Origin of the sequence: Rhodoferax sp. (genome assembly GCF_018063565.1) — a bacterium.
Lineage (GTDB): Bacteria > Pseudomonadota > Gammaproteobacteria > Burkholderiales > Burkholderiaceae_C > Rhodoferax.
In genome coordinates this window covers 1-40,703 of record NZ_JAGPBB010000031.1, presented here as the reverse complement: position 1 = coordinate 40,703, position 40,703 = coordinate 1, and the positions used below count along the sequence as shown (strand labels likewise).

The window sequence follows — 40,703 nt, the reverse complement described above, 5'->3', positions numbered from 1 at the left end:
GCGCCAATGATAGTGCGGATTCCCGTGTGAAAGTAGGTCATCGTCAGGCTCCCTATGCCTTAAAACGCCCAATCCACACGATTGGGCGTTTTCTTTAGAGCTTGAAATTCTTTAAAGAAAACGCAAACGAAGACTCAGGCCAATCCCCGCGCAATGATGATTTTCTGTACATCGCTGGTGCCCTCATAAATCTGGCACACGCGCACGTCGCGGTAGATACGTTCCAGCGGAAAGTCGCTCACATAACCATAGCCACCCAGCGTTTGTAGCGCTGCGCTGCATACCTTTTCTGCCATCTCGCTGGCAAAGAGCTTGGCCATCGCGGCTTCTTTCAGACATGGTCGACCGGCATCCCGCAGGCTGGCGGCGTGCCAGATCAGTTGACGTGCCGCTTCGAGTTGGGTTGCACATTCCGCCAGTCTTAAACCCACTGCCTGGTGGTTGAAGATTGTGGTGCCAAAGCTGGTGCGGTCTTTGGCGTACGCAATGGCCTGCTCGAGTGCGCTTCGCGCCATGCCCACACTTTGCGCCGCAATGCCGATGCGGCCACCCTCCAAGCCGCCTAGCGCAATGCCGTAGCCCTGGCCTTCGGTGCCGATCAGGTTTTCGGCGGGGATGCGGCAGTTTTCAAAGTTGATTTGCGCTGTGTCGCTGCTGTGCTGGCCGAGCTTGTCCTCGAGGCGCGCCACCACATAGCCCGGAGCGTCGGTGGGAACCAGAAATGCGCTCATACCTTTTTTGCCAGCGCCTTTGTCGGTGACGGCAATCACGATCGCGACGTCACCGTTTTTGCCACTGGTAATGAACTGCTTGACGCCGTTGATGACATAACTATCGCCGTCCTTTGTAGCCGTGGTGCGCAAACCCGACGCATCGGACCCAACATGCGGCTCGGTCAGACAAAATGCGCCCAGCATTTGCCCTTGCGCCAGAGGTTCAAGCCACTGCTTCTTTTGCCCGGCGTTGCCGAACTTCATCAAAATGGCATTGACCGGACAATTGGTGACGCTGATTGCTGTGCTCGTACCTCCGTCACCGGCCGCGATCTCTTCCAAAACGAGTGCCAGTGACAGGTAGTCCAATCCAGCGCCACCAAGCTCTTCGGGCACACAAATGCCGTAACAACCCAGTGCGGCCAGGCCATGGTGGACCTCTTTGGGAAAAGTGTGGGTCTTGTCCCACTGCGGCGCATTCGGCCACAGTTCGGCTTGGGCAAAGTTGCGCACCGCTTCGCGGATCATTTCCTGGTCTTGGGTCAACAGCATGGATCTATCTCGTTAGTCAACTCGGGGGGGCAAAGCGTCAAGAACATAGCTCTTGAGCACAGGTTATCATGGGTTTAAAGCTATATATATCAGAGCATTTCGAGCGCCACGGCGGTCGCCTCGCCGCCGCCAATGCACAGCGTGGCCACGCCCTTTTTCAGACCTCGCGCCTGAAGTGCATACATTAAGGTGACCATGATGCGTGCGCCGCTGGCTCCTATCGGGTGACCCAGCGCACAGGCGCCGCCGTTGACGTTGACGATATCGTGGCTCAGGTTCAGATCGTGCATCAGCGCCATGGCCACCACGGCAAAGGCTTCGTTGACCTCCCACAGGTCAACATCCACAACAGACCAGCCGGCACGCGCGAGCACCTTGCGCACCGAACCAACTGGCGCAGTGGCGAACCAGTTCGGCTCTTGCGCATGCACTGCGTGGGCCACGATACGTGCCAGCGGCTTGCATCCCAACTCGGCGGCGGTGCTTTCGCGCATCAGCACCATGGCCGCTGCACCGTCGTTGATACTGGAGCTGCTGCCCGCCGTGATGGTGCCGTCTTTTTTGAATGCGGGTTTAAGCGTGGGGATTTTGTCAAGCTTGATGCGCCCGGGGCCTTCGTCGATGCTGATCACCTTGTCACCGCCACGCCCGCTCACTGTTACCGGAGCGATTTCGGTGGCAAAAGCTCCGGTGGCCGTGGCGTTTTGTGCGCGGCTGGCGCTGGTGATGGCAAATTGGTCCTGTTGATCGCGGGTAAAGCCAAACTTGGCGGCACAGTCTTCGCCAAAAGTTCCCATCGAGCGACCGGCCTCATAGGCGTCTTCCAGCCCGTCGAGCATCATGTGGTCAAAAATGCGGTCATGGCCGATTCGGTAGCCGCCACGGCCCTTTTGCAGCAGGTAGGGCGCGTTGGTCATGCTCTCCATGCCACCTGCCACCACCACGTTGGCGCTTCCAGCAACCAACATATCGTGACCAAACATGGCCGCACGCATGCCCGAGCCACACATCTTGCTCAAGGTCACGGCGCCAGCGCTGTTGGGCAAGCCGCCCTTATAAGCCGCCTGTCGCGCCGGTGCCTGCCCCTGGCCGGCCATCAGGCAGTTACCAAACAACACCTCGTTGACCAACTCCGGCGCAATACCGGCGCGTTCAACTGCGGCCCGGATGGCGACGCCCCCAAGGTCGTGCGCGGCCAGCGTTGAAAAGTCACCCTGAAAACTGCCCATCGGGGTGCGGGCGGCGCTAACAATCACAATTGGGTCTGACATACAGGTCTTTCTATAGAAAAGTGCCTCCAGCGCTTATTGGGTATGCGCTGAAAGCTATGAAAAATATTGTCAATTAAATCGAATCCGGCAACTCCGACTTGGCTGTATCGGGCAAAAAGCGCTTGTTCTGGTCGTAGGGAAACACATCAAACATGTGCCCCTCCAGAATCCGGTCCTTGTTTTTTTGCCAAAATGCGGCGTCCAGCAGGTTGCCATGGTGCTTCATGAATACCTCGCGAACCGCCGGGTTGCCCAGCAGGAAAGGGCCAAATGTCTCGGGGAACACGTCTTTGGGGCCAACGGTGTACCAGACCTCGCCAGACATCTCGTCTTCTTCGCAACGTGGTGCGGGCACCTTGCGGAAGATGCAGTCGGTGATGTACTCGATCTCGTCGTAGTCGTAAAACACCACCTTGCCGTGGCGGGTGATGCCAAAGTTCTTCCACAGCATGTCGCCGGGGAAGATGTTGGCGGCAATCAGGTCTTTCAGGGCGTTGCCGTATTCGATCACGCCACGCTCAAGCTGTTCACGCGCGCGCTGAGCCTCAGGGCTGGTGTTGGCCGGGTCGGCACCGCCGGCGTCAAACGCGTCCTGCAGGTAGATGTTGAGCGGAATCATGCGCCGCTCGATGTAGACGTGGCGCAGGATGACTTCGAGTTTGCCGTCGCCGTCGCGGTCGCTGATCTCAAGCTGGCTGGGGGCAAATTTCTCGATTTCGGCAATCAGCTCGTCGGTAAAGCGGTCGCGAGGAAAGGCCACACCGCTGTATTCGAGCGTGTCGGCCATGCGCCCCACACGGTCGTGCTGCTTGACCAGCAGGTATTTGCTCTTGATCTGCTCGCGCGTGGTTTCTTTGGGCGGCGGGTAAAAGTCCTTGATGACCTTGAACACGTAGGGAAAGCTGGGCAAATCAAACACCAGCATGACCATGCCCTTGATGCCCGGCGCAATGCGAAACTGGTCAGTGGAATGGCGCAGGTGGTACAAAAAGTCGCGGTAAAACAGTGTCTTGCCCTGCTTGCCCAGGCCGAGTGCGTTGTAGAGCTCGTTGCGCGGCTTGCGCGGCATCATGCTGCGCAAGAACTGCACATAGGCGCTGGGAATCTCCATATCGACCATGAAATAGGCGCGGGCAAAGCTGAACAGCACATGCATGTCGTCTTCGCCATGCAGCACCGCGTCGATACGCAGGCGGTCTTCTTCTTTGTTGTACAAAATTGGCAGGGCAAACGGCACTTCGCTAAAGCCATTGATCAACTTGCCCACCACATACGCGCCCTTGTTGCGGTAAAACAGACTGGAGAGCACCTGAAACTGGAAGTTGGCGTGCAGCTTGACCTTCTCCAGCATCGGCGCCATCACGGCGACCACGCGTGCGGTGTCGCGCGCCAGGTCTTCAAACTCGCGGTGCAGGTCAAAGTCTTGCACCAGTTGCATCAGCACTGCTTGCAGGGTGGACTCGGTGGGGTAATACGCACGGTAGGTGGGCAGCGTCTCCGACTCGCTGTTTTCGATGTATTCGGTGCTGACCGCCGGGCGGAAGAAGATAAAGCTGTTCTGAAAATAGCTGCGGTGCAGGATCTTGGTGGTGACTGAGTTGAAAAAGGTCTCGGCCAGTTCGGGCTGGTGGTGGTCGACCAGCAAGCCGATGTAGTGCAGCTTAACCTGCTGCCAGATTTCCATGGGCTGCTCGCCAGCCTTGAACTCACGTTCCAGCCGGTTCGAGCATTCGCGCACGCGCAGGTCGTAAAACTCGATGCGCTCGCGCTGGGCGCGCTGCTGGGCCGGCCAATCGGCCGTCTCAAATCGGTGCTTGGCGCGCGCCGATTCGGTGCGGAACAACTGGTAATGGCGGTTAAAGCCATCCATCATGGCTTTGGCGATATCGTAGGCCAGCCGGGAATCGAGTCGGGTGGGGAACATGGCAATCACTACCGTTAATGAGAAGCCCCATTATCGATAAACGCGGGCACCCCATGGCGCGCGGCCGAGACGGAACATCAGTCGTCGTTAGCAAGCTCCGGGTCCCAACCCGCTGCGCGCGCTTTTTGAATCGCGGCATCGTAAATCCAGTGGTGCTTCTCAGCCAGCGCAGGCGGTAGCCGGCTGGGCAAGTTGCCATAGGGCTCCCAGGCTTTGGAAACGGCATCGAGCAGCATCTGAAAATCAGCGGCACTGCGTCCGGCGAACGTGTCATTTTCTGGCAGCAGGCCAAACAGCCAGGCGTCCCGGATGGTGCGACCAATCATGGTCATGCCGCCGTTTTCTTCGTGGTCCAGACCGGCATAGGTTTGCATGGGTTGTGGCTCGGTGTAAAAGTTGAGTGGGGAGATGATCGCAGGTTCAGACGGTCATCGCGTCAAGCCGGCATACAGCAGCGGCAGTTTCTCTGGCAGACGCTCCACCTTGTCCACCACCATGTAGTTCTGCGCGCCAAAAATGCGCGACACATACTGGTCGGCACGCGGGTCCAGGCTCATGCAGTAGGTGATGATGCCGCTGCGCCTGGCTTCCTCCACCGCCTTTTTGGTGTCGTGGCGCAGGTACTGGGGGTCGCGCACATCAATGTCGGCGGGCTCGCCATCGGTGATGACCAGCAGCAGCTTCTTGGCTGAGCGTTGCGCCTTCAAGGCGGTGCTGGCGTGACGGATGGCAGCACCCATGCGGGTGGAAAGCTGGCCGGTCATGCCGGCCAGGCGGGCCTTGACCTGATCGTCGTAAGGCTGGTTGAAGTCCTTGAAACGCCAGTAATTCACATCGTGCCGGCCGTCTGAGCAAAACCCATGAATAGCAAACGGGTCGCCCACCTTACCAATCGCGTCGGCCAGCAGCACACACGCCTGGCGCGTAAGTGCCAGCACGGTGTGATCTTGCCCCGCCACCCGGTCATTGGTGGAGTGCGACAGGTCCAGCAGCACCATCACCGAGATATTGCGTGTTTTGCGCACACTGCGCATCATGAGGCGTGGGTCGGGTTGTTGCCCCATGCGCATACCGACCAGCGCGTCCAGGGCCGCGTTGAGGTCGATGTCGTCACCGTCTTCAAGCTTGCGCAGGCGCTGCACGCCTTGCGGCTGCATCGCATCCAGCAGATATTTCATGCGTGAGATGACACGTTTGTGCTCGGCCGCAATGGCGTCAATCAAGACCAGATCGCCCAACTTGACGCGCCGTTCCTGCACGGTGACCCAGGCCGGGCGCTCCAACTGGATCAAATAATCCCATTCGCCGTAATGGCTGGGTGGCACCAGGGGCTCTTTGCCTTCGGAGTCGTTGAAGGACACGCCCATGTCTTCGTAAGGGAACAGTTCCGTGGCCAGCACCCAGACTTCCTGCGCGTCGTCGCCAGCGGTCTCGACATCGATTTCGTTGGCCATCTCCATCAGGTTGACGTATTTGCGCACCTGCTGTGGCTCGTGGTAGCCCGCGGCCAATGATCGATCCAGGTCGAATGCCTCAAAGGCCCAGAAATAGCGGTTGTCGTCGCGGTAGGGCGCCCGTTGCACATCGGTGCGCGGGTGGTAAGCGGGGCCAACGTCCTTGAAACTGTGGGCCAGCGCCACACCGATGTCCCATGACACCGTGTTGTCAAACGGCTGTGCCAGCACACCCGGCAACGCCTGGGCAAACAAGGCACGCCCTTGGGCGATCCACGGATGGGCATCGGGGTAGTCGGGTTCCAGCAGGGCGCGCGCTAACCGGTTCAGGTAGTCGCCGGCCGACTGGTGCTGCGCTGCGGTGCTGGTGTGCAGGCTGCACCAAAGCTGGCGCAAGCCTGGGAACTTGGCGCAGGCCAGCACTTCCACCCGCGCGTCTTCGATGGCACCGATGAGTGCCATCTGCCAGGGGCTCAGCGCCTCGGCTGAGATTGGCTGGCGGGTATAGACCAGATGCGCTGCCGCGTGTGCGGCGCTGGCACGGTAGAGCTCCAGTGCACTCACCGTACCCTGCTGGCCCTGGGCGGCGTCAAAGGCATCGGGCAGGTGAATCAGGTAGTCTTCAATATAGGGTTGGTAGCCCTCGCGTGACTCAAAGTCGCCCGAGGTGGGACGCATGAAAAAGTCTCGCCCCCACAACGCACGCAAATACATGTTGATGCGCCGTTGCACATCCACCAGCAGGGTGCCCTTGCGCTCCTGTTGCAAAATCGCCAGCGACTCTTTGGAGTTCAGGCCAAAGTATTTGATCTGCTCCTCGTACTGGGTGCGATGCGCCTGCGCGCCCCAGTTGGCCCAGCGGCGCAAGCCCCCCAGGGTGAGCTGGCCCAACAGCACATCAATTTTGTCAAGCATCGGCCGCAAAGCGCGGGGTGCCTGGTTGACCAGTGAACTGATCACCTGCAGGTACTGTAAAAACAGTTCGCCATCGGCCAGCCGGGTTGCTGCGGTGGGTGCGGTAGCCAGCACCAGCTCAATCACCGCGCCCGAGGTTTTGGAGGCCAGCATCAGTGCCTCGGTGACCAGGTCAGGCACCACGTCTTCGCCAACCTCTTTGGCGACTTGCGGTGCAGACTCGATCCAGGCATTGACCAGGCTGGCACCCTTGCCCAGCCCGTGCAGCGCCGCAGCACCCTTGACATAGTTGTCCAGGCCGCGGGCGGAGAACACGCGGGTGGCGTCGGCCCAGGTGTGCAGCATGAGCGTGCGCGACTCGGGCTTGAGCTCATCAAGCCACTGTTGATAGTCGTCAAGATGAACGGACATGACGCCCTCCGGTTAGCTGGCCGTACGACACAGCATCAGAAAAAGGTGGCGACGGCTGCATCGAGGGCATCGCGCATGTCGGGGTCGTCGGTGATCGGGCGCACCAGTGCCACGCGGCAGGCGGCCTGCGGCGCCACGTCCTTGCGAATCAGATTGCCCGCGTAAATCAGCATGCGCGTCGAGATGCCCTCGTCCAGGCCGTGGCCCTTGAGGTTGCGGGCACGCTCGGCAATCGACACCAGTTTGCCCGCCACCTCGGACGTGACACCTGTTTCGTGGGCGACGATTTCGGTTTCAATCTCATGCGCCGGGTAGCTGAAATCGAGCGCGCCAAAACGCTGCTTGGTGGACTGCTTGAGGTCTTTCATCAGGCTTTGGTAGCCCGGGTTGTAGGAAATTACCACCTGAAAATCCGGGTGCGCATGCACCAGCTCACCCTTTTTCTCTAGTGGCAAGATGCGCCGGTTGTCGGTTAGCGGGTGAATCACCACGGTGGTGTCCTGGCGCGCCTCCACCACCTCATCCAGATAACAGATCGCACCAAAGCGTGCGGCCATAGCCAATGGCCCATCCTGCCAGCGCGTGCCTTGCGCATCGAGCAAGAAGCGCCCTACCAGGTCAGAGGCAGTCATGTCCTCGTTGCAGGCCACGGTGATCAGCGGCTTTTGCAGTTTCCAGGCCATGAATTCCACAAAACGCGTCTTGCCGCAGCCGGTGGGGCCTTTGAGCATCATCGGCATACGCACGTCATAGGCGGCATCAAACAGTTCAACCTCATCGGCCACAGGGCGGTAGTAGGGCTGACGCGTGACGCGGTAGGGTTCCAGGATGTCATTCATTTTTTGTCTCCAATCAAAGTACGCGGATTTGGTACTGCACTGGTGTTGCCGGCAGCGCCACTGTGAAAGAGGCCTGTCATCGTAAGAACGGGCGATCTTGCACAGTGGCCCCGGCGCAAAAGCTGCCGGGGCCAGTTGCGTTGCAGTGGCGTTAGACCGTCTTGCCTCTAAAGATCACCATCGAGGCACCTTGCGACTGCTTGAAGTTGTCATAACCAATCAAGCGCACATGGTTATCCGGGTTGGACTTGCGGCAGGCTTCGCATTCGGCAAGGATTTTGTCCACGTCGGTTTCGCCGAACATGGGCAGTTTCCACATGTACCAGTACGAATCCATCAAATACTGCGGCTCGGTGTGCTCGATGGCGGGGTTGAGGCCCTTGCTCACCAGGTAAGCCACTTGTTTGCGAATTTCCTCGGTGGTCATGGCCGGCAGGTAAGAAAAAGTCTCAAACTTGCGGCTCGTCGGATCGCTCACGCGGCTCTTGTAATCCATTACTTCAGACATGTTTTTTCCTTTCAGATGTTAGGGACGAGGCTTCGGTTGGATGGGTCTCACCCGCCCGAAGCGGGGTAATTACTTGTGGGCAACGTCGAGTTTGTCGACGGTGTCAAATTCGAACTTGATCTCTTTCCAGGTTTCCATGGCGATCTTGAGTTCGGGCGAGTGCTTGGCCGCGTCCATCAGCACGGTTTTGCCTTCTTTCTCAACCGCCACACCTTCGTTGCGCGCCTTGACGCAAGCCTCGACTGCCACGCGGTTGGCTGCAGCGCCGGCCGCATTGCCCCACGGGTGGCCCAAGGTACCGCCGCCAAACTGCAACACCGAGTCGTCGCCAAAGATGTTGACCAGCGCTGGCATGTGCCACACGTGAATGCCGCCCGAGGCCACCGGCATCACGCCCGGCATGGAGCCAAAGTCCTGGTCAAAGAAGATGCCACGACTGCGGTCTTCCTTGATGAACTTGTCACGCATGATGTCGATCCAGCCCAGGGTGGCTTCGCGGTCGCCTTCAAGCTTGCCCACCACGGTGCCCGAGTGCAGGTGGTCGCCACCCGACAGACGCAAGCATTTGGTCAGCACCCGGAAGTGGATGCCGTGGTGCGGGTTGCGGTCGAGCACGGCGTGCATGGCACGGTGGATGTGCAGCAGCATGCCGTTGTTGCGGCACCAGTTGGCCAACCCGGTGTTGGCGCAGAAGCCGCCGGTCAGGTAGTCATGCATGATGATGGGCGAGCCGATTTCCTTGGCGTACTCAGCGCGCTTGTACATCTCTTCGGGGGTCGGCGCGGTCACGTTGAGGTAGTGACCCTTGCGCTCACCGGTTTCGCGCTGGGCCTTTTCAATGGCTTCCTGCACAAAGTCAAAACGCTGCTTCCAGCGCATGAAGGGCTGGCTGTTGACGTTTTCATCGTCCTTGGTGAAGTCCAGACCACCACGCAGCCCCTCATAACAGGCGCGGCCGTAGTTCTTGGCCGACAGACCGAGCTTGGGCTTGATGGTGCAGCCCAGCAGCGGGCGGCCGTATTTGTTCATCATGTCGCGCTCGACCTGAATGCCATGCGGTGGGCCGCCACAGGTCTTGACGTAGGCAATCGGGAAGCGCACATCTTCCAGACGCAAAGCCCGCAAGGCCTTGAAGCCAAACACGTTGCCCACCAGCGAGGTCAACACATTGACGATGGAACCTTCTTCAAACAGGTCAATCGGGTAGGCCACGAAGGCGTAGTAGCAGGTGTCGTCACCGGGCACGTCTTCGATGCGGTAGGCGCGGCCTTTGTAGTAATCAAGGTCGGTGAGCAGATCGGTCCACACTGTGGTCCAGGTGCCGGTGGACGACTCGGCCGCCACCGCAGCGGCGCACTCTTCGCGCGAGACACCCGGCTGCGGGGTGATTTTGAAACAGGCCAGAATGTCGGTATCGTTTGGCGTGTACTCCGGGGTCCAATAGGTTTGCCGGTATTCCTTCACGCCGGCGTTGTAGGCTTTTGCCATGCTGTCTCCTTGTCGAGGTGGTAAAAAAAGGGATCGCTTATCGGCTCAAAGCGGGGCTGTTTAGCGTGGGTTGCTCTGAACTGGGACGGATTGTTGATGGCATGTTGAATAAATAAAAGTAAAATGTTTTAACGATAACGTTTAACTTTTTAAAACAATTAATCCCATGCCACTGCGCCACGCCACCTTGCACCAATTGCGCATTTTTTCGGCGGTTGCCCGTCACAGCAGCTTTGCGCGCGCCGCCGAGGCGTTGCACTTGTCGCCCCCCACCCTGTCGTTACAGGTCAAACAACTCGCTGAAACCGTGGGGGAGCCGTTGTTTGAACAAATCGGCAAGAAGATTTTTTTGACCCGGGCGGGTCAGGCCGTGGCGCAGACCTGCCAGGACATCGAGCAGCGCATGGAGCGCCTGTCGCAAGAACTGGCGGCGCTGCATGGCATCGAAAAAGGCAGCGTAAGCATCGCCATCCTGACGACGCTTAAATACACGGTTCCCAAGGTGTTGGCGGAGTTCTGTGCCGAGCATCCTGGCATTGAAGCAACGCTGTTTGTCGGTAACCGCGAGACCTTGTTGCAGCGCCTGGCAGCCAATACCGATGACCTGTACGTCATGGGCCAAGCGCCCGCACACATGGACGTGGCAAGCGAACACTTTGCCGAAAACCGTTTGGTGATGGTGGCACCCCCCGGGCACCCGCTGGCCGGGCAGCGTGAGGTGCCCGCGCAGCGGCTGGCGCAGGAGCCCTTCGTGCTGCGCGAGCCCGGTTCAGGCACGCGCCTGACGACCGAGCGGTTCTTTGGCGGGCATGGCATCACACTGAAGAACCGGCTGGAAGTCAGCAGCACCGAAGCCATCAAACAAACCGTGGCCGGTGGCTTGGGGTTGGCCGTGCTGTCGAGCACGACGGTGGTGTCTGAACTGGCGCTGGGTGAACTGGTTCAGCTCGATGTGCAGGGTTTCCCGCTCATCCGACATTGGTATGTGGTGTGCCCAGCGGGAAAAAAGCTCAGTGCCGCGGCCTCGGCATTCAAGACCTGGCTACTGCATGCGAAGCTTGGCGGTCCAGCAGCGTGAACTTGTTTGGCTTTTAGCTCAACGTCAAGAAAAACCGATTGCGTTGCCAGGTCAACCGGCGCGGCATCAAAGCGAATCCGGGCGCGGATAACGTTTGAAGGCGTTTTGAAACACCGGCATCACCTCGTCGCTGCCCTGCATGCTGACGCCAAGGTCTTTCACCAGACCGTCGGCCAGGCCATAACACCAGCCATGCACCGTCACCTTCTGGCCGCGCGCCCAGGCATCTTGCAACACATTGGTCAAGGCCACGTTGCCCACCTGCTCAATGACATTCATCTCGCACAAGGTGTCTTGCTGCTGCGCGATCGTCAGGTGGTCCAGCCGCTTGCGGTGGCGCAGCTTGACATCATGCACATGGCGCAGCCAGTTGTCGGCCAGGCCCACGCGGGTTCCTCGCAGTGCTGCGAGCACACCGCCGCAACTGTAGTGGCCCACCACCATGATGTGCTCAACCTTGAGATGGTCCACCGCAAACTGGATGACCGACAGCGCGTTGAGGTCCGAGTGCACCACCACATTGGCAATATTGCGGTGCACAAACACCTCGCCGGGGTCGAGCCCGGTGATTTCGTTGGCTGGCACGCGGCTGTCAGCACAACCAATCCACAGGTACTTTGGCGCCTGCTGCTTGGCGAGTTGGGTAAAAAAGCCGGGACGTTGCTGCTCCATGCGCGCCGCCCAGGCCCGGTTATTGTCGAAAAGGTGTTGGAGTGATGTGGATGTGGTCATGGTCATGGTGATGTGGCCGCACTGCTGGCAAACATGTCGCGCAAGATGGCCAGCGCGGGCTCGGGGTCGATGTGTTCAATCAAGCTGACCAGGCGGCTGCGATCGAACGAGCGCATCCGGTCCAACGCCACCGAGCTGCTCTGTTGTTGTAACTGAACCGACAGACGCGTCGGCCAGGGTTTGTGGGTGCTGGTGATTGGGGCCACCAGCACCGTTCCCAAATGCGCGTTCATGTCGTCAGGTGAAACCACCAAAGCTGGGCGCCGCTTGCTGATTTCTTGCCCTACCGTGGGGTCAAGGTTGACCCACCATATCTCGCCCTGGCGAGGAAAGGCTTTGCCAGCCACGGCTAGTCGTCCCAGGCTTCGGTGAGCGGCACCTCACCCCAGAGTGACTCATCTGCTGCGGCGGGCGCAGCTGCAAAAGCGGCTGCCCACCCCGCGCGGGGTGCGCGAACGGGTGTTAGCACAATGCTGTCGGCCTGCACCGTGATGCTTAGTTCAGAGGCGCGCACCAAGTGCAAGGCGTTCAACACAGCTTTGGGCAGACGCAGGCCCAGGGAGTTACCAATGGGGACAATATGGGTTTGCATGGCATGAACTGTAATTACATTGTGGTCATTATATGCAGGCCCAGCGAGGAAACCGTCGCGGTATCAACGTGAAACAGCCCAGGTTGTTCTATAGGAGCGGCGCCCTCGCCGCGAATGCGCATGCCGGTTAGCAAGTCTCGGCAAACAACTCCCGCCCAATCAGCATGCGCCGGATTTCCGAGGTGCCGGCACCAATCTCGTACAGCTTGGCGTCGCGCCACAGACGGCCCAGCGGGTACTCGTTGATGTAGCCGTTGCCACCAAAAATCTGCACGCCTTCGCCGGCCATCCAGGTTGCTTTTTCAGCGCACCACAAAATTACCGAGGCACAGTCTTTGCGCACCTGGCGCACATGCTCGGTGCCGAGCAGGTCCAGGTTCTTGGCCACCGTGTAGGCAAAGCTGCGCCCGGCTTGCAGGACGGTGTACATGTCGGCCACCTTGCCCTGGATCAGCTGGAACTCCCCAATGCTTTGGCCAAACTGCTTGCGGTCGTGGATGTAAGGCACCACGTTGTCCATCACGCTTTGCATGATGCCCAGCGGGCCGCCGGTGAGCACCGCACGTTCATAGTCCAGCCCGCTCATGAGAACCTTAGCACCCATGTTCAGGCCGCCCAGGATGTGCGACTCGGGCACCTCCACGTTTTGAAACACCAGCTCGCCAGTGTGGCTGCCGCGCATACCCAGCTTGTCAAGCTTTTGCGCAATGCTGAACCCGGGCATGCCCTTTTCAATCAGAAAAGCCGTCACGCCGCGCGCGCCTAGTTCGGGCTCGGTCTTGGCATACACCACCAGCGTGTCGGCGTCCGGGCCGTTGGTAATCCACATCTTGCTGCCGTTGAGCAGGTAGTAGCCGCCCTTGTCTTGCGCCTTGAGTTTCATGCTGATCACGTCAGACCCGGCACCAGGCTCGCTCATGGCCAGCGCGCCCACATGCTCGCCGTTGATCAGCTTGGGCAGATACTTGGCGCGCTGGGCCTCGGTGCCGTTACGCTTGATCTGGTTGACACACAGATTGCTGTGGGCACCGTAGCTCAAACCGACCGAGGCACTGGCCCGGCTGATTTCTTCCATGGCAATCATGTGTGCCAAGTAGCCCATGTTGGCGCCGCCATATTCTTCACCCACCGTGATGCCGAGCACACCCAGGCTACCCATCTTCTGCCACAAATCCATCGGGAACTGGTCGCTGCGGTCGATCTCGGCGGCGCGTGGGGCAATTTCGGCTTGGGCAAATTCACGCACGGCATCACGTAGTGCATCAATGTCTTCGCCGAGTTGAAAGTTGAGTCCGGGCAGGTTGCTCATGGGGGTGTCTCCTGGGTTTGCTTTTCAATAGGTTTTTGGCACGGGCATCAGGGTTTGCTGCATCACCGCGCAGGGGTTCTGCGTGCCTTGGGCGTCGACATGCACCAGTTCGGCGGTGGTCACAATGATGCGCCGCCCGGCCTTGACCACGCGGCCGATGGCACGCAGTTCGCCGTCGCGAAAGGCCGCCAGAAAATTGACTTTGTATTCAACGGTGGTCACTTCCATGCCGTCTGCAGCCATGGTGAGACCCGCATAGCCACCGGCAATGTCGGCCAGCGCACCCATGGCACCGCCGTGAAAGCCGTCCTGTTGTTGTGTGACCTTGTCCGAGTAAGGCAGTGCCAGTTCTACCAGCCCGGGTTCCACCCGCAGCAGGCGCACGCCCAAGTGGCGCATCATCCCTTGGCGGTCCAGGCTGTTCTGCACGCGGGTCCAGAGGACATCATGCGGAGTCATTGGAGGTTCCCGTTGCGTTATGGATAGGTTCGACAGCCGATTTTTCAATTTTTGCCAACAAGGCGCGCGCTTCGCGCTGGTGCACCTTGAGTTCGTCCAGATTCGCTTGCAGGTCTTTCATCTGGGCTTCCAGCTGCTTTTGGTGCAGCGCGATGACCAGCAAGAACTTTTCGAGTTGTGGCCCGGTGTCGCGCGGACTGTCATACATATCGATGATGTCTTTGGCCTCGGTCAGACTCAAGCCCAGGCGTTTTGCACGCAAGGTCAGTTTGAGGCGAGTGCGGTCGCGGCCACTGTAAACACGGCTGCGTCCACCGGGACCACTGCGTTCAGGTTGCAGCAACCCCATGTCTTCGTAAAAGCGCATGGCCCGAGTGGTCAAGTCGAACTCCTTGGCCAGGTCGCTGATACTGTAAGTTTGAGGCATGTTGAAGGCGATAGAGGCGCTTGACGTTGACGTTAACGTCAATATGATCGCGGATTATGGCGCACAAATTGGCGGCTCTGGTTGCCGGAGTGGTTTGCGCGGCGACTGCCTTGACTCAGCGATGGTACGGGCGCAGAGGCGGGTATGGACGGGGGGCCACGTGGGGCGCCAGAAATCGGCCCTGGCCAAACCCGCCTCGACCTCGATGTCGGCTGTCGTGCAAAGAATGAATATCGAATTTCCGTTATCCGGCCGGCAAAGCGGCTGGTCGCGGTCTATCACAACGAGAAAACAGACTTGATATTGATATCGGAATTGGTATTCGAGCACTGCGCAACCCAGACGGGAGCCAGCATGACGCCGCAAAAGAAGCGCCGACACCCCGTTGAGGCAGAATTTTCGGATCTCATCGGAAACCTTGGCATGAAATTTGCATTGACATTTTATGGCGCGTTGGTTAGATTCACGCTCCATGCACTCAAAATTTCATTTACTACCTTGAGATTCATCATGAAAAAATCATTCGTCGCCGCAGCCTGTGTGTCTTTCTGTGCTTTGACCGCCCAGGCACAAAGTTCGGTTCAACTGATGGGCCTGGTTGATGCCTATGTTGGCTCTATGCGCATGGCGGGAGAAGCCAGCAGCGTCACCAAATTGAACAGCGGCGGCATGACCACCTCCTGGTGGGGTATGGGCGGATCAGAGGATCTGGGCGGCGGGATGAAGGCGAGCTTTTTATTCACCTCGTTTTTTCAGACCGACACAGGTGCCACCGGGCGTTTTGGTGAGCAGCAGTTTTCACGCGATGCGAATGTGAGTCTGTCGGGTGGTTGGGGTGCGTTGACGCTCGGTCGCAGCAAGGCGCCCAACTTCTTGCCCACCATCCTGTTCAACCCGTTCGGCGACTCCTACACGTTCTCGCCTTTGGTGCTGCATGCGAGCGTGCCCTTAGGCCCAACCACGGCGCGTTACTGGCTGGGGACAGTGCCTGCAGATACCGGTTGGTCCAATCAAATCACTTACTCAACCCCGACCTTTGGCGGATTGAAAGGCAACCTTCACTACCAGTTGGGTGAGATTGCCGGTAGCAGCAAGCACAACATTGGTCTGAATGTCTTCTACTCGGCAGGGCCGGTGGGCCTGACCGCCTTCTGGGAGCGTGACCAGATCAGCAATCCCTTTGCGTCGGCCGCACTGAGCGACACCCGTACTGACTGGATGTTGGGTGGCACGTACGACGCTGGTGTTGTGAAAGCCTATTTGACCTATGGCGTGGCCAGCTCCGACGCTACAGGTGTGGCGGATCGCAAAACGACATCGGTCGGCGCAGCGGCACCCCTGGGTGGTGGCAAGTTGCTGGCCGGATTTGCCAGTACCAAGATTTCAGGTGGTGCCAAGCGTGACACCATGACGGTCGGTTATGACTACAACCTGTCCAAGCGCACTGACGTCTATGCCATGCTGATGCAAGACAAGATCACCTCACTGACGTCAGGCACCAGTTACGGCGTGGGTGTGCGCCACAGGTTCTAAGGCGATCAAACCCGGGCGCTGTCAGCCATTGTGCAGCGCCCGCCCCATATCACCATGGTGGCGCAGCCTGGGTTTTGAGCCTCAGGCGCAACTGTGCATAGTTGGGTAGCAGCGAGCCAACGTTAGCCCAGAAGCGTGGGCTGTGGTTCATTTCGCGTAAATGGCTCAGCTCATGGGCCACCACATAGTCGATCAGTGCCATGTCGAAATGCAGCAATCGCCAGTTCAGGCGAATCGAACCATCGCGACTGGCACTGCCCCAGCGTGTGTCGGCCCCGCTGAGGCCGAGTTTTTTCCACTGCACACCCAGCAGCGGTGCGAAGTGATCAAGCCGCTGCTGAAAAATCTGGCGCGCCTGGCGCAGCATCCAGGCCTGAACCGCATCACGAATCTGCTCGGCAGTGGCGTGGTGCGGCAAGCTGATGCATAAAACGGCACACGGCCCCGGATCCCCCTGAGCGGATAGGACAAACAAGTGCGCTGCACACAGCCGGTGCTCCGGGTCGAGTCTGATCTGCAGCGGTTGACCCAAGTAACTTAAGTGCGCACCATCACGCCAAACAATGGTGGATTGCGACCGTTGGGTTTCGCGCTGGCTGGCTTCTTGCATTTTGCGCAGAATCCAGTCAGTTTTCGTTTGGATGGCCGCATCCACATCACGCAGGGTCAGCCATGACGGCGCGCGAACGGTCAGCCCTTGAGGGCCAACGCTGAAGCCCACGCTGCGGCGACGACTGCGCTGGAACAGATACGCCACCCGTGTACCGTTGAGCGTGCTTTCACGATTGGCTTTGGGGTGTTTCAGCGGCGCACATATGCCGGGTGTGGACTGGAAGGACAGGTCTGTAAGTGCGATGGCAGGGGCAGACGATGGCGCCGTATCAAGTGATTTTTCAATAGCACCGACGCTTGCAGGAGTATGCGCTTGAGCCTGAAAAGACTCAAATAAATCGAGGGTGTAGCGCAACAGCGGCAGCATGGTGACGCGGGTTGTGGCTTAAGGGTAGGCTTCGGGGTCGATACGGCGCATTTCGGCTTCGATCCAGGCCTGCGCCTGGCGCATCAGGACCTTGGGATCCTGTCCCTGGCTGGGCATCAGGGGTCCGATGGACACCCGTACCACGCCGGGGTATTTGACAAAACCAGTCCGTGGCCAGCAGCGCGCGGTGGCCACCGCAATCGGCACCACCGGCGCGCCGGTTTCAACCGCCAGACGGGTGCCGGCCGTCTGGTACGTGCCCTCTTCACCGCGCGGGATACGCGTGCCTTCAGGGAACATCAGCACCCAGTTGCCTTGTGCCAACAGCCGGCGACCCTGCTCGATCACGTGTTTCATGGCGGCGGCGCGTGACTCACGGTCGATGTGGATCATGTCCAGCCGCGCCATCGACCAGCCAAAAAACGGAATTTTGAGCAGCTCGCGTTTGAACACAAAGGCCAGTGGGTGCGTCATCAGGGTGGGAAGCCACAGGGTCTCCAGCGCCGACTGGTGTTTGGCAAGAAGCACCGCGGCGCTGGTCTTGCCCAGCGGCAGATGTTCCATGCCTTGCACCTCCATGCGCACCCCAAGAATCCAGCGCGTACCCAGCATCACCACACGGAACCAGTTCACGGCCACCCACCAGGTGGTCGTGCGCGAGGCCACGATGGAGGTCAGCAGTACCGCCAGCGTCCAGGGAATGACAGTCACCACCATCCATACCATGTGCAACACGGACCGGATCCAGGCCATCAGCAGACCTTGCTCATGCCAGCATTTGCGCTTCGCGTGCGAGCAGAAACTCGGCAAACTCGGCCAGATCAGTGTGCACCTGGGTGTTGACCGGAAAGCTTTCCGGAAGTGCGCTGCCACGGTAGCCCAAGGACTTGCCGGTCAGCACCAAATGCGGCTCACACCCCATCGCCACCCCGGCCTGCAAGTCGCGCAGGGCGTCGCCGACGACCGGGACACCTTTAAGGCTGATGCCGTAACGCTCGGCAATCTGTTCGAACAGGCCAGATTCGGGCTTGCGGCAATGGCACGCGTCAGCCGCAGCATGGGGGCAATAAAACACCGCGTCGATGCGGCCACCGAGTGCGGCCAGTTGCTGGTGCATCTTGGTGTGCATGTCGTTGAGGTCAGACACCTCGAACAGTCCACGGCCCAGCCCGGACTGATTGGATGCCACCACCACATGCCAACCTGCGTGGTTCAAGCGGGCGATCGCCTCCAGAGCGCCGGGCAGGGCGTGCCATTCGTCGGCCGACTTGATGAATTCGGCGCTGTCCTGGTTGATGGTGCCGTCACGGTCGACGATCACCAGTTTGAGCGAGTTCATGCGTTGCCTCTGTTGGGAGATTGGGCGTTGGTGCTCAGGCGACCAGCCGCGACAGATCGGCTACCCGGTTCATCGCTTCGTGCAGTGTCTTGAGCAGACCCAGGCGGTTGAGTCGCAGATCGAGCGCCTCGGCGTTGACCATCACACCATCAAAGAACGCGTCCACCGGCTTGCGCAAACCGGCCAGCGTTTGCAGTGAGGCAGCGAAATCACCGCTGTCAAACTGGACCTGAGCGCGTGGGCTGAGCGCCTTCATGGTTTGATTGAGCGCAATTTCAGCGGGCTCGTGTAGTAACAGTTCGCTGACATGAGCATCGGCCACCGCGGCTGCATCGGCCTTTTTCAGAATGTTGCTGATACGTTTGTTGGCTGCGGCCAGCGCCGGTGCTTCAGGTAGCGCCGCAAACGCACGCACGGCAGCCAGTCGTTTGGGTATGTCACCCAGCCGCTGTGGCTGCAGCGCCAGCACTGCGTCCACCTCCAGTGCGCTGAAGCCCTGCTCGCGCAGAGAACCTGCCAGCCGGTCGTAGAAGAAATCGGTCAATGCCACACTGGCGTCCGTAATCTTGTTGCCAAAAGCCGGGAGCGCCAGCGCAATCAGGTCCCGCAGCGGCAGGGCCAGATCGCGCTCGACCAGCATACGGATCACGCCCAAAGCATGGCGGCGCAGCGCAAATGGGTCTTTGTCGCCGGTCGGCAGGTTGCCGATGCCGAACATGCCGGTCAGGGTTTCGAGCTTATCGGCCAGCGCAACCACCAGACCGACCGTGTTGCGCGGCAGTTCATCGCCAGCGAAACGCGGCTTGTAATGGTCTTCAATGGCGTGAGCGACCGTGTCGGGCAGTCCGTCGTGTCGGGCGTAATAGGCCCCCATGATGCCTTGCAGCTCCGGAAACTCGCCTACCATGTCGGTCAGCAGGTCGGTTTTTGCCAACTGGGCCGCCAGATCAGCCTGACTGACCAGGGCATCGTCGCCAAGATGGCGTGCAATGGAACCCGCAATGGCGCGCACACGCTCGGTGCGTTCACCCTGGGTGCCCAGCTTGTTGTGGTACACCACCTTGTCCAGCCCGGCCACGCGCGAGGCGAGTGATTTTTTGCGGTCCTGGTCAAAAAAGAACTTGGCGTCACTCAGGCGCGGGCGCACCACCCGCTCGTTGCCCTCGATCACAGCGCTGGGGTCGGCCGGGTTGATGTTGCTCACCACCAGAAAATGCCGGGTCAGTTTGCCATGTGTATCGAGCAGCGGAAAGTATTTTTGATTGGCCTTCATGGTCAGAATCAGGCACTCTTGCGGCACTTCAAGGAACTGGGACTCAAATGCGCAGCACAGAACATGGGGGCGTTCGACCAATGCGGTCACTTCATCCAGCAGGGCATCGTCCTGCAACACCTGATAACCCGGCCCCAGGCGCCGGGCCGCCTGCGCGAGCTGATCAACGATGTCCGCGCGGCGCTCGGCAAAACTGGCAATGACCGCGCCGTCACGCCGCAACATTGCGGCGTACTGGTCGGCGTCGGCCAGGTCGATGTCGGCCAGACTGGCTTCAAAACGGTGACCGTGGGTACGTCGTCCGGCAGTCAACCCGAGCGCCCGCACCGGCACAATGGTGCTGCCATGCAGCGCGACCAGTCCATGGGCCGGGCGTACGAAGTTGACGCTGCTCCAGCCTGGTAGTTCGCAATCGGTTTCGAGCTGGTAACTCATCATCTTGGGAATGGGCAGCCGCGCCAGAGTGGTCTCCAGTGCCTGTTGCAGGCCGATATCAAGGGTGGCGCCACCGACCAGACTGTCGTAAAACAGTGCGTCGGCCTTGCCGTCGGGTGCCTTGCGCAAGGCTGCCACGGCAAAAACCGGGTCTGATGCGTCGGCACCCAGGGCCTGCAGTTTTTTCAGCAGAGCGGGGGTGGCAAGCCCGTTGGCATCCAGCCCGACACTGACCGGCATCAGTTTTTGCTGCACCGACTTGTCGGCTGCTTTGGCGGCAACGTCGGTAATGTGGGCACCCAGCCGGCGCGGCGATGCAAAGGCGGTCACCTGCGATGTGGCAACCGCCAGGCCCAGTTGGCGCAATTGTTCGGCGAGTTGTCCAGCAAAGGCTTCGCCCAGTTTTTTCAGGGCCTTGGGTGGCAGTTCTTCAACGAACAGTTCGACGAGGAGATTTTGGGAGGTCATGGTCATTCAATTCAGGTCATCAACCGGGTTGTTGCGACGGGTGTCGCTGTCAGGCGGCTTTTTTGGACATTTGTGCGACCCATTCGCGTGGTGCCATCGGGAAACCGAGGCGCTCCCGGCTGTCAAAGTAGCTTTGTGCAACGCCTCGTGCCAGGTTGCGGATGCGGCCTATGTAGGCGGCGCGTTCGGTCACCGAGATAGCCCCGCGTGCATCCAGCAAATTGAAGCTGTGGGCACATTTGAGTACCTGCTCATAGGCAGGCAAGGCCAGTTGGGCGTCCATCAGGTGTTTGGCCTGTTTTTCATGTGCGGTGAAGGCCGTGAACAGAAAGTCAGCATCGCTGTGTTCAAAGTTATAGGTGGACTGTTCCACCTCATTTTGCTTGTAGACGTCGCCATAACTCAGTCTGCGGCCGTCCGGTCCTTCGGTCCAGGTCAGGTTATAGACATTGTCCACCCCCTGCAGATACATGGCCAGGCGCTCCAGGCCATAGGTGATTTCGCCGGTGATGGGCTTGCAGTCGATGCCACCAACCTGCTGGAAATAGGTGAACTGCGTCACTTCCATGCCGTTGAGCCAGACCTCCCATCCCAGTCCCCAGGCTCCCAGCGTCGGGTTTTCCCAGTCGTCTTCGACAAAGCGGATGTCATTCTTTTTCAGATCAAACCCAAGTGCCTCCAGGCTGCCGAGATACAGCTCCAGAATATTGCTCGGCGCGGGCTTGAGCACCACTTGGTACTGGTAGTAATGTTGCAGCCGGTTCGGGTTCTCGCCATAACGCCCGTCTTTGGGGCGGCGACTGGGTTGCACGTAAGCGCATCGCCAGGGCTCCGGGCCGAGCGCCCGCAGAAACGTGGCGGTGTGTGAGGTGCCAGCGCCAACTTCCATGTCATAAGGTTGTAATAGTGCACAGCCCTGGGCGTCCCAATACGACTGCAGTTTCAGAATGATTTGTTGGAAGGTCAGCATATTCAGTGGCAAGGGGTCGGACACGGCCCGGTTGAATGAAAAACGCGCGCGCTGCGTAAGGCCGCAATTTTACGGTCTGATGGCGATATCAGAGCGCCGCTGGGCGGGAGGTGGCTCTATGGATCGAGCCTGCCGAGTCTGAGCGTGAGGAGCCTCGTGCCCAGTATCCCCAGCGCCACCAGCCAGAGTGGCCACAAACCCCAGCGCGCGACCCACTTGGCGTAGTTGGTGTTGCCGATGTGACCTTGTACCTGAGCCGTGAGCGCCGTTTGGATGTGGGGCGGCAAGGCGTGGGTGATCTGGCCCTGCGCATCCACCACGGCACTGCGCCCGGTGTTGGTGGCGAGCACAAAGGGGCGGCCAAATTCCATGGCCCGCGCCCGGGCAATCTGCAGATGTTGGTCCATTGCCAGGTTTTGGCCAAACCAGCCCAGGTTACTGATGTTGACCAATACCGTTGGAGAGCGGTCGGCGTCCTTGAACTGGGTGGCCAGCTCTTCGCCAAACAGGTTTTCAAAACAAATGCTCACTGCCACCCGCTGCCCCTGCCAGTCAAAGCTTGGTTGTGGCAGGTCACCCCGGTTGAAGTCGCCCAGCGGGATGTGCATCAAGTCGGTGAACCAGCGGAAAAAAGGTGGGATGAATTCGCCAAAAGGCACCAGATGGTGCTTGTCATAACGCCAGGGCTCGGACTGTCCGGCCTTGAACCCCGCCACCGAGTTGGTGTAACCCAGGGCATAACTGCCCATCGGCACACCCACCAGGGCGGCTTGCCTGCCCTTGGCAAAGCGCTGCGTCAAGGCCTGCCAGTAGCCGTCTGGCAGCTGATCGGGAAGCACCGCCAGCGCTGTCTCTGGCGTGATGACCAGGTCTGCTGAACTGTTGGCCAGCTCTGTACCATACCAGGCCAGCGCGGCAGGGATGCCGCTGTGGGGCTGAAACTTTTCTTCCTGGGCAATATTGCCCTGAAGCAGTTGGACGCTGAAGGACTGGTCTGGTGCACTTACGCTGCCGGGCCACCATGCGGTCACGGCCAGCACGCCAAGCGTCAGCAGCGCAGATGTGCGTGCCTGGCCCCAGCTTGCCGAGCGCGCCAGTTGTGCCAGCAGTCCCGCCAGCAAAGCGGCTACCGCCGTGACGCCATAAACGCCGATCCAGGAAAACAGCGCTGCCAGCGGGCCATCGGTGTGGGCGTAACCAATGGCACCCCAGCCAAAACCGGTCAACCAGGTGCCACGGGCCAACTCGGCAAGCAACCAAAGTGAAGCAAAAGAGATAGCAATAAATCCTTTTCGATATTGCGTTATGGCCCTGAAGATCCATGAAATCGCGGCGTAGTACAAGGCCAGCGACCCAGCCAGCGCCAGCACCGCCAGCAGCGCCAGGCCGCCCGGCAAGCCACCGTAGGTATGCATCGACGTGTAAAGCCAGGCAAAAGTGGCACTCAGCCAGGCACTGGCAAACAACCAGCCCAGCCAGGCGGCCTGGCGCGCATCCTTGCTGGCCAATAGAAGATGGAGCAGCAGCGCCATGGCCAGCAGCTGCGCCCACCACAAGGTTTGCCCCTGTGCCACCCCGACAAAGTGAAAAAAATCAAACGGCACTGCCAGGCTGCAAGCCTGCAACAGCCCGGCCAGCAGGGCCAGCAGCATTGGCGCAACGCGCAAGCGAGTGGGTTGGGTGACAAAAAGCCGCAAACAGTCAGTCTCAGCTGGCGGTATCGGGCACCGGCGACACCTTGAACCACTTCACCGCACCACCCTTGGTGTGCAGAACAACAAAATTCAGCCCGGACAACACATAGTGTTCACCCCGCTTGGGGACATGGCCCATTTCATGGGCGATCAGTCCGCCAATAGTCTCAAACTCGTCATCCGGGTCTGAACTGTTCAACTGCACGCCAAATGCGTTCTCCACACGTTCGATCAGCGTGTCGCCACTGACGCGGTAGCTTCGGTCTGGCAGGCCAAAAATATCACCTTCGTCATCAGCGATGTCAAATTCGTCTTCGATCTCGCCAACAATCTGTTCCAGCACGTCCTCAATGGTGATCAGACCGGCCACCCGTCCGAACTCGTCAATCACGATGGCCAGATGGTTGTGGTTGCTCTGAAAATCCCGCAGCAAGTCGTTGAGTCCTTTGCTTTCCGGCACAAACACCGCCGGGCGCAGCAGGGCCCGGATATTGAGCTCAGGCGCGCGCTGCAGTTTGAGCAGGTCCTTGGCCAGCAAGATGCCGATGATGTTTTCGCGCTCACCGTCAAACACCGGAAAGCGAGAATGGGCTGTGTCGATCACACCGTGCATCATCACGTCGTACGGGTCCGAAATGTTGATCAACTCCATGCGGGTGCTTGGCACCATCACGTCCCCGGCGGTCATGTCGGCCATGCGGATCACACCTTCGAGCATTTTGCGCGAGTCGGCACCAATGATCTGGCTGCGTTCGGCATCGCCCAGCCAGTCGATCAACTCGTCGGTGGAATCCGGCCCGGGATGAATGAACTCGGCGAGTTTTTGCAAAAATGTTCGGGTGTCTTCGCGGTCGGGGCGCGTAGGGTAAGGGTCTGACACAGGCAGGCAAGCAGGACATGCGGTAGTTGATCAGCCCGCAAGGATAGCGGAAAACAGGCGCCATCGCTGCACATAGGCGGTCGGGTCGACCGGTCTACTCGGCGTTTTTGGCAGATGCGCCGCCGCTCCAGACCGCTTGCCAGCGCTGCACCGTGTCCTGAAACTGCTTGGCGTGCACCTTGAACTGGTAATTGGTTTGTGCCATGTGCTCTTCCACGATCTCGGCCAACTGTGTGTTCAGCGTGGCAGGTGTCAAACTCAGGTGGGCCTCGGACTCCGCACCGTCGCGGACAATGTGAGCACCCGCCTGACGGGCGATCCTGAGCATGGCGGCATTCTCTGACAATGCATGGACAAACATGGTCTGCACGCCACGGTTGCGAGCATGCATCACGGCGCGGTCAAACAGGCGCGCACCATAACCACGGGCGCGCACTTTGGGCAAAACCGAGACACCAAACTCAGCCACCGGGTGGCGTTGCATGTCGATGGAGAACGCCACGTGTGCCATGGCGATCAGGGTCAGCTTGCGGTTGTAAATGCCAAAAATCTCGTCGTGATCGAAGTCCAGACCGTCCACATAACGCGCGATCTGATCGTCATTGGCGCTGAACCCGAAGCGATAGTAGCGGTCCTGCGCATTGAGTGAGCGCAGATGGTCAGCGATGCGACCGCGATGGTTTTCGCCCAGGGAGCGGATCGGCACCACCACATCGGAACCCTTTGCCTTGAGCGGGTGAAACTCAAGGTTCAGGCTTTCCGTGGTGGTCGGGGGTGATGCCGACGATTCGGCATCCGCAGTGGGAAAATCTCGCATGACGCGACTATAAGGGTTTTCCCTAGTCGCAAAGCTCTAGACAGCGGGTGATCAATCTTCGGTGTCTGATTTGCGACACGTTTGGCATTGCCCGGCTTCAGTGGCCACCTGACTCGACAGTGAACGTGCTGTGGCTTGATTGGGCAAGAAACTCGGCGACCTGCTTGATGGCCTCATTCAGCTTGGCTTTGAGCGTATGGGGCGGGTTGATCACGAACATGCCGCTGGAGGGGAGACCTGGACGGATGACTTCCCCCTCATCACTGCGCTCCAGTTTGCTGGTCTTGACCGTGAGTGTGGCGTTGAGCCAGGGGCGACCCTCGCGGTTGACCAGTGTTTTGAGCTTGCGGGGCAGTTCATGTGCTTCTGGGCGCGGGATGATCGGGTACCAGACCAGGTAGGTGCCGGTGGCAAAGCGCTTGAGCGCGTCAGTCATCATGTCCAGCACCCTGGCGTAATCGGTCTTCATCTCGTAACTGGGGTCGCACAATACCAGGGCGCGTCGTGAGGGCGGAGGCAGGAACTTTTTCAGACCTTCAAACCCATCTTCCTGCATCACCGTGACCAGGCGACCCGCTTCAAGTTGCGCCACGTTGGCTCTGAGCGTTTTGGCATCAGTCGGGTGAAGCTCAAACAGACGCAGCCGATCGCGCTCGCGCAGCAGACGCTGGATGATGAAAGGCGAGCCGGGGTACACCTTGTTGCTCCCCGCCGGGTTGAAGCTGGCGACCAGATCCAGATAGTCCTGCAGTGCCGGAGCGAGCGGCCGCTCAGCCCTGGCGCCTGTGTCATCGGGACTGGAGGGCAGGTGCAAGAAACCTTGTGTGGCTTCGCCGCTGGTTTTGGCGTAGTCGCCGTCAAGCCGATAAAGGCCGGCACCCGCGTGGGTGTCGAAACAATGAATGGCGGTATCCTTTTGCACCATATGGCGCAGCACCGCGAGTAGGGTCGTGTGTTTGAGGACGTCGGCATGGTTGCCGGCGTGAAAGGCGTGGCGGTAACTGAACATTGGGGGATGTTACCCGCAGCACCGCCACATTTGTATAATACTTGGCTTCGCAGCGATTTGGTGGTTCCGCGGCGAAGTGGCTCGGTATCGTCCCAATGGGCCGTGTGCCGAGTGAAACCCTACCTAAGAGATTCCCGTCAGAGGAACGCCGATCGTAGAAAAGAGCCCTGCAAACCCTTCTTTTTAAAGAGAAATCTCATGTCAACTTTCAGCGCAAAACCCGCTGAGGTCGTGCACGAGTGGTTTGTGATTGACGCGACCGACAAGGTCCTCGGACGAGTAGCCAGCGAAGTTGCTCTCCGTTTGCGCGGCAAACACAAGGCCATTTACACGCCTCACGTCGATACCGGCGACTTCATCATCGTCACCAACGCAGCTCGCCTGCGCGTGACCGGTGCCAAGTCACTCGACAAAATGTATTACAGCCATTCCGGCTTCCCTGGTGGCATTTCCAGCACCAACTTCCGTGACATGCAAGCCAAGTTTCCCGGCCGCGCTTTGGAAAAAGCCGTCAAGGGCATGCTGCCCAAGGGGCCGCTGGGCTACGCGATGATCAAGAAGCTCAAGGTCTATGGCGGTGCTGAGCATCCGCACACGGCCCAGCAACCCAAAGTGTTGGAAATCTAAGGAGCCATCAAATGATTGGTGAATGGAACAATGGTACCGGTCGTCGCAAATCCAGCGTTGCCCGTGTTTTCCTGAAAAAGGGCTCAGGTCAGATTGTTGTCAATGGCAAAGCGATTGACAAGTTTTTTGGCCGCGCCACCTCGATCATGATCTGCAAGCAACCCCTGCTGCTGACCAATCACGCCGAGACCTTCGACGTGATGGTCAATGTGGCTGGCGGTGGCGAGTCGGGTCAAGCCGGTGCGGTGCGCCACGGTATCACCCGCGCGCTGATTGACTACGATGCCACGCTCAAGCCGCAGCTCAGCCAGGCTGGCTTTGTAACCCGCGATGCGCGTGAAGTCGAGCGTAAGAAAGTCGGTTTGCACGGTGCTCGCCGTCGCAAGCAGTTCAGCAAGCGCTAATCCTGCCGGTTACTGCCCGCCAACAACCGCCCGAATGCGAGTTCTGGCGGTTGTTTGCATTTGGAAAATCTGAAAAAGTACGATGCGACTGAGGTTGTTGATGCGACGATTGACGGTCAGCGCACCGCGCATGGCGGTGCGCAGTGCCTTGCCTTGGCCGTTTCGCTGGGTCGTACTGGCGCTGGTGGCAGGTTTTTGCGCCGCCATTGCGTTGTGGGCGTTTGAGTTTGGCAAGGATATTGCCGGCCTGGACCGGGGTAGCAAAGAGCAACTACAGTCTTTGCAGTCAGATGTGCAGATTCTGCGGGCGCAACTGGAGCTGGTGACGCAGGAGCGCAACAAGGCCCAGTCGGTTGCCAACACCGCCGACACGGTTTTGACCACGGAAAAAGTGGCGCATGAGAAGTTGCAGGCACAAAGTCGACTGCTGGAACAGGAAATTCAGCGACTCAAGGACGATCTTGGGTTTTTTGAGCAGCTGATCCCGGCGACGGGCAACGGCGGTGACAGCACGGTGTTGGCGATCCGCAGCCTGCAGGCCGAACAGCTGCAAGCGGGTGAGCTGAAATGGCAGCTGCTGGTGATTCAGGCGGTGAAAAATCCGACTGAATTCAAAGGGCAGCTGGAGGTGAGTTTTACCGGGTTGCTGAACGGCAAACCCTGGTCCGGGAGTTTGCCGGTCAGCCCGCAGGACTTCCAGATCCGGCAGTATGTTCGCCTGAGCGGGATTTACCAGATTCCACCGCAGGTGGAAGTGCGCAGCATGACCGTGAAGGTTCTGGAGGGTAAGAACGTCAAGGCGGTGCAAACCCTCAAACTGATGCCCCGGGCTTCGTGAACCGGATCCAATGTTTTTCTGACACAAGGAGTTGCCATGTTCAACAAGAAAAAGCCGCCGCCCATCAAGAGTCTGCTGGCGCATGGTTGTCAGCTCACCGGCAATTTCAATTTTGCCGATGGGCTGCGGCTCGATGGAGAAATGCACGGTGATCTGCTAGGGCAAGCTGACAAACCGAGCATTCTGGTCATCTCGGAAACTGCCCATGTGACCGGGCAAGTGCAGGCGGATCATGTCATCATCAACGGGCAGGTGGATGGGCCGGTACTGGCACGCAGTCTGCTTGAGTTGCAACCCAAGGCACGGGTCACCGGTGATGTGACCTACAAGATTCTTGAGATGCACCAAGGGGCCCTGGTGGCTGGCAGGCTGTGCCCCCTGGTTGCTGACTTGCAGGTTGAAGAAAAGCCCACACTCAAACTGGCAGCAAACAACCAGTGACACAATACCTGACCGATTTACTGTAGCATTGACCCACCCAATTTACCGGAGACTCACATGAGCGCCGTCGCACAAGATATCCAGACCGAAATGCCCGACCCCATCATTTTTACCGACAGTGCCGCTGCCAAAGTGGCCGATCTGATTGCCGAGGAAGGCAATCCTGATTTGAAGCTGCGGGTGTTTGTGCAGGGTGGCGGCTGCTCAGGGTTCCAGTACGGGTTTACCTTTGACGAAGTCACCAACGACGACGACACCACCATGACCAAGAATGGGGTGTCCTTGCTGATCGATGCCATGAGTTACCAGTATCTGGTGGGCGCCGAGATCGACTACAAGGAAGACCTGCAAGGCGCGCAGTTTGTCATCAAGAACCCCAATGCCACCACCACCTGTGGTTGTGGCTCCAGCTTTTCTGCCTGAAGCCGCGCCGGCGGCACCGCCTTCGAGGCGGTTGACGGGACTCCGGCAGGCTCAGGCGGGGTAGATGGCACCCAGAACCCTGGGTCCGGTAGCGCCTGTCACACTGGGCAGGTTGCCGGCAAGCCGCGACAGCGTCTGTTGGGCCAGCCAGGCAAACGCGGTGGCTTCGACTAGCAGTGGCGGAAGTCCAAACCGGTCAGAGCTTAGTACTGACACCTCGGGCAACAGCGACTGCAGGCGTTGCATTAAGTAGATGTTGAACGCGCCACCGCCACAGACGATCAATGATTTGCTCTCATTGGAGTAGCTGGTAAAGCTTTTGCAGCATGCGCTAGCTGTCAATTCGACCAATGTTCGTTGAATATCTTGCGGTTTGCAGCTGGCAAAAGGTGCCAGTTTGTGCTGCAGCCAGTTCACACTGAACAAGTCGCGGCCGGTACTTTTGGGGGGTGCCAGCGTGAAATACGGTTCATCGAACAAGGCTTGCAATACGTCAGGTTGACATTGGCCCCCCGCAGCCCAGGCACCTTGATCGTCGAAAGCCTGGCCGGTATGTTGCTGGCACCAATGGTCCATCAGGGCGTTGCCCGGTCCGCAGTCAAAACCAAGCACGGGGGCATTGTGGTCCGCAGGCAAAACGCTCAGATTGGCAATCCCGCCAATATTCAGCACCGACCGCTTGCTGCCTGATTGCGCGAAAACCTGCTGATGAAAAGCCGGTACCAGCGGCGCACCCTGCCCACCGGCGGCGATATCGCGGCTGCGCAGGTCAGCGACAACATCAATACCGGTCAGTTCGGCCAGCAAAGCGGGGTTGTTGAGTTGCAAGGTGTAGGCGCGTGGGTCACCGGCGATGCCCGGGTTGGCCCCGGGTCGATGCCGCACCGTCTGGCCATGGGCACCAATGGCCCGCACATCCGTGGCCTCAATGCCAATGCGTCGGGACTGGGCCAGCAAATTATGGACGACCTGCGCGTAAATGACGGCAATCTGGTTGCCCGCCAGCGCTGCGCGGTGTAACTCGTTGTCGCAGGGGCTGTTGAGGGCCAGCAGTTCGGCGCGAAACTCTGCCGCAAAGGGTGCTGAGGCGCTGGCAATGACCTGAGGTCGGCGTGACGACAGATCGACCAGCACACCATCTGCCCCGTCCAGCGAGGTGCCGGACATCAAGCCAATCAACAGTTCAGGCACAGTGCAGATTCAAGCGATGCGCGGAAGTTACTGAAATCCTGCCAGACCCAAAGTGGAGGCCGCATGCAGTTCACTGCGCACGTGGGCAGCAAGCTGCTGAAACTGCGGCATGGCAGCACCCGGTACCGGCACCGTTTCACTCTTTTGGGCCAGCGCCATCGGGTCGTGCTGCACACCGTTGACGCGTACCTCGAAGTGCAGATGTGGCCCGGTCGCCCAGCCGGTGGCACCAACGAGTCCGATGGTCTGCCCCTGCCCCACACTTTGGCCACGTTGCACCATGATCTTGCTCAGGTGCGCGTAAACCGTTTCAGTGTTGTTGCGATGCTGGATGAACACCACATTGCCATAACCGTTCTGACTTCCAGCAAACTTCACGATGCCGTCGCCCACGGTGCGCGCCGGCGTGCCGGTACTGGCGGCAAAGTCGGTGCCGAGATGCCGGCGCCACTCCCGGAGGACTGGGTGAAAACGCATGGCAAAACCACTGCTGACACGTGAGAATGCCACGGGTGAACTTAAAAAGGCGCGCTGTTTGCTTTGACCGTCGAGCGTGTAATACCCGCCCTTGAACGCCTGACCCTGGCTGTCCACGCCCGGAGGCTGGTACCACATGGCCTGAAAGGTTTTGCCGGCGTTGACAAATTCGGCACTCAGCACACGCCCGGTGCGCATCGGCTCGCCGTCGCCCTCCAGTGTTTCATACACAACGTTGAAACGGTCGTCCTTGCGCAGCGCGCGCCGGAAATCGATGTCGGTCGAAAAAATCTCGGCCAGCTGGTTGGCAATGGCGTCGGGCAACCCGGCATCATCGGTTGCGGCATACAAGGACGAGCGAATGGTGCCACTGGATAGGCGGGCGCTCGCGCTCAGGGGTGCCGTCTCCAGTCTGGAATCAAAACCATGCGGCGTACGTTCGATGATCAAGCGTTTGAACTGGCCGCTGTCGTCGGGGCTCCAGCGTGCAATGAGTGACAACAGGGCTTGCTGGCCATCGGCCTCTGCGGTCAACTGGCGCCCGCCACGACCCAGCAACAGCTGGCGTGTCAGCGTGTCATGGCGCAGAAAACTGGCTGCCTGGGCATCGTCGATGCCCAGGCGCTTGAGCAAGGTGTCCGCTGTATCGCTGTTGCGTGAGATTTCAGAGCGGAACAGGTTGAGTGGTGTCGCCGTAACGGGTGCGCTGACCAAGCTCACGTCGACGGGTTCCACCACTTGACGAACCGGCAAATCTGACACCTCGGGTGCGAGTGAGGCAAGCGCCAGTGCGCCACCACCACCACCCAGCATCAGGGCGGTCACCAGGGCGGTGACACGACGTGGATAGCGTCGCAAAAAAGAGCCCGTCTGGACCATCAAGGCCTGACCACGGCTGATCAAAAAAGTTATCAAAAAAAATCCTAGGCGTGAGTTTGTCGGCAGGGCGCAACAGTGAAACACAAAACGAATGAATTCACCCACCCGAAAGGCCGCTGAAAAACAGTTTTCGAGTATAAACCCGGCCTGCCGCGTTGCATCCATGAAAACCCTATGACTCAGTTAAAAGCCCCTGAAATTGTGTTGACCGATACCGTTCGGGAGGCGTTGGCTGTGACCCTGCGTGGGTGTGAGGAGCTGATTCCGCAGGACGACTGGGTCAAGAAGCTGGCACGCGCTGAATCTACCGGTACGCCGCTGCGCATCAAGCTTGGCCTAGATCCGACGGCGCCAGACATTCACGTGGGCCATACGGTGGTGCTCAACAAGATGCGCCAGCTGCAGAATCTGGGCCACACCGTGATTTTCTTGATTGGGGACTTCACCACCTTGATTGGGGATCCGTCTGGTCGCAACTCCACCCGACCGCCCTTGAGCCGGGAGCAGATCGACGCCAACGCACAAACCTACTATCGTCAGGCGTCGATGGTTTTGGACCCTGCCCGGACTGAAATTCGATACAACAGTGAATGGGGTGATGCGCTGGGCTCGCGCGGCATGATCCAGTTGGCGGCGCGTTACACGGTGGCGCGGATGATGGAGCGAAACGACTTTCATGACCGTTTTCATGCCGGCACGCCGATCTCGGTACACGAATTTCTTTACCCCTTGATGCAGGGTTACGACTCGGTGGCCCTTAGGAGTGACCTGGAACTGGGCGGCACCGACCAGAAGTTCAACCTGCTGGTGGGGCGGCATTTGCAGGCAGAGTATGGGCAGGAGCCGCAATGTATTTTGACCATGCCGCTGCTCGAGGGGCTCGATGGCGTCGAAAAAATGTCCAAGAGCAAGGGCAACTACATCGGTATCAGTGAAGACGCCAACACCATGTTTGCCAAGGTTTTGAGCATCTCTGACACTTTGATGTGGCGCTGGTATACCTTGCTGAGTTTTCAATCCGAAGCGCAGATTGACGCCCTCAAAGCCGAAGTGAACGCCGGACGCAACCCCAAAGACGCCAAAGTGGCGTTGGCCAAAGAGATCACGACACGGTTTCATTCTGCCGCCGCAGCCGAGGCCGCGGAACAGGATTTTGTCAACCGAAGCAAAGGCGGGATTCCGGACCAGATCGCCGAAATCAGCTTGCCTCTGGGCGACGGTGGCGTTGCGCTGGGCATCGCGGCCTTGCTCAAATCAGCCGGTCTGGCCGCCTCAAGTGGCGAGGGAAACCGGCTGATCGATGGTGGCGGTGTGCGGGTCGACTCCAGTGTCGTCACTGACAAAGGGCTCAAGCTGGGTGTGGGAACCTATGTGCTGCAAGTTGGAAAACGCAAGTTTGTCCGGGTTACTTTAGGCTGATCTCATCCCGCGCGCCCAGTCGCGTCCTCAGACGCCGCGCGCCCGATCCGTCAGAAACCTTGCCCGAAACGCGCCGAATGTCCCCCGCTCCAGCGCAGCCCGCACCTCAGCCATCAGGTTCAGGTAGTAGTGCAGGTTGTGGATGGAAGACAACATCGGGCTGAGCATCTCGCCGCAGCGTTCCAGATGGTGCAGATAGGCGCGGCTAAAACCGCCGCTGACACTGCCGTCGTGCCGGGTTTGCCCCTTGCAGGCGTAGCAACTGCAGGTGGCATCCAGCGGGCCATGGTCGGTTTTGTGCCGTGCGTTGCGGATTTTCAAGTCTCCAAACCGGGTGAACAGCGTGCCGTTGCGCGCGTTGCGCGTCGGCATGACGCAGTCAAACATGTCCACCCCTTGCGCCACCCCTTCCACCAGGTCTTCCGGCGTGCCCACACCCATCAGGTAACGCGGTTTGTGGGTGGGCAGGCGGTGCGGGCTGTGCGCCATGATGCGCAGCATCTCGTCCTTGGGCTCACCGACGCTGACACCACCCACGGCGTAACCCGGAAAGTTCATCGCCACCAGGGCTTCCAGCGACTCCTGGCGCAGGTGCTCAAACATGCCGCCTTGCACAATGCCAAACAGCGCGTTGGGGTTTTCCAGCCGCGCAAATTCATCCTGGCTGCGCTTGGCCCAGCGCAGGCTCATTTCCATGCTGCTGCGGGCTTCTCTTTCTGTGGTGATCTGACCTTTGGTCTTGGGTTCAACCGAGAGATACGGTGTGCATTCATCGAGCTGCATGACGATGTCAGAGTTCAGCGTGGTCTGGATCTGCATCGACACTTCGGGCGACATGAACAGCTTGTCACCATTCACGGGAGACGAAAAATGCACGCCCTGTTCGGTGATCTTGCGCATCGCGCCCAGGCTCCACACCTGAAAACCACCTGAGTCGGTCAAAATCGGTTTGCTCCAACGCTCAAAGCCGTGCAGGCCGCCAAAGCTCTGCATCACCTCCTGCCCTGGGCGCATCCACAGGTGAAAGGTGTTGCCCAGAATGATTTGCGCGCCCATGTCGTCCAGGCTGGCGGGGCTGACACCCTTGACCGTGCCATAGGTGCCTACCGGCATGAAGATTGGGGTTTGCACCACGCCGTGGTTCAGGGTGAGCGTGCCGCGGCGGGCGTGGCTGCCCGGGTAACCTGCCTCAGGCAAGGCGGGGTCGGTGGCGAGCAGGTCAAAGGTCAGCATGGGGTTTCCTGGGCAAATGTCGTCGGCATTGTACGAAGAGCTGCAAGCGTTGCGTTCATCCTTTACATGGCTATATCGCTTTACTTTGTGATACTCTTTACTTTTGCCTCGTGAGGAAAAATCATGCCCCCTTCTGTTGTTTCGCCTGAAATGGATGCGCTGCCCACGGTCGAGGCCGTGGTGTCAAGCAAAGGCCAGGTCACCTTGCCGGCAGCCATGCGCGCCAAACTTGGTATTGGGCCGGGTTCGCACATTCACTTTGAGCTGCGTGGGCAAGAGTTGGTGATCAAGCCTGAGTTACCGATGAGTGCTTACCGCGGCATCCTCAAGGGCTTTGACTTGGGCAATATCGAGCCCGAAAGAGAGCCCGATCGGACCTTTGAATGAACCTGGTTGATTCTTCTGGCTGGATCGAGTATCTGCGGGATACGTCCCGCGCCGACTTGTTCGCCACCGCGATCGAAGACCGCCACCATCTGCTGGTGCCCACCATTGCCTTGTTTGAAGTGCACAAGGTCTTGAGCCAAAAACTCCCCGAGTCCCTCGTCAAGCAGTGCCTGGATGTGATGCGCCTGGGTCGGGTACTGGACCTGACCGATGCGCGCGCCGTGGCGGCAGCCAAAGCCTCGCGCCAATACAACCTGGCCATGGCTGAAGCCGCCATGTACAGTATGGCCCGCGAGTTTGACGCCATGTTCTGGACCCAGAACGTGGACTATCAGGGTCTGCCGGGGGCACGCTACTGCTCAAAATGATGTCGCACGCGGTCTTGCAGCAGCTGCCGCGTGGCCTCTTCGTCGCAACCCGCCAGATGGTCGTACATCTGGCGCGCCATGGGTTGAAAAACGGCCATCACCGCCGGGTCAAAATGGCTGCCGGTGTCTTTTTCGAGAATCGCCATGGTGGCCTCGAAACTCATGGGTTCCTTGTACGGGCGTTTCGAGCACAGCGCATCAAACACATCGGCCACCGCAAAAATGCGCGCTGACAACGGGATGGCCGCCCCCTGCAGCCGCTCCGGGTAGCCGTTGCCGTTCCATTTTTCGTGGTGCGAGGCCACCACCGCCTGCGCCCCGTCGAGCCAACCCGCGCCCACCACGATGTCTTTGCCCTGGTTCACATGGGTGCGCATGACGCTCATTTCAGCATCGTCGAGCTTGCCGGGTTTGAGCAAAATGGCGTCCGGGATGCCGATTTTGCCGACATCATGCAAGAAACTGCCGGCAATTAGCGCCTGCATCTCGTCGCCCGAAATGCCGAGCTTTTCGCCGATGCCCGCTGCAATCCACGCCACCCGATAGTTGTGTGCCCCGGTATCGGAGTCGCGCTTGGCAATGGCGCGGCCCAATGCCTCCATCATGGCGATGTGCGAGTCCAGCACCTCACGCGTCTTGCGCTCGTTGTCGGCCGACAGGCGCACCACCACCGGGTACAACACCGCGCCGCACAATAGCGAGGCCAGCCCGACCATCAACGCCACTGTCATGGCGTTGGAGAGGATTTGCGTCCGTTGCCACTCGGGTACCACCCGCACGCCCTCAAAGTAGCCGGTGATGGGCAGACTCATGTTGGTGGCCGAGTCACGCAAGGGCACAAAAACACGCAACAGCCACAGGTCGCCGGGCAGGCGCAGACTTTCATACGACGCGTCGGCGTAGTTGGGCAGCCCGTGCTTGGGCAGCATCGACTCCACTTGCTCGCCCTCGTGCGTCAAGGACTCGGCGAGTTTTTGGCCCTGTGCATCGTAAATTTCTGCAATGTCAAACAGACCCCCTGAGATGGTCTTGGCGGCCAGTCGGGCATGGTCAAGCGCCTGTGGCCCGCTCAGGTGGATCGCGTCAAAGTGATGCAGCAAGCGCCCCGACTCTTCGATGGCCAGCGCGACCACGCTTTCTTCGGCACTTTCACGCGTCACCAACCAGGCCAGCGGACTGGCCAGACTGGCCAGCAACACGCTGACCATGCCGATGCGAATCGCGGTGCGTTTGTTAAAAGGATTCATAACAGGGATGCTACTTGAATCAGACCGGGCGCAAAAATCTCAAGCAGGTGGCACTGCGCGCGAGTGTCTGCGGTGCGCCTTAGCGTAGCCTTAAACCGTGCGTTGCAGCAGCATGGCATCGCCATAGCTGAAAAATCGGTAGCGCTGGGCAATGGCGTGGCGGTATAAATTCATGATGTGGTCATGCCCGGCAAACGCACTGACCAGCATCATCAGGCTGGACTTGGGCAGGTGAAAGTTGGTGATGAGCAAGTCGGCCACTTTGAACTCAAATCCCGGTGTGATGAAGATGCGCGTGTCGCCTTGCGCCACGCCACATCGGGACCAGGACTCGAGTGTGCGTACGGTGGTGGTTCCCACGGCAATGACGCGCCCGCCGCGGGCGTGGCAGTCGGCGACCGCTTGCTGGGTGGCTGCCGGGACGTCGTACCACTCGCTGTGCATCTGGTGCTCGGCCAGGTTCTCGGTCTTGACTGGCTGAAACGTGCCAGCGCCTACATGCAGTGTGACGTGCGCGCGCTGAACGCCCAGCGTGTCAAGCTGATCCAGCAGCACCTCGTCAAAGTGCAATGCAGCCGTTGGTGCTGCCACCGCGCCCGGGTGTTTGGCAAATACCGTCTGGTAACGCCAGGCGTCTTCGAGTGAGTCGGCATGGGTGATGTAAGGCGGCAGCGGCACATGGCCGTGGCGCGCCATCAGGGTGTAGGGGTCATCGCCGGCGTCGTTGGAAAGGACGAAGCGAAACAGCGCGCCCTGCGCGTCGGGCCAGCGCCCCAGCAGGGTGGCGCACGGGTGATCGTGGCAGCCAGGTGCCGGTGTCAAGGTCACCGTGGCACCCACCTCGGGTTTTTTGCTCACCCGCAGGTGCGCGGCGACCTGGTTGCCGCCCAGTACGCGCTCTACTAGCAACTCCAGCTTGCCGCCGGTGACTTTTTCGCCGTACAGGCGTGCATTCATCACCCGGGTGTCGTTGAACACCATCAGGTCGCCCGGGTGCAGCAAGGTGGGCAGCTCGCGAAAAATGCGGTCGGCTGGCGCCGCATCGGTAGCGTCGAGCAGGCGCGACGCGCTGCGCTCTAGCGCCGGGTGCTGCGCAATCAGCTCAGGCGGTAGGGTGAAATCAAAGTCGCTGAGGGTGTAGGTGCGCGCAGCGCAGGCGGATGCAGTCATGGTGCTTGAGGGGCGGACAGGCCCCGTGCCAAGTGAATTAGACGCCCATTGTCGCAGGCGGCGGGTCGGTGGCCCCGCCGGGCCTGCGTTGGAGTTATGAATACTTTATGCCTCTAGCGCTTTAGGTATAAGCGCTAGCAGCTATTCTATTCAGAGTAATTGACTCAGGGTTTGATGTAAGCGTAGCCGGCGAGTTGCAGTTTGGTCAGCCGAACCACCCCGGAGGGTGTGAAGTCCACTTCCTGAATGAACTGCTCTTTCTTGAGGTTGCGGTTTTTCAGGGTGATCTCACACACCTCAAACTTGACCCCACGGTTCTTCAGCGCTGCCACCAGCGGCTCAAACGCGGATTCGCTGCGGTCTTTCATGCCTTCCATCAAAAAATCCACGCCAAAGGCGTGTGCCACCAGGGTGATCTGCGCCGTTGGGTCGGTGTCGAGGTGATTGCGCACGTTGCGCAGCGTGGCAAGGGCTTGGCTGGCCGTGTCGTTGACGTGGTAGACCACCTTGTCTTGAGCGCAGGCGAGGGTGAGGGTCAATGTCAGCACAGCGGCAGCTGCGATTGATCGAAATTGCATGTCGGTCTCCTTTGGAATGGTTAGGCGCAAAGTATTGCACGAGCCTTGATTTTTGTCAGTGACCCGGCAAAAGAGCCGACGATCAGGTGCGACACAATGGCAACATGACCGATGCCGCACCTGCACCACCCGGCGCCCGCCCATCCGGCGGACCGCAAAAAGCCCTGGCCAAGCTCGGCTTGCTGCGCCCGATCGACCTGGCGCTGCACCTGCCGTTGCGTTATGAAGACGAGACCCGGCTGGTCAAACTGCGCGACGTGCGCGAGGGCGATGTGGCGCAGGTGGAGGGTGTGGTGCGCCACGCCGAGGTCAGGCTCGGCAGCACGCGCCAACTGCTGGTCACGCTGGACGACGGCACTGGCACTTGTTTGCTGCGCTTTTTTACTTTTTACCCGGCTATGCAAAAGGCGCTGGCCGTGGGCAGCGCGGTGCGGGTGCGAGGCGAGGTACGCGGCGGTTTTGCCGGGTTGACCATGATGCACCCAAGCGTCAAGACGGCTGGCAGCGCCTTGGCTACGGCACTCACACCGGTGTACCCGACGGTGGCGGGGTTGCCGCAAGCCTATTTGCGCAAGGCCGTGCAGGCTGGCTTGGCGCGCGCCGAGCTCAGCTCCACCATTCCTGCCGAAAACTTGAGTGAAATTGGCCTCCAGCCCCATTGGGGTCTGTATGAATCGCTATCGTTTTTACATCATCCCGCGTCGAATGTCAGCCTGGGGGCGCTCGAAGATCAGACTCATCCGGCCTGGCAAAGGCTCAAGGCTGAGGAATTGCTGGCACAGCAGATCTCGCAACTGCAGTTCAAACGGGCGCGTGCTGCCCTGCGCGCGCCGGCCATGGAGCCCGCTGGCGCAGCGCACGCTCCGTCGGCAGAGGCTGAACCAGGTTTGTACGCTCGGCTACGCGGCGCATTGCCATTTGAGCTGACCGACGCGCAGGAGCGCGTTGGCAACGAAATCACGCACGACCTGCGCCGCCCGGTGCCGATGCACCGCCTGTTGCAAGGCGATGTGGGCTCGGGCAAGACTGTGGTGGCAGCGTTGGCAGCGGCGGTGTGCATCGACGCGGGCTTGCAGTGTGCGCTGATGGCCCCCACCGAGATTCTGGCGACACAGCACTTTGCCAAGCTGGTGGGGTGGTTGCACCCGCTGGGCATCACGGTGGCGTGGCTGACTGGTAGCCAAATGGCCAAAGAGCGCCGCGAGATGTTGGCGCTGGTGGCCAGCGGCCAGGCGCAACTGGTGGTGGGCACCCATGCCATGATTCAGGACAAGGTGCAGTTCAAGAATCTGGCGCTGGCCATCATTGACGAGCAGCACCGCTTTGGCGTGGCGCAGCGCCTGGCCCTGCGCGACAAACTGGCCGGTGCGCTGGAACCGCATCTGCTGATGATGAGCGCCACCCCCATTCCGCGCACTTTGGCCATGAGTTACTACGCCGATCTTGACGTGTCGACCATCGATGAGCTGCCCCCTGGGCGCACACCCATCATCACCAAAGTGGTCAACGAGGCGCGGCGTGAGGAGGTGATCACCCGCATCCGCGCACAGATCGCGCAGGGGCGGCAAATCTACTGGGTGTGCCCCTTGATTGATGAAAGTGAAGCGCTTGACTTGCGCAACGCCACCGAAACCCACGGGCAGCTGAGTGCGGCGCTGCCGGGTGTGATGGTGGGTCTGCTGCACTCGCGCATGCCGCTGGCGGAGAAAAAGGCGGTGATGAGCCTGTTTAACGGTGGCCAGATGGGGGTGCTGGTCAGCACCACGGTGATCGAGGTGGGGGTGGATGTGCCCAATGCGTCGCTGATGGTGATTGAACACGCCGAGCGCTTTGGTCTGAGCCAGCTGCACCAGCTGCGCGGGCGGGTCGGGCGCGGGGCTGCGGCCTCGGCCTGTGTGCTGCTGTATTCCACCGGGGACGCGCCGCGCCTGGGCGAAACTGCGCGTGAGCGGCTGCGTGCCATGGCCGAGAGCAACGACGGCTTCGAGATTGCCCGGCGCGACCTGGAGATTCGCGGCCCCGGTGAGTTCATGGGCGCGCGCCAGTCGGGCGCGGCGCTGCTGCGTTTTGCCGATGTGGTGACCGACGCCGCGCTGCTGGATTGGGCAAGGCGCACCGCGCCCCGCATTCTGGATCAAACGCCCGAGCTGGCTGAAAAACACGTGCAGCGTTGGCTGGGCACCAAGGCAGAGTTTTTGAAGGCGTGAGGAGTTGGCTGGGCGCACGAACGCAAGCGTTGACGTGATTCCTTATGCCTGAGCTTGAACTCGGTCTGACAACATCAGGCCGTTGAAGCAGCTGGTACCACCAGCGTGAAGCATGCGCCCTCGCGGGTATTGGCGGCGTACAGGCGCCCATGCATGTTGTTTTCGACAATCATTTTCGACATATACAGGCCGATCCCGGTGCCCTTGCCTTCTTCTTTGGTGGTGAAGTATGGCTCAAACACTTTGTCGAGCACATCCTGTGCAATGCCGCCACCATTGTCTTCAACCGCAATCCGGATCCGAGATCCGGTGCGCTCGGCACGCAACACAATGTGGGGTGCCGGTTGCCTGGAGTCGAGCAATGCATCCTTGGCGTTGCTAAGAAGGTTCAGCACCACTTGTGAAAACTCTCCCTGCACGCCCAATAGCTCCAAATCTTCATCGCAATATAGTTCCAGTTCGATGGCATGATTCTTGAACACGCCCTCCATGATGTCCGCAGAAGCCCGCATGGCCTGCGCCAGCTTGAACGGTTCCGCATGTTTGCCGGGTTTAAAGAAATTGCGGAACTCGTCAATGGTGGACGACATTCGCTCCACCAACTGCCCGGACTTTTCCTGCATGCGGGCCATGGACTGCTCGGTCAGGGTACCCATGGCGTGTTGCATGCGAATGTTTTGCATCACCAGACTCAAAGCGTTGAGCGGCTGTCGCCACTGATGGGCAATGGCACCGATCATCTCGC

Annotated in this window: 41 protein-coding genes; 11 read left to right on the top strand and 30 right to left on the bottom strand. The window is 59.7% G+C overall.

Translation table 11 applies throughout. From position 1 onward, the window contains the following. Positions 1-134 precede the first annotated feature (134 nt). From KBF66_RS09370 to KBF66_RS09335, 8 genes are all read right to left on the bottom strand, one after another. Positions 135-1,265 carry an acyl-CoA dehydrogenase family protein gene (locus KBF66_RS09370; protein ID WP_296655514.1) on the bottom strand — a complete coding sequence of 377 codons (1,131 nt, stop codon included), beginning with the start codon at positions 1,263-1,265 and terminating at the stop codon, positions 135-137. Between the two features lie 89 nt (positions 1,266-1,354). After that, positions 1,355-2,536, bottom strand: coding sequence for an acetyl-CoA C-acyltransferase (locus tag KBF66_RS09365; protein WP_296655513.1), 1,182 nt, complete (start codon positions 2,534-2,536; stop codon positions 1,355-1,357). Positions 2,537-2,609: 73 nt separating this feature from the next. After that, positions 2,610-4,460, bottom strand: coding sequence for a bifunctional isocitrate dehydrogenase kinase/phosphatase (aceK, locus tag KBF66_RS09360; protein WP_296655511.1), 1,851 nt, complete (start codon positions 4,458-4,460; stop codon positions 2,610-2,612). A 77-nt stretch (positions 4,461-4,537) separates the two neighbouring features. Next, positions 4,538-4,834, bottom strand: a complete 297-nt coding sequence (locus KBF66_RS09355) for a hypothetical protein (RefSeq protein WP_296655508.1) — start codon at positions 4,832-4,834, stop codon at positions 4,538-4,540. 54 nt (positions 4,835-4,888) lie between these two features. Then, the gene (locus tag KBF66_RS09350; protein ID WP_296655506.1) at positions 4,889-7,240 is read right to left on the bottom strand and encodes a nitric oxide reductase activation protein NorD; all 2,352 of its coding nucleotides are present in this window, start codon (positions 7,238-7,240) and stop codon (positions 4,889-4,891) included. Positions 7,241-7,275: 35 nt separating this feature from the next. Next, positions 7,276-8,079 (bottom strand): CbbQ/NirQ/NorQ/GpvN family protein, encoded by an 804-nt coding sequence (locus KBF66_RS09345; protein ID WP_296655503.1) that lies wholly within the window; start codon positions 8,077-8,079, stop codon positions 7,276-7,278. 151 nt (positions 8,080-8,230) lie between these two features. Then, entirely contained in the window at positions 8,231-8,587 is a 357-nt protein-coding gene (locus KBF66_RS09340; protein WP_296655501.1) for a ribulose bisphosphate carboxylase small subunit, read from the bottom strand. A gap of 69 nt (positions 8,588-8,656) precedes the next feature. Next, positions 8,657-10,075: a form I ribulose bisphosphate carboxylase large subunit gene (locus KBF66_RS09335; protein ID WP_296655498.1), complete on the bottom strand. Its 1,419-nt coding sequence runs from the start codon at positions 10,073-10,075 to the stop codon at positions 8,657-8,659. A 166-nt stretch (positions 10,076-10,241) separates the two neighbouring features. On the opposite strand from KBF66_RS09335, the gene KBF66_RS09330 reads away from it, so the two are divergent. After that, entirely contained in the window at positions 10,242-11,153 is a 912-nt protein-coding gene (locus tag KBF66_RS09330) for a LysR family transcriptional regulator (protein ID WP_296655496.1), read from the top strand. A 66-nt stretch (positions 11,154-11,219) separates the two neighbouring features. On the opposite strand, the gene can is transcribed toward KBF66_RS09330, so the two are convergent. From can to KBF66_RS09300, 6 genes are all read right to left on the bottom strand, one after another. Beyond that, positions 11,220-11,885: a carbonate dehydratase gene (gene can / locus KBF66_RS09325; protein ID WP_296655519.1), complete on the bottom strand. Its 666-nt coding sequence runs from the start codon at positions 11,883-11,885 to the stop codon at positions 11,220-11,222. Between the two features lie 2 nt (positions 11,886-11,887). Next, entirely contained in the window at positions 11,888-12,232 is a 345-nt protein-coding gene (locus KBF66_RS09320) for a type II toxin-antitoxin system PemK/MazF family toxin (RefSeq protein WP_296655494.1), read from the bottom strand. A gap of 2 nt (positions 12,233-12,234) precedes the next feature. Next, positions 12,235-12,477, bottom strand: coding sequence for an AbrB/MazE/SpoVT family DNA-binding domain-containing protein (locus tag KBF66_RS09315; RefSeq protein WP_296655491.1), 243 nt, complete (start codon positions 12,475-12,477; stop codon positions 12,235-12,237). 127 nt (positions 12,478-12,604) lie between these two features. Then, positions 12,605-13,786, bottom strand: coding sequence for an isovaleryl-CoA dehydrogenase (locus tag KBF66_RS09310; RefSeq protein WP_296655488.1), 1,182 nt, complete (start codon positions 13,784-13,786; stop codon positions 12,605-12,607). Positions 13,787-13,810: 24 nt separating this feature from the next. Beyond that, positions 13,811-14,245 (bottom strand): PaaI family thioesterase, encoded by a 435-nt coding sequence (locus tag KBF66_RS09305; RefSeq protein ID WP_296655486.1) that lies wholly within the window; start codon positions 14,243-14,245, stop codon positions 13,811-13,813. Continuing rightward, a complete protein-coding gene (locus KBF66_RS09300) occupies positions 14,232-14,672 on the bottom strand; it encodes a MerR family DNA-binding transcriptional regulator (protein WP_296655483.1) in 441 nt (146 codons plus the stop codon). Before KBF66_RS09300 ends, KBF66_RS09305 begins: the two co-directional genes overlap by 14 nt. Before the next feature lie 510 nt (positions 14,673-15,182). On the opposite strand from KBF66_RS09300, the gene KBF66_RS09295 reads away from it, so the two are divergent. Continuing rightward, positions 15,183-16,205, top strand: coding sequence for a porin (locus KBF66_RS09295; RefSeq protein ID WP_296655481.1), 1,023 nt, complete (start codon positions 15,183-15,185; stop codon positions 16,203-16,205). A gap of 49 nt (positions 16,206-16,254) precedes the next feature. Here KBF66_RS09295 and KBF66_RS09290 read toward each other — a convergent pair whose 3' ends face one another. The 9 genes from KBF66_RS09290 to rlmJ form a co-directional block, all read right to left on the bottom strand. Further along, on the bottom strand, positions 16,255-17,184 hold the full coding sequence (locus KBF66_RS09290; RefSeq protein WP_296655479.1) for a SprT family zinc-dependent metalloprotease: 930 nt from the start codon (positions 17,182-17,184) through the stop codon (positions 16,255-16,257). Between the two features lie 18 nt (positions 17,185-17,202). Then, positions 17,203-17,937 (bottom strand): lysophospholipid acyltransferase family protein, encoded by a 735-nt coding sequence (locus KBF66_RS09285; RefSeq protein WP_296655477.1) that lies wholly within the window; start codon positions 17,935-17,937, stop codon positions 17,203-17,205. A gap of 13 nt (positions 17,938-17,950) precedes the next feature. Beyond that, positions 17,951-18,523 carry a D-glycero-beta-D-manno-heptose 1,7-bisphosphate 7-phosphatase gene (gene gmhB / locus KBF66_RS09280; protein ID WP_296655474.1) on the bottom strand — a complete coding sequence of 191 codons (573 nt, stop codon included), beginning with the start codon at positions 18,521-18,523 and terminating at the stop codon, positions 17,951-17,953. Between the two features lie 34 nt (positions 18,524-18,557). Next, positions 18,558-20,699, bottom strand: coding sequence for a glycine--tRNA ligase subunit beta (glyS, locus tag KBF66_RS09275; RefSeq protein WP_296655471.1), 2,142 nt, complete (start codon positions 20,697-20,699; stop codon positions 18,558-18,560). A gap of 49 nt (positions 20,700-20,748) precedes the next feature. Then, a complete protein-coding gene (glyQ, locus tag KBF66_RS09270; protein WP_296655469.1) occupies positions 20,749-21,669 on the bottom strand; it encodes a glycine--tRNA ligase subunit alpha in 921 nt (306 codons plus the stop codon). 116 nt (positions 21,670-21,785) lie between these two features. Beyond that, the gene (lnt, locus tag KBF66_RS09265) at positions 21,786-23,336 is read right to left on the bottom strand and encodes an apolipoprotein N-acyltransferase (RefSeq protein WP_296655467.1); all 1,551 of its coding nucleotides are present in this window, start codon (positions 23,334-23,336) and stop codon (positions 21,786-21,788) included. 40 nt (positions 23,337-23,376) lie between these two features. Further along, positions 23,377-24,243, bottom strand: a complete 867-nt coding sequence (locus KBF66_RS09260) for a transporter associated domain-containing protein (protein ID WP_296655464.1) — start codon at positions 24,241-24,243, stop codon at positions 23,377-23,379. Positions 24,244-24,337: 94 nt separating this feature from the next. Beyond that, complete coding sequence (locus KBF66_RS09255; protein WP_296655461.1) at positions 24,338-25,060, bottom strand: GNAT family N-acetyltransferase; 723 nt, start codon at positions 25,058-25,060, stop codon at positions 24,338-24,340. Between the two features lie 97 nt (positions 25,061-25,157). Further along, the gene (gene rlmJ / locus KBF66_RS09250; protein ID WP_296655458.1) at positions 25,158-26,069 is read right to left on the bottom strand and encodes a 23S rRNA (adenine(2030)-N(6))-methyltransferase RlmJ; all 912 of its coding nucleotides are present in this window, start codon (positions 26,067-26,069) and stop codon (positions 25,158-25,160) included. 198 nt (positions 26,070-26,267) lie between these two features. On the opposite strand from rlmJ, the gene rplM reads away from it, so the two are divergent. The 5 genes from rplM (at position 26,268) to erpA (ending at position 28,802) form a co-directional block, all read left to right on the top strand. Next, the gene (gene rplM / locus KBF66_RS09245) at positions 26,268-26,696 is read left to right on the top strand and encodes a 50S ribosomal protein L13 (protein ID WP_296655456.1); all 429 of its coding nucleotides are present in this window, start codon (positions 26,268-26,270) and stop codon (positions 26,694-26,696) included. A gap of 11 nt (positions 26,697-26,707) precedes the next feature. Beyond that, the gene (rpsI, locus tag KBF66_RS09240; protein ID WP_296655454.1) at positions 26,708-27,100 is read left to right on the top strand and encodes a 30S ribosomal protein S9; all 393 of its coding nucleotides are present in this window, start codon (positions 26,708-26,710) and stop codon (positions 27,098-27,100) included. Positions 27,101-27,200: 100 nt separating this feature from the next. Beyond that, complete coding sequence (locus KBF66_RS09235) at positions 27,201-27,938, top strand: DUF6776 family protein (protein WP_296655452.1); 738 nt, start codon at positions 27,201-27,203, stop codon at positions 27,936-27,938. A 36-nt stretch (positions 27,939-27,974) separates the two neighbouring features. After that, a complete protein-coding gene (locus KBF66_RS09230; protein ID WP_296655447.1) occupies positions 27,975-28,379 on the top strand; it encodes a polymer-forming cytoskeletal protein in 405 nt (134 codons plus the stop codon). A gap of 57 nt (positions 28,380-28,436) precedes the next feature. Then, the gene (erpA, locus tag KBF66_RS09225; RefSeq protein WP_296655443.1) at positions 28,437-28,802 is read left to right on the top strand and encodes an iron-sulfur cluster insertion protein ErpA; all 366 of its coding nucleotides are present in this window, start codon (positions 28,437-28,439) and stop codon (positions 28,800-28,802) included. A gap of 51 nt (positions 28,803-28,853) precedes the next feature. On the opposite strand, the gene KBF66_RS09220 is transcribed toward erpA, so the two are convergent. Beyond that, positions 28,854-29,993, bottom strand: a complete 1,140-nt coding sequence (locus tag KBF66_RS09220; protein ID WP_296655438.1) for an anhydro-N-acetylmuramic acid kinase — start codon at positions 29,991-29,993, stop codon at positions 28,854-28,856. Positions 29,994-30,020: 27 nt separating this feature from the next. Next, a complete protein-coding gene (locus KBF66_RS09215; protein WP_296655517.1) occupies positions 30,021-31,349 on the bottom strand; it encodes a M23 family metallopeptidase in 1,329 nt (442 codons plus the stop codon). Positions 31,350-31,523: 174 nt separating this feature from the next. Between KBF66_RS09215 and tyrS the strand changes: the two genes are divergently transcribed. Further along, positions 31,524-32,768, top strand: a complete 1,245-nt coding sequence (gene tyrS / locus KBF66_RS09210) for a tyrosine--tRNA ligase (RefSeq protein WP_296655435.1) — start codon at positions 31,524-31,526, stop codon at positions 32,766-32,768. 27 nt (positions 32,769-32,795) lie between these two features. Here tyrS and tgt read toward each other — a convergent pair whose 3' ends face one another. Continuing rightward, positions 32,796-34,001, bottom strand: a complete 1,206-nt coding sequence (gene tgt, locus KBF66_RS09205) for a tRNA guanosine(34) transglycosylase Tgt (RefSeq protein ID WP_296655431.1) — start codon at positions 33,999-34,001, stop codon at positions 32,796-32,798. 123 nt (positions 34,002-34,124) lie between these two features. On the opposite strand from tgt, the gene KBF66_RS09200 reads away from it, so the two are divergent. Beyond that, complete coding sequence (locus tag KBF66_RS09200) at positions 34,125-34,388, top strand: AbrB/MazE/SpoVT family DNA-binding domain-containing protein (RefSeq protein ID WP_296655428.1); 264 nt, start codon at positions 34,125-34,127, stop codon at positions 34,386-34,388. Continuing rightward, complete coding sequence (locus tag KBF66_RS09195) at positions 34,385-34,756, top strand: type II toxin-antitoxin system VapC family toxin (protein ID WP_296655424.1); 372 nt, start codon at positions 34,385-34,387, stop codon at positions 34,754-34,756. Before KBF66_RS09200 ends, KBF66_RS09195 begins: the two co-directional genes overlap by 4 nt. On the opposite strand, the gene KBF66_RS09190 is transcribed toward KBF66_RS09195, so the two are convergent. The 3 genes from KBF66_RS09190 to KBF66_RS09180 form a co-directional block, all read right to left on the bottom strand. Continuing rightward, positions 34,741-36,003 carry an HD domain-containing phosphohydrolase gene (locus KBF66_RS09190; protein ID WP_296655420.1) on the bottom strand — a complete coding sequence of 421 codons (1,263 nt, stop codon included), beginning with the start codon at positions 36,001-36,003 and terminating at the stop codon, positions 34,741-34,743. The genes KBF66_RS09195 and KBF66_RS09190 overlap by 16 nt on opposite strands. Before the next feature lie 90 nt (positions 36,004-36,093). Beyond that, positions 36,094-37,173 (bottom strand): tRNA preQ1(34) S-adenosylmethionine ribosyltransferase-isomerase QueA, encoded by a 1,080-nt coding sequence (gene queA, locus KBF66_RS09185; protein WP_296655415.1) that lies wholly within the window; start codon positions 37,171-37,173, stop codon positions 36,094-36,096. Positions 37,174-37,337: 164 nt separating this feature from the next. Further along, positions 37,338-37,751: a DsrE family protein gene (locus KBF66_RS09180; RefSeq protein ID WP_296655411.1), complete on the bottom strand. Its 414-nt coding sequence runs from the start codon at positions 37,749-37,751 to the stop codon at positions 37,338-37,340. Between the two features lie 104 nt (positions 37,752-37,855). Between KBF66_RS09180 and recG the strand changes: the two genes are divergently transcribed. Continuing rightward, positions 37,856-39,958, top strand: a complete 2,103-nt coding sequence (gene recG, locus KBF66_RS09175; RefSeq protein ID WP_296655408.1) for an ATP-dependent DNA helicase RecG — start codon at positions 37,856-37,858, stop codon at positions 39,956-39,958. Between the two features lie 74 nt (positions 39,959-40,032). On the opposite strand, the gene KBF66_RS09170 is transcribed toward recG, so the two are convergent. Continuing rightward, positions 40,033-40,703, bottom strand: a 671-nt coding sequence (locus KBF66_RS09170) for a HAMP domain-containing sensor histidine kinase (protein ID WP_296655404.1), incomplete at its 5' end; no start/stop codon positions are given.

Bases quoted from the DNA above. Each gene is read 5' to 3' on its own strand.
- tgt (WP_296655431.1), bottom strand. From the start codon at position 34,001: ATGCTGACCTTTGACCTGCTCGCCACCGACCCCGCCTTGCCTGAGGCA.
- KBF66_RS09310 (WP_296655488.1), bottom strand. From the start codon at position 13,786: ATGAGCAACCTGCCCGGACTCAACTTTCAACTCGGCGAAGACATTGAT.
- rpsI (WP_296655454.1), top strand. From the start codon at position 26,708: ATGATTGGTGAATGGAACAATGGTACCGGTCGTCGCAAATCCAGCGTT.
- KBF66_RS09315 (WP_296655491.1), bottom strand. From the start codon at position 12,477: ATGCAAACCCATATTGTCCCCATTGGTAACTCCCTGGGCCTGCGTCTG.
- KBF66_RS09290 (WP_296655479.1), bottom strand. From the start codon at position 17,184: ATGCTGCCGCTGTTGCGCTACACCCTCGATTTATTTGAGTCTTTTCAG.
- KBF66_RS09305 (WP_296655486.1), bottom strand. From the start codon at position 14,245: ATGACTCCGCATGATGTCCTCTGGACCCGCGTGCAGAACAGCCTGGAC.
- KBF66_RS09295 (WP_296655481.1), top strand. From the start codon at position 15,183: ATGAAAAAATCATTCGTCGCCGCAGCCTGTGTGTCTTTCTGTGCTTTG.
- KBF66_RS09255 (WP_296655461.1), bottom strand. From the start codon at position 25,060: ATGCGAGATTTTCCCACTGCGGATGCCGAATCGTCGGCATCACCCCCG.
- KBF66_RS09340 (WP_296655501.1), bottom strand. From the start codon at position 8,587: ATGTCTGAAGTAATGGATTACAAGAGCCGCGTGAGCGATCCGACGAGC.
- KBF66_RS09190 (WP_296655420.1), bottom strand. From the start codon at position 36,003: ATGAATCCTTTTAACAAACGCACCGCGATTCGCATCGGCATGGTCAGC.
- KBF66_RS09350 (WP_296655506.1), bottom strand. From the start codon at position 7,240: ATGTCCGTTCATCTTGACGACTATCAACAGTGGCTTGATGAGCTCAAG.
- can (WP_296655519.1), bottom strand. From the start codon at position 11,885: ATGACCACATCCACATCACTCCAACACCTTTTCGACAATAACCGGGCC.
- KBF66_RS09335 (WP_296655498.1), bottom strand. From the start codon at position 10,075: ATGGCAAAAGCCTACAACGCCGGCGTGAAGGAATACCGGCAAACCTAT.
- KBF66_RS09345 (WP_296655503.1), bottom strand. From the start codon at position 8,079: ATGAATGACATCCTGGAACCCTACCGCGTCACGCGTCAGCCCTACTAC.
- KBF66_RS09370 (WP_296655514.1), bottom strand. From the start codon at position 1,265: ATGCTGTTGACCCAAGACCAGGAAATGATCCGCGAAGCGGTGCGCAAC.
- KBF66_RS09230 (WP_296655447.1), top strand. From the start codon at position 27,975: ATGTTCAACAAGAAAAAGCCGCCGCCCATCAAGAGTCTGCTGGCGCAT.
- KBF66_RS09200 (WP_296655428.1), top strand. From the start codon at position 34,125: ATGCCCCCTTCTGTTGTTTCGCCTGAAATGGATGCGCTGCCCACGGTC.
- KBF66_RS09195 (WP_296655424.1), top strand. From the start codon at position 34,385: ATGAACCTGGTTGATTCTTCTGGCTGGATCGAGTATCTGCGGGATACG.
- KBF66_RS09215 (WP_296655517.1), bottom strand. From the start codon at position 31,349: ATGGTCCAGACGGGCTCTTTTTTGCGACGCTATCCACGTCGTGTCACC.
- queA (WP_296655415.1), bottom strand. From the start codon at position 37,173: ATGACTGCATCCGCCTGCGCTGCGCGCACCTACACCCTCAGCGACTTT.
- KBF66_RS09330 (WP_296655496.1), top strand. From the start codon at position 10,242: ATGCCACTGCGCCACGCCACCTTGCACCAATTGCGCATTTTTTCGGCG.
- gmhB (WP_296655474.1), bottom strand. From the start codon at position 18,523: ATGAACTCGCTCAAACTGGTGATCGTCGACCGTGACGGCACCATCAAC.
- glyQ (WP_296655469.1), bottom strand. From the start codon at position 21,669: ATGCTGACCTTCCAACAAATCATTCTGAAACTGCAGTCGTATTGGGAC.
- KBF66_RS09180 (WP_296655411.1), bottom strand. From the start codon at position 37,751: ATGCAATTTCGATCAATCGCAGCTGCCGCTGTGCTGACATTGACCCTC.
- KBF66_RS09235 (WP_296655452.1), top strand. From the start codon at position 27,201: ATGCGACGATTGACGGTCAGCGCACCGCGCATGGCGGTGCGCAGTGCC.
- KBF66_RS09365 (WP_296655513.1), bottom strand. From the start codon at position 2,536: ATGTCAGACCCAATTGTGATTGTTAGCGCCGCCCGCACCCCGATGGGC.
- rplM (WP_296655456.1), top strand. From the start codon at position 26,268: ATGTCAACTTTCAGCGCAAAACCCGCTGAGGTCGTGCACGAGTGGTTT.
- glyS (WP_296655471.1), bottom strand. From the start codon at position 20,699: ATGACCTCCCAAAATCTCCTCGTCGAACTGTTCGTTGAAGAACTGCCA.
- KBF66_RS09355 (WP_296655508.1), bottom strand. From the start codon at position 4,834: ATGCAAACCTATGCCGGTCTGGACCACGAAGAAAACGGCGGCATGACC.
- erpA (WP_296655443.1), top strand. From the start codon at position 28,437: ATGAGCGCCGTCGCACAAGATATCCAGACCGAAATGCCCGACCCCATC.
- tyrS (WP_296655435.1), top strand. From the start codon at position 31,524: ATGACTCAGTTAAAAGCCCCTGAAATTGTGTTGACCGATACCGTTCGG.
- KBF66_RS09300 (WP_296655483.1), bottom strand. From the start codon at position 14,672: ATGCCTCAAACTTACAGTATCAGCGACCTGGCCAAGGAGTTCGACTTG.
- KBF66_RS09285 (WP_296655477.1), bottom strand. From the start codon at position 17,937: ATGGCCTGGATCCGGTCCGTGTTGCACATGGTATGGATGGTGGTGACT.
- aceK (WP_296655511.1), bottom strand. From the start codon at position 4,460: ATGTTCCCCACCCGACTCGATTCCCGGCTGGCCTACGATATCGCCAAA.
- recG (WP_296655408.1), top strand. From the start codon at position 37,856: ATGACCGATGCCGCACCTGCACCACCCGGCGCCCGCCCATCCGGCGGA.
- rlmJ (WP_296655458.1), bottom strand. From the start codon at position 26,069: ATGTTCAGTTACCGCCACGCCTTTCACGCCGGCAACCATGCCGACGTC.